We start from the raw sequence: 57671 nt of genomic DNA on the forward strand, positions 1-57671 counted from the left end.
ACTTCGCCCCAGGCTTGAAATCACTCGCTGGCTGAACCCTTTCAGGTTCGCCATTTGAATTGACTTGTTGCTCTGTTACGAACGTCTGCAAGATGGACAACCATCCACCCGCCAGACGCCCGCACAAGTCACCTGCGCACACTGTCAAAGATCGTGAGAGAGGCCTCAGCGCCTACCCCCGTGGCCCGCACCTAAGTGCTGAACCGAGCCGCACATCATACAGCCCTTTCCAAGAACGTCAACACCGACTGACGCCCAATTTCTGACTGCCGGCGAAAATCCATGCGCGGCGCGGGCCGCATCGACGCAGCTTCAGCCAGCAAGCAGCCGGACACGGGCGAAATTGCGCTTGCCAACCGCAAGCACCCCCTCAAAACCGGGTGTGAATAGCTGCAGCGGATCCTCGATCACGGCACCATCGACGCGCACTGCACGTTCCTTGAGCTTGCGTGAAGCTTCGGAATTGCTCGGCGTGAGTCCGGCCGCAGTCAGCAACGCGCCGATACGCAAACCTTCGGCCGGCACGACAACGTCCTGCAACGACAACAGCGCAGTGTCGCCTTCTCCACGTACAGCGGCATTCCAGCCGGCGATCGCCTGCTCGGCTTCGGCAGCACCATGGAAACGCGCTGCGAGTTCGCGCGCGAGGCGCAGCTTGAGATCGCGTGGATTGAGCTGACCGCTTTCGATTTCGCGCTTCAACGACGCGACTTCGGTTAACGAGATTTCGAAGCTCAACAACTCGATCCAGCGCCACATCAAGTCGTCGCCGATCTTCATTGTCTTGGTGACGATGTCGATCGCCGGTTCATTGATCCCAATGTAGTTGCCGAGCGACTTTGACATCTTGTTGACGCCGTCCAGGCCCTCGAGCAGCGGCATGGTGAGCACGATCTGCGCGGGCTGGCCGTAGTGCTCCTGCAAACCGCGGCCCATCAGCAGATTGAATTTCTGATCGGTGCCCCCGAGTTCGACGTCCGCTTTCAACGCAACCGAGTCGTAGCCCTGCACCAGCGGATACAGGAATTCATGGATCGCGATCGACTGTTGCGCGGCATAGCGCTTGGCGAAATCGTCGCGCTCGAGCATGCGCGCCACGGTGTGCTGCGCGGCGAGCTTGATCATGTCTGCAGCGCTCATCTGCCCGAACCACTCGGAGTTGAAGCGCACTTCGGTGCGCTCGCGATCCAGCACCTTGAACACCTGGTCGGCGTAGGTCTTGGCGTTGGCGGCAACGTCTTCGCGCGTCAGTGGTTTGCGGGTGACGTTCTTGCCGGTCGGATCACCGATCATCCCGGTGAAGTCGCCGATCAGGAAAATCACCTGATGCCCGAGGTCCTGGAACTGCCGCATCTTGTTGAGCAGCACGGTATGGCCGATGTGCAGGTCGGGCGCGGTCGGGTCGAATCCGGCCTTGATCCGTAGCGGGCGACCGAGCTTGAGCCGGGCTTCCAGCTCATCACGCTTGAGGATTTCGTCGGCACCGCGGCCGATCAGTTCGAGAGCTTCGTGGATGGACACTAGTGGGCTCGCAATGATGAGACTTTGCCGATCCGTGATCGGGGTTGTGAAAGTACCGTTAAGAGCTGGTTAAATCAAAAAATCCAGTCGGCTCAAGGGTTTGACGCGAACTTCTCGGGTGACTATGGTAGCGCCGTTACGTGCCCATCACCGGGCCGTAATGCTTTTTTCAGGGGGTAGTAGAGATGAGCCAATCCGGGATCGGTCGTAGCCAGCGCGCACGCCTGAAGTCGCTTCGCGAAGCCGCTCTGCACCAGCAGGTCGCCGCTCGCCTCCCCAACGGTTTCAACGGTCGCTGGACCCGCCGTCATTGGGCCCATGCCAGCCTGTTCGCCACCCTCGGCGCGCTGGTTGCCGCGATTGTCCCCGGTTTTTCCAGCCCCGTGCATACGCCTATCACCGCGACGCGCACCACGCTGGCGCTGGCGTTGCCGCCGCTGCCGCTGGCCAAGCTGCACGGCAAAGCCGGCGACAGCTGGCAGATCGTGCACCTCGAACGCGGCCAGACGCTGGGTTCGCTGTTCGAGGACTTCGATATTCCCGCGTCGACGATGCACCGCATCCTCGAACAGCCCGGCGCCAAGGCCACGCTGACCCGGATGCGCCCGGGTACCGAACTCGCCTTCGATCTGCCGGTCGACGGCAAGCTGCGCACGTTCCGCTACGACCGCGACGAGACCCATCGCGTCGAACTGACGATCGACGGTGACACCATCCGCGAGAAGGTGATCGAACGTCCGACGGAAACCCGTACCGTCGTCCTGAGCGGCAAGGTCGGCAAATCGCTGTTCCATTCGGCGCGCAAGCTCGGCCTCAGCGGCAACGCGATCAATACGCTGACCGACGATATCTTCAAGTACGACATCGACTTCAACGAAGACGTCGCGTCCAGCGACCGCTTCAGCGTGGTGGTCGAACAGACCTGGCGCGAAGGCGAGCTGATCAAGACCGGCCCGGTGCAGGCCGCGACGTTCACCGTCGGCGGCAAGCTGCATTCTGGTTTCCGCTTCGAGCGCGGCGGCAAGGCGGAATACTTCACCGCCGAAGGCCGGCCGCTGAAGAAGAGCTTCATCCGCATGCCGATCCCGTATGCGCGCCTGACTTCGAAGTTCGGCAGCCGTCGCCATCCGGTGCTGGGCATCGTGCGCCAGCACAAAGGCGTCGATTACGGCGCGTCCACCGGCACGCCGATCATGGCCGCCGGCGATGCGCGCGTCGCGTTCGTCGGTTGGAAGGGTGGTTACGGCCGCGCGGTGATCCTGGATCACGGCCGCGGCTACACCACGCTGTACGGGCATATGTCGGCGTTCGGCAAGGTCAAGGTCGGCCAGCGCATCCCGCAGGGCACGGTGATCGGCCGCGTCGGCATGACTGGCCTGGCCAGCGGCCCGCACCTGCATTACGAATTCCGCGTCAACGGCGTGCATCGCAACCCGCTGTCGATCACCATGCCGCCGCCGGAGCCGCTGGGTGGCGGCGCGCTGGCCCAGTTCCGCACCCAGACCGGCGCGGCATTGGCGCGGATCCAGAAGGTCGAGCGCGTGATCTACGCCGACGCCGCACCGGCGAAGCCGGTCAAGAAAGCCTGAACCAGGCCGGTTAGTGCCGAGCCTTGCTCGGCACAGTCTCCTGATGCGGGAGCGTGGCCCGCAACGCACGGGCACAAACGGGCCACATGCGCCACACGCTGGCCGGGTGGGTTGTGGTGGTCTCGGGCGGTGGGGGGGGGGGGGGGCGCCGCCCCCCCCCCCACTACAGGGCAAACTGCGGCAACTCGGTCGCCTGCCCATCTCGATGCCTCATTCCGACTCCGAGCTTTATCTCGGCCTCATCTCCGGCACCAGCGCCGACGGGATCGACGTCGCACTGGTGCGATTCGCCGCCGATGGCCACTGCGAACTCGCGCGCGGTCGCACCTATCGTTGGGAGACGGCATTGCGCGCGCGCCTGGTCGCGCTCGGTCAGGGCGGCGATGCGACGTCCCTGGATGAACTCGGCATGCTCGATGTGCAGATCGCGCACGCCTTCGCCGATGCCGCACGTGAATTGCTGGAGGAAGCCGGTATCGCGCCGACGCGGGTGCGCGCGCTCGGCTCGCACGGACAGACCGTGCGCCATCGTCCGCAAGCGGAATTTCCGTTCACCTGGCAACTTGGCGACGGCAACGCGATCGCCGAACGCAGTGGCATCACCACGGTCGCGGATTTCCGTCGCCGCGATGTTGCCGCGGGTGGCCATGGTGCGCCACTGGTGCCTGCATTCCATGCCGCGATGCTGCGCTCAGACACCGAAGACCGTGCGGTCTTGAATCTCGGCGGCATTGCCAACTTCACGTTGTTGCCGACCGTAGGCGCCGTGCGCGGCTTCGACACCGGCCCGGCGAATGCGTTGCTGGATGCGTGGTGCGAACGCCATACCGGTGCGGCATTCGATGCTGGCGGCGCATTTGCAGCGCGCGGCGAGATCGACCAGGCGCTGCTCGCGCGACTCCTGGATGAGCCCTGGTTCGCGCTGCCGCCACCGAAGAGCAGCGGCCGTGAGCAATTCCATCTCGACTGGCTGCAATCGCGGTTACGCGGCGACGAGCGCGCGCAGGACGTGCAGGCAACGTTGCTCGAACTGAGCGCATCCACGATTGCCACTGCCCTGCGCTCACAGCAGCCGGCTACGAAGCGCGTACTGGTGTGCGGTGGTGGCGTGCACAACCCGATGCTGCTGGCGCGGATCGCTGCAATGTTGCCAGAGGCCCTGGTGGAGTCGACGGCACTGCACGGGCTGGACCCGGATTTCGTCGAGGCGATGGCATTCGCCTGGCTAGCGCGGGAAACGTTAGCGGGGCGTCCCGGCAATCTGCCCGCAGTAACCGGAGCGCGCGGACCGCGCGTGCTGGGCGCGGTGTATCCAGCCTGAAACAGCGCCTACTCTTCCGACCAGCGATCGAGGATATGCGTCGGTCCCGGTGACTCCGGCGCGCGTCCGATCAGGCCGAAACCAGTGTCGTCTGGAACGTGTTCCAGCGCCGCGATCGCGTTCTTCAGGGCATCGGCCTCGCGGTCGCTGAAGTGCACGTTGAGACCACTTTCGCAAGCAAACAGACCCTGCTCGAGCAGGGTCAGCAAGGTCTCGTGCATGCTCCAGCCACGGGCGTCGGCCAGATGCTTGATGCGATCGGCCAGGACCGTGTCGATGTCACGCAGGACGATGTCGGTCATACCGCATTTCCTCCTGGATGCTGCATCCTCGCCGAGCCGCACCCGGGGGCGCAACCTCAGGCCGCACTGGCGGGTGGGGCATGAACGGATTTGCGCCGCGCAAGAGTCAGGCACAGGAGGAGAGCGGGGACGCCAACGACTGCCGTCGCCGTGAAGAACAGGGCATAAGCCTCAAGCAGGCTGCGGCCGAGCTCCAATTGCTCCACTGCCACGCCGGACAGTCCCTTCAACAGCTTGCCGGGCAAGGCATAGAACGAGCTGAGCAGCGCGTACTGGGTCGCGGTGTAGCCAACGCTGGTCAAGCTCGACATGTAGCCCACCAGCGCCACACCAGCGAACCCGTTGCAGAAGTTGTCGATCACCATCACGGTCGTGAACACGCCGGCATCAGCGCCGTGCAGGGCAAGGTAAGCGAATCCCAGGTTCGACGCCGGACCCAGCACCGCCCCGGCCAGCAGCGTGGGAACGAAGCCGAAGCGCACCGCGCTCAGCCCAGCCGCGGCGACGCCGACCACGGTCGCAACCAGCCCGAACGAACCGCGCACCGCGCCGACGGTTTCCTTGGCAATGCCGAGGTCGGCATAGAACGGGTTGGCCATCGGACCCATCACGAAATCCGGCAGCCGGTACAGGCTGATCGCCGCCAGCATCAGCAGCGCCCACCTGCCATGGTGGCGGAAGAACTCCACGAACGGGCCGACCACCGCGTCGAACAGCCCCTGCGCGGTGAATAGCGCCGGATGCGCGGCCAAGGCCTGCTGGGTCGCCGCCGGTTCGCGCGCCGACAGCGTGGCGACGACGCCGACGCCCATCAGCAGCGCCATCACCTCGTACGACAGCGACCAGCCGATCTGCGCGGCGAAGATCAGGATCAGCGAATCGGTGACCAGCAACGCGCCGCGATATCCGAGCGTCGAGGTCGAGGTGAGCAAGCCCTGCTGTTCGTTGCTGTCCGCGCTCTCGATGCGCCAAGCGTCGATCACGATGTCCTGCGTGGACGAGGCGAAGGCCACCACCAGCGCCAGCACGCCGAAGACGACGAGCTGGTCGAGGGCGATGCCCGCGAGCACCAGCTGCCCCTGCTGCGGCTGCACCAGCGCCATGCCGATCAACGCGGCAACCACCACCAACTGCGACAGCAGCATCCAACCGCGACGACGACCGAGCCAGCGTCCGAGCAGCGGTGCGTCGACCTTGTCGATCAGAGGCGCCCACAGGAACTTCAGCGAGTACGCGAGCCCGACCCAGGACAGGAAGCCGATCGTCGACAACTCAATGCTGTTCTCGCGCATCCAGAAGCCGAGCGTGTTGCCGACTAGGTAAAGCGGAATACCGGAACTGAAGCCGAGCAGCAGCATCACCAGCACCTTGGGCTGGCGCAGGTTCTGCAGGACGTTCTGCCAAGCGGGGCGCTTGGCTGCTGAGGTGGTCACAGCACGTAATCCACAACAAACGGAGCGTGATCGGAAAACCGCGGCTGCGGATGGATCGAACAGGCCTGCAGCCTGTCGCGCAACGAGGGCGTGACGATCTGGTAATCGATGCGCCACCCGACGTTGTTGGCGCGCGCGGCGCCGCGGTTGCTCCACCAGGTGTAGTCCTGGCCTTCGGCGTGCAATGCGCGGTAGGCGTCGATCCAGCCACTTTCGTCGGTGCACAGGCCATTGAGCCAGTCGCGCTCCGGCGGCAGGCAGCCGGAGTTCTTCTGGTTCGAGGTCCAGTTCTTGATGTCGAGCCGGCTGCGGACGATGTTCCAGTCGCCGCACAGCACGTAGTCGCGGCCGCTGCGCAGCCACTCGTCGAGGATGGGTTTGAGCCAGTCCATCACTTCGAACTTGAAACCTTGGCGCAGCTCGCCGGACGAGCCGGACGGAATGTAGAACGACACCACGCTGAGATTGCCGAAACGCGCTTCGAGGTAGCGGCCTTCATCGTCGAACGGCGCCCAGCCGAGCTGGGTACGGACTTCGTCCGGCTCGCGCTTGCTGTAGATGGCGACGCCGCTATAGCCCTTCTTGGTGATCGCGTCGCGGAAGAAGGCGCGGTAGCCGTCCGGCTTGAAGCTATTGCCGCTCAGCTGGTGCTCCTGCGCCTTCGTTTCCTGCAGGCACAGCACGTCAGCGTCCTGTCCGCGGAACCAGTCGAAGAAGCCCTTGTTGGCCGCGGAGCGCAGGCCGTTGGCATTGAAGCTGATGATGCGCACGCGTTGTCCCTTCGAAGCCCGCCGCAGCGTAGCAAACCACTGCCGGCATGGGACACACTAGCGGAATGAACGACCACCGCACCCGTTTCCTGGCCCTGGCCCTGCGCGCGCAAGCCTTGCGCTTCGGCGAATTCACGCTGAAATCCGGCCGCAGCAGCCCGTACTTCTTCAATGCCGGACGCTTCGATTCCGGCGCGACGCTGGCGGAACTCTCCGCTTGCTATGCCGATGCGATCGCTGCTTCTGGCCTCGACTTCGATCTGCTCTTCGGCCCCGCGTACAAGGGTATTCCGCTTGCCACCGCGCTCGCCTGCGAATTCGCGCGCCGCGGCCGCGACCTGCCACTGGCGTTCAACCGCAAGGAAGCCAAGACCCATGGCGAAGGCGGAACGCTGATCGGCGCGCCGCTGGCCGGGAAACGGGTGCTGATCGTCGATGACGTGATCACCGCTGGCACCGCGATCCGTGAAGCCTTGACGATTATCCGCGACGGCGGCGGCACGCCCGCCGGGATCGTCATTGCCATCGATCGCCAGGAGCGCGCGACCGAAGCCGAGTCCCGTTCCGCCGCGCAAACCGTGGCGGCTGAACAGGGGATCCCGGTGATCGCGGTCGCCACCCTCGCCGACCTGCTTGCGTTTGCCAGCGAAAGCGCGGAACTTGTCGGCCATCGCGATGCCCTGCACGCCTACCGGGCGCGCTACGGCAGCGATCTTTGAACCTGCATCGCTGCAGAAGGGGCTGCAACCATGCCGCTGAAAACACGATTGTTGACCACCACAGTGCTGCTGATCCTGGCCGCCACCGCCAGCGCCCAGGACAAGGGCAAGAAGAAGCTGTACTGCTGGGAGGAAAACGGCCACAAGGTCTGTGGCGATGCGCTGCCGCCTGAAGCCGCGGGCAGCGCGCGCAGCGAATTCAGCGTCAAGAGTGGCCGCCGTGTCGGCGAAGTCGCACGCGCCCTGACGGGTGATGAACGCGCCGCCGCGGAGGTTGCCGCCAAGCAGGCGGTCGTCGACGCCGAGGCCGAAGCCATGCGCAAGCGGCGCGAACATGCCATCGCCGAGTCCTACGCCACCGAAGCCGACTTGCGCCACGCTTTCCAGGAACGCATCGACTTGCTCGATGCGACCCTCAAGGCCTCCAATCTCGGCGTCACGGCCCTGCGCCAGAGCCTGCTCGGCCTGCTGCGCCAAGCCGGGGAGCTGGAACTCGCTGGCAAACCGGTCCCGCCGACGACTGCCAACAACATCATGATCCAGCACACTGAACTGCGCCGTCGCGAACGCATCCTGGTCCAGCAACGGCAAGACCGCGCTGATCTCGACAATGAGCTCAACCGTGTGCTTGAACGCTACCGGGAGATGAAGCGGCCGAATGGTGTCGTTGCAACGGCGCCTGCCCCACCCGGCGGTTGATGCTTCCGTGTCGTTAACCCTGTTGGGTTTGTCGATGCGCTGCAGGTAAGAGCATCAGGCATCGCGCGCGATCTGGAATCCCGCGAACGACTGGCTAGTCGGCATCAGCTCCAGTCGATTGATGTTGAGATGCGGCGGCAGGTTCGCGATCCACCAGATCGTCTCGGCGATATCTTCGGCCGTCATCGGCTTCGCGCCTTTGTAGAGGGCATCGGACGCGGCCTGGTCGCCGTGCGTGCGCACCAGGGTGAATTCGGTTTCGGCCATGCCTGGCTCCAGCGCGGTCACGCGCACGCCGGTGCCGTGCAGGTCGGCGCGCAGGCCGAGCGAGAACTGGCTGACGAAGGCCTTGCTGCCGCCATAGGCATTGCCACCCGTGTAAGGGTACGTCGCCGCGGTCGAACTGATGTTGATGATCGCACCCTGGCGCGCGATCAGCGTCGGCAATAGCTTGTGGGTCAGCGTCACCAGTGCAGTGACGTTGGTGTCGATCATCGTGCGCCAGTCGTCGAGGCTGGCGCGTTGCGCCGGCAGCGTGCCCTGGGCGAGGCCGGCGTTGTTGACCAGCAGGTCGATGTCCCGGAATTGCGGTGGCAGCGCATCGAGCGCGGCGTGCATCGCATCGGCATCACGGATATCGAAGATCGCCGCGTGCACGCGATCGTCGCCGAATTGATTGACGAGGACCTGCAAGCGCCCGGCGCGTCGGCCAGTGGCGATTACGCGCCAACCAGCGCCGGCGAAGCGTTTTACGGCGGCTGCTCCGAAGCCCGAGGTTGCGCCGGTGATCAGGATGGTTTTGGTCATTGCGCGATTCTAGAACGACCACTGCTTTTGTAGGAGCGGCTTATAGCCGCGAGCTCTCGGCGCGTTGAAAAAGCTCGCGGCTATAAGCCGCTCCTACAGCGAATGGGTTACCAAACGAACGGAACCAGCCGCTTGGTCTCGCGGGCGTAGGCCGGATACGCCTCCGGAAAGGCTTCGGCAAGCATCCGTTCTTCGATGCGGATGCGCCACAGGAACGCCGCCGTGATCGGCACGATGACCACCAGTGCGGCGAGCAGATGCCCGAGCGCGATAGTGAAGCCGACGACCGTCAGCAACGCGCCGGTGTAGGACGGATGCCGCAGCAGGCGATACGGGCCACGACGGATCAGTCCCTGGCCAGGGTGGATGGCGATGTCGACGGTGAAGAACTGCGCCAGCGTGCGCACCGACCACCACCGCAACAGCAGGCCGGCGACCATCAACGCCATGCCGCACCACAGCTGCGGTTCGCTGCGGGTTGCCAGCTGGCCATCGTCACGCCACGCCAGCCACGAGCCCGCAACGAGGCTGGTGAAGATCGCAATGATCAGCAGATTCAGCGTGCCGCGATCGCGCGTTTTTTCGGGATCACCGGAGCGTCGGCGCCCGATCCAGAGCTGGCTTCCCGCCCAGACCAGGCACAGCACCACGAATAGAAGGGCAACACTCATTATTTGCCGGGTTTCTTGGTTGCCGGCTTCGATGCCTTCTTCTCGGCGGGTTTCTCAGCCGGCTTGGCTGTCGACTTTGCTGCGCGCTTGCGCGATTTGCCAACGCTCGACCTGCCTACGGTCTTCGACTTGGTCGCGCGGTGCTTGCGCAACATGTCTTCAGCCAGCACCACGTCCGCGGACAGGATGCCCGCGGCCTTGGCGATGGCAATACGCGCCTCAGCCTTGTTCTCGTCGGGATTGGCGAGCAGCAGCTCGCGGATCGCCTCGCGCAGCGCAGCCTCGGCGTTGCGCTTGAGCTGCAGGTTTTCGCCGCGGCGGAACAGGCCCATCAGGGCATCGACGACGGGTTTGATCAGTGCGGCTTCGATCGGCATGGCGTCTCCATTTCAGAGTCCCATTGTGCGTCGCGACCGTCTCACCCGTCGCGACCACGCCGCGGCCACCTACTTCGCCTTGATGGCCATCGCCGGCAACCCATTGCTGCCCAGCTTCTGCTTGGCTTCGGCGAGCTCGCTGGCGGTGCCGTACGGCCCCATGCGCACGCGGTACACGGTCTTGCCGTTGATCTGCGCCGATTCGACGCGCGCGGACAAGCCGAGCAGGGCGATCTTGGCCTTAACCGCCTCGGCGTCGCCGGAAGCGCCGAACGCGCCGGCCTGCAGGATGTAGCGGGCGTCGGCGGTGGTAGCGATTGCCGTCGTCGTGGCGGGTGCCTGTGTGTCAGGTTTGGGGACGGTGGCCGCCTGCGCGTTGTCGGCGTTGGGGGGCGCCGTCGCCGCAGCCGCCTGTTTTTCGCGCTCGGTGCTGGCTTCGCGTTCGGCTTCGGCGCGGGCGCTGGCGGCAAGCTCGGCATCCGACATCGCCACTTCCTTGCCCGGCAACACGGTGTAGAAGTCGTACTGGGTTTCCTTCGGCTTGGCTTCGTCCGCCGTCGCCGCGGACTCCGGCACGATCACGTCGTCGTCCCCGGCGTTGGCGTTAGCCGCCGGGCGGGCGTCGGGATTGGGCTTGGGGCGGAAGAAATCATCGGCGGCATCCGACTTCAGGAAACGTGGCGCCGCGAGCAGCACCACAATGCCCAGTAGCACGCCGGCGATCAGCCACGCCCAACCGGGAATGCCATTGCTCGGGTTGCGTCGCGCTTGCGACTTGCCGCGTCGTGCCGCCATTTACATCGTCTCCGGGGCGCTGACGCCCAACAAATCCAGTCCGTTCTTCAATACCTGCCCGGTCGCCACGCTCAATGCCAGGCGCGCATCGCGCAGCGTCGCATCTTCGACCAGGATGGCCTGGGCGTGATACCAGGTGTGGAACGCATTGGCGAGTTCGCGCAGGTACTGCGAAATCGCATGCGGCTCCAGCGTTTCGGCGGCGGTCTCGACCACTTCCGGATAGCGCGACAGTTCCAGCAGCAATGCCTGCGCGTGCTCGTCGGTGAGCGTGTCGAGATGCGCCAGGCCGTGCTGCAGATCGAACGCGTAGCCCTTCTCGCCAGCCTGACGCAGCAGGCTGCAGACGCGGGCGTGCGCGTACTGCACATAGAACACCGGGTTGTCGTTGCTCTGCGATCGCGCGAGGTCGATGTCGAAGGTGAGCTGCGAATCCGGCTTGCGCGCGATCAGGAACCAGCGCGTGGCATCGCGGCCGGCCTCCTCGATCAGGTCGCGCAGCGTCAGGTAGCTGCCGGCGCGCTTGCTCAGCTTTACTTCTTCGCCGCCACGCATCACGGTGACCATCTGGTGCAGCACGTATTCCGGCCAGCCCTGCGGGATGCCGACGTCGAGCGCCTGCAGGCCGGCGCGCACGCGCGCCAGCGAGCCGTGGTGGTCGGCACCGAGTTCGGTGATCGCGCGTTCGTAGCCGCGCTGCCACTTGCTGCGGTGATAGGCGACATCCGGCACGAAATAAGTGTAGCTGCCATCGGACTTGCGCATCACGCGGTCCTTGTCGTCGCCGTAATCGGTCGACCGCAGCCAAAGTGCGCCGCCTTCCTCGTAGGTGTGTCCGTGGGCGATCAATTCGCGCACGGTTTCCTCAACCCGGCCCTCGGTGTACAGCGAGGATTCGAGGAAATACACGTCGAAGCCGACACCAAACGCGGCGAGATCGGCGTTCTGTTCGCGACGCAAATAGGCAACCGCAAAGCGGCGGATCGCGTCGAGGCCGTCGGGATCCTTCGCGCCGACTTCGACATGGCCTTCGAACTCGACCGTGTCGCCACGCAGGTAAGCATTCGCGACCTCGACGATGTAATCGCCACGGTAACCGTCGTCCGGCCAGCCGGCGTCATCCGGCGTCCTGCCCTGCGCTCGCGCCTGCACCGACTTGGCGAGGTTGTCGATCTGCGCGCCGCCGTCGTTGTAGTAGAACTCGCGCACCACTTTCCAGCCGTTGGCCGCGAGCACGCGTGCCAGGCAGTCGCCAATCGCCGCGGCGCGGCCGTGACCGACGTGCAGCGGGCCTGTGGGATTGGCGGAGACGAATTCAACACCGACGGTGTGGCCGGCACCGTTCGCATTGCGGCCGTATTGCGCGCCGGCTGTCACGATCGCGCGGACTTCGCGCTGATAGGCCTCCGGCGCGAGATGGAAATTGATGAAGCCGGGGCCAGCGATTTCGACTTTCGCGATGTCCGCATCCGTCGGCAATGCCGCGACTAGCGCCTGCGCGATCGCGCGCGGGTTGCTGCGCGCCCCGCGCTGACCAGCATGCTTCGCCAGCAGCATCGCGGCGTTGGTGGAGAAGTCGCCGTGGCTGCGCTCCTTGGGGCGCTCCACTACGAACTCGGGCGTGGCGAGATCGGCCGGCAGGGTGCCGGCAGCGCGCAGGGCATCGATGCCTTGGGCGATCAAGGCGCGGAGGGAGGCTTTCACGAAGGGTTCGGCGTGCGGTTCAACGGGCGCACATTCTACGCGATGGGCTGCGTGCATCCCGCGCGTCACGACTACACCCATCCCCGCGCCGCCAGCGACACCGGGGGACCGTCGGCGATAACGAAATGATCGAGCAGGCGCACGTCGATCAGCGCCAGCGCCTGCTTCAGGCGTGCGGTGACGGCGCGGTCGGCGGCGCTGGGTTCCGGATTTCCGCTGGGATGGTTGTGGCCGACGATCACCGCCGCGGCGTTGTGCGCCAGCGCGCGGCGCGCGACTTCGCGCGGATGCACTTCGGCGCCGTCGACGCTGCCGCGGAACAGTTCCTCGAACGCCAGGGCCCGGTGGCGGGTATCGAGGAACAGGACGGCGAAAATCTCGTGCGGCTGGTGGCGCAGCCTTTGGGCGAAGTAGCGGCCGGCAGCGCAGGGGTCGCTCAGGGCCTCTCCGCGTTCGAGGTCGGCGGCGAGGTGCCGGTTGCCCAGCTCCAGCGCAGCAGCGATGGCACAGGCGCGGGCGGGGCCAAGTCCAGGCAGTTTCGACAATGCATTCGGCGGGTGTTCCAACAGCGCGCGCAGTGGACCGTACGCGGCCAGCAGCTCGCGCGCGGTCGCCACCGCGTCGCGACCACGTAGGCCAGAACCCAGGAAGATCGCCAGCAGCTCGGCGTCGGACAACGCGCCCGCACCGCGGGCGAGCAGCTTTTCACGGGGACGTTCCTGTTCAGGCCAGTCGCGGATATGCATGGCTGCAGCGTGCGCGACGGCGCACCCCGTCGCTATCGGGCTCCATAGGGGCTTCGGGTAAGCTAGCCGCCACTTCCGGCGTGGGGTTTTCCCGACACGATGGCCGACACCAAAGCCGCCCTGAACGGACAACGCATCCTGCTCTGCGTCTGCGGCGGCATCGCCGCTTACAAGGCCGCAGAGCTGGTGCGGCGGCTGCGCGACGCCGGGGCGCAGGTGCAGGTGGCGATGACCGAGGACGCCACGCGCTTCGTCGGCACCCCGACCTTCCAGGCCCTGTCCGGTCATCCTGTGCGCACTTCGCTGTGGGACGAGGCCGCCGAAGCGGCGATGGGCCACATCGAACTGGCACGGTGGGCCGACCGCATCATCATTGCACCGGCCACCGCCAACACGCTCGCCAAGCTCGCGCATGGGTTCGCCGACGATCTCGTTACAACCCTCTGCCTGGCGACGACCGCCCCAATCACCATCGCGCCGGCGATGAACCACCGCATGTGGCTGCATCCGGCCACGCAGGCCAATATCGCCACGTTGCGCGAGCGCGGCGTGCAGGTGATCGGTCCAGAGGATGGTCCCTTGGCCGAGGGCGAATCCGGGCCGGGCCGCCTGAGTGAGCCCGAGACCATCGTCGCGGCGCTGGCCGAGGCAATGCGATGAGTCTGCGTCGAGAGGATGCGCGGCTCGCGGGGCAACGCATCGTCATCAGCGCCGGGCCGACCTTCGAGGACATCGATCCGGTGCGCTTCATCGGCAACCGCAGCAGCGGGAAGATGGGGTTCGCCATCGCCGCCGCCGCTGCGCGTCGCGCAGCCGATGTGGTGCTGGTCGCCGGCCCCGTCACGCTGCCGACGCCGATGGGCCTGCGTCGCGTCGACGTGCGTTCGGCAGCCCAGATGCACGCCGCGGTGCTGGCCGAGTTGCCGGCCGACGTTTATGTCGGCGCGGCCGCGGTCGCCGACTTCACCCCACAGCGGGTCGCGCCGAGCAAGATCAAGAAACAGGCCGGCGTAGACACGCTGACGCTCGAGTTGGTGCGCACGACCGACATCCTCGCCGACGTCGCCGCGCACGCGCAGCGGCCACGGCTGGTGGTGGGTTTCGCCGCCGAAACCGACCACGTCGAACAATACGCGCGCGGCAAGCTGGAGAAGAAGAAGCTCGACCTGATCGCCGCCAACCGCGTCGGCATCGCCGGCAGCGGCTTCGAGAGCGACGACAACGCGCTCATGGTCTACTGGCGCGACGGGGAGCGCGCGCTCGGCCCGGCACCGAAAACGCAGTTGGCCGATGCCTTGCTCGACCTGATCGCGGAGCGCTTGCACGCATGAAACGCACGCTGGAAGTGAAGCTGCTGGATCCGCGCTACGGCGATACCTGGCCAATGCCCGCGTACGCCACCGATGCAAGTGCCGGACTCGACCTGCGCGCCGCGCTCGATGCGCCGCTGACCTTGCAGCCCGGTGATGCCTCGCTGATCCCGTCCGGCCTGGCGATCCATCTTGCCGATCCAGCGCTGTGCGCGCTGGTGCTGCCGCGCTCCGGGCTCGGCCATCGCCATGGCATCGTGCTCGGCAACGGTACCGGCCTGATCGACGCCGACTACCAGGGACCACTGCTGATCAGCACCTGGAACCGTGGCCGCGAAGCGTTCACGATCGAACCCGGCGACCGCATCGCGCAGCTGGTGATCGTGCCGATCGTGCGCGCGACCTTGCAGGTGGTGGATACTTTCGAAGAGAGCGCACGCGGTAGTGGCGGGTTCGGCCACACAGGCGTGCGCTGACAGGGGAATACAGCATGACGGAATCCGAACACAGCGCCTCCGCGTCGCCGCGAAAATCGCGCTCCATCGCATCACTGCGCCCACTGCTGCCAGCGCTGGGCGCGGCATGTGCGCTGCTGGCGCTATGGTTGGGTTGGAGCGCCTGGCAGCAGTACCGCAGCGACAACCTTGAAGCGGCATTGCTGAATGCGCGCGATGGCGTGGTCAAGACCACTGCCGATGCGGTGACCAGGGAGCGCGATCACCTCTCCGCCAAACTCGCTTCGGCACCAGTGCAGGAAGCGCTGGTCGCCGGCGACCTCGCCGTCGCGGCACAGCAGATCGCCGCCAACTGGACTGGCGTGGAGCAGGTGGAAGTGCTGCCGGTGGATCTCGATGCTGCTTACGCGGCACTGCCGAAGACCGGCTACGGCAAGCTCGGCGTGGCCGAGGCCTCGGTTGCAGGTGACAAGCCCGCGGCGTGGATCGTGCGCGACGCCGGCGGCGCACGGCTGGCGCTGTCGGCCCCAGCCAAAGTCGGCGCGACGCTGGTCGGCGTGGCCTATGCGCGCCTGCCTCTGGCGCGCGCGACGGCAGCGATCGAGGCCAGCAATATCGGCGACGACAGTTACCTCGCGTTGCGCCAAGGCAGCCACAGCGTGGTCGAACGCGGCGACAGCAGTCTGGGCACGGGTGCCGAAGTGTTGGCGACGGCGGTGCCGGGTACGGATTGGCGCGTTGCCGCGGCGCTGCCGGATATCACCGGCGCACCGTTTGGACTGAGCGCACTGTTGTGCGCGATCGCCGCAGTCGTCTTTGCGCTGCTGGCACTGTTTGCATTCCGCACCAGCCGCAAACTGCAGCCGGTCGGCCCGGAAGCAACTGTGCATGAGGCAAGCCCGACGCTTGCGCAGGCGCTGGAGCAGGAGCCAAGCGCCCCACCGGCGCCGAAGGTCAAGGACATTCCCGCGCCGCCGCAAGCACCGGGGCCGGTGTTGATCGACCGCAGCATTTTCCGCGCGTACGACATCCGTGGCGTGGTCGGGCAGACGCTGGACATGGGCGTCGCCGAACTGATCGGCCAATCCGTGGGCTCGCTGATGGCGGACAAGGGCCTGACCGACATCGCGGTCGGCCGCGATGGCCGCCTGTCCGGTCCGGACATGGTGGCAGGCCTGATCGAAGGCTTGCGCAAGGCCGGTCGCAACGTCATCGACATCGGCATGGCGCCCACGCCCGTGGTGTATTTCGCCGGGTTCCACCTGCGCACCGGCTCCTGCGTGTCGGTCACCGGCAGCCACAATCCGCCCGACTACAACGGCTTCAAGATCGTGGTCGGCGGCGAGACCCTGTCCGGCGACGCCATCACCGACCTGTACGCGCGCATCGCCGAAGATCGCCTGCACGAAGCGTCCACGCCGGGGAATTGGCAGCACCGCGACGTGTCCGACGACTACATCCAGCGCATCGCCTCGGACGTGCAGATCGACCGCCCGCTCAAGGTCGTCGTGGACGCCGGCAACGGCGTCGCCGGCGCGATCGCGCCGCAGGTGCTCAGCACGATCGGCGCCGAAGTCACTCCGCTGCATTGCGACGTCGATGGTACCTTCCCCAATCACCACCCGGATCCGAGCGATCCACGCAACCTCGAAGACCTGGTGCGGATGGTGCAGCGCCTGGATGCCGATCTCGGTGTCGCCTTCGACGGCGATGGCGATCGTCTCGGCGTGGTCACGCGCGACGGCAAGAACATCTTCGCCGATCGCCTGCTGATGCTGTTCGCCGCCGACGTGCTGGAACGCAATCCGGGCGCGGTCATCGTCTACGACGTGAAATGCACCGGCCGCCTGCCCGGCCAGATCCTGCGTCACGGCGGCAGTCCGCTGATGTGGAAGACCGGGCATTCGCTGATCAAGGCGAAGATGCGCGAGACGGACGCCGAACTGGCCGGCGAGATGAGCGGCCATTTCTTCTTCAAGGAGCGCTGGTACGGCTTCGACGACGGCATCTACGCCGCCGCGCGCCTGCTCGAGATCCTGGCCAGCAAACCGCAATCGCCAAGCGAGGTGCTGAACGCGTTGCCCGATGGCGTCTCCACGCCGGAGATCAACATCGAAGCGCCCGAAGGCGACCCGCACGGCTTCGTCGAACGCTTCCGCAACACTGCGAAGTTCGAGGGCGCGCGGTTATCGACCATCGACGGCCTGCGCGTGGATTGGCCGGACGGCTGGGGCTTGGTGCGCGCATCCAACACGACACCTGTGCTCGTGCTGCGCTTCGACGCCGATTCGCGCGACGGGCTACTACGGATCCAGGAAGCGTTCCGCACCCAGCTGCTCGCGGTGCGGCCGGACCTGAAGCTGCCGTTCTAGCAGTCAACCCATACTTCCAGCTGCTTCCGGGTTTGCTCCCTCCCCCGTCGGGAGGGAGCAAAAAGCTCAGCCCAATGGCTCGTCGCTGAGATAGGTATAAGCGGCCAGCCCCGCTTCCAGCGCGGCATTCATGCGTTCCGACTCTTCAGCCGGCAGCTTCGCCGCCGCCACCTTGTCGCGATACGCCGCACGCAAGGCGTCGAGCTTGTAGCCGACGTAATCGAGCATCACGTCGTTGGTGTCGCCGCGGCGCTGCTGGCTCATCGCATAGCCGTTGCCATCGATATGCACTTCGACCGCATCGGTATCGCCGAACAGGTTGTGGATATCGCCAAGGATTTCCTGGTACGCCCCAACCAGGAAGAAGCCGAGGCGATACACTTCGCCGTGGTTCAGCGCGTGCAGCGGCAGCGAACTGTCGAGGCCTTCATTCTCGACGTAAGTGTCGATCTTGCCGTCGGAATCGCAGGTCATGTCGGCGATCACGCCGCGCCGGGTCGGCGCTTCGTCGAGGCGTTCGATCGGCATGATCGGGAACACCTGGTCGATCGCCCACACGTCCGGCATCGATTCGAACACGCTGAAGTTGACGAAGTACTTGTCGACCAGGCGTTCGTTCAACTCGTCGAGCAGGTCGCGGTGGCTCTTGTCGCGGCCATCGAGGCGCTCGCGCACCGCGTGGGCGATCGCATAGAACAGGTCGTCGATGCGCGCGCGATGGGCGAGGTCGATCTGGCCGAGCGCGTACAGCGACAGGCCTTCGCTGTGGTGGTGCTGCGCTTCGTGGAACAGCTCCATTGCCGGCCGCGCGTCGAGTTCTTCATGGATCTCGCGCAGGTGGCGGATCACCGCCGGCTCGTCGTCGTGCGCGGGCGGCACGCGGCCTTCCGGCGCTTCCTCGACTTCGGACACGTTCGCGACGAGCATCGCGTGGTGCGCGGTCATCGCACGCCCGCATTCGGTGACGATGCGCGGCGGGGTCAAACCCTCTTCCTCGCAGGCCTCGGCCAGCGGCTGCACGATGGTCGACGCATACTGCGCGAGGCCATAGTTGATCGAGCAATAGCTGCGCGAACGCGTGCCTTCGTAATCGATGCCGAGGCCGCCACCGACGTCCATGTAGCGCACGTTGGCGCCGAGCTTGGACAGCTCGATGAAGTAACGCGTCGCCTCGCGCATGCCGTTGGCGATGTCGCGCACGTTGGAGATCTGCGAACCCATGTGGAAATGCAGCAGGCCGAGACAATCGCTCATGCCGCTGTCGCGCAGCGACTTCCACAGATCCAGCACCTGTCGCGGCGAGAGGCCGAACTTGGCCTTGTCGCCACCGGAGTTCTGCCATTTGCCGGCGCCAAGCGACGCCAGCCGCATGCGCACGCCCAGACCCGGCTTCACGTCCAGCGCCTTCGCCTCTTCCATCACCAGCTTCAGCTCGGACGGCTTCTCGACCACGATGTAGGTCTCGAGCCCGAGCTTGCGGCCGATCAGCGCAAGGCGGATGTATTCGCGGTCCTTGTAACCGTTGCAGACGATCAGCCCACCCGGCCGCGACAGCGCCAGCACCGCCATCAGTTCCGGCTTGCTGCCGGCTTCAAGGCCGAAGCCCTCGCCCGCGTGCGACGCCAGCGTGCCGGCGACGCCCTGGTGCTGGTTGACCTTGATCGGGTACACCGCGGTGTAGCCGCCCTTGTAATCCCAGTCGGCCTGCGCCTGCGCGAATGCCGCCTGCAGCTTGCCGAGGCGATCGCCGAGGATGTCCGGGAAGCGCACCAGCAGCGGCAGCTTGGCGCCGTTGGCGCGCGCCGCGTCGACGACCTCCGGCAACGCGATCGACGGGCCATTCGCGCCTTTCGGCCGCACGGTGACGCGGCCGGCCGCATCGATGTCGAAATAGCCGTCCGCCCAGTGCGGGATCGAATAGGTCTTGCGGGCGTGGTCGAGCGACCAGGCGGTCATCGGCGTGCATCCTCTGCAGACGTGCTGGTTGACAGCAAGGTGCTGCTTTAAGCAGCTGGGCGCGCATTCTAACGCCCAGCGTCATGCAGGTTGGCTACAATTCGCGCCCCCACGCTTGCCCGGAACGCCGCGATGACCGAGACCACCTGGAAATACGAGAACTTCGAGCCCGCCGGCTCGGCCATCGGCTATCGCATCACCCGCAAACTCGACGAGGTGCAGTCCGAGTTCCAGAAGATCGAGATCTTCGAGACCACCGACTGGGGCAACCTGATGCTGATCGATGGCGCGGTGATGCTGACCACGCGCGACAACTTCCTCTACCACGAGATGATGTCGCACCCGGCGCTGTTCACTCACGCCGATCCGAAGCGCGTCGTCATCATCGGCGGCGGCGACTGCGGGACACTGCGCGAAGTGCTCAAGCATCCCGACGTCGAGAAAGCCGTGCAGTGCGACATCGACGAGCAGGTCACGCGCATGTCGGAGAAGTATTTCCCCGAGCTGTGCGATCGCAATGGCGACCCGCGCGCCGAACTGCTGTTCGACGATGGCATCGCCTACATGGCGAACTGCGAACCCGGCAGCGTCGACATCGTCATCGTCGATTCGACCGACCCGGTCGGCCCGGCCGAAGGCCTGTTCAACAAGGCGTTCTACGAGTCCTGCTTCCGTGCGCTGAAGGACGACGGCATCCTGGTGCAGCAATCCGAATCGCCGCTGGTGCTGCTTGACCTGATCAAGGAAATGCGCGGCGAGATGGGCAAAGCCGGTTTCAAGACGTTCAAGACGCTGCCGTTCCCGCAGCCGTGCTATCCGACCGGGTGGTGGAGCTGCACGCTGGCGAAGAAATCCGGCGGGTTCGAGTTCCGCGAGGCCGATGCGCGCGCGAAGGCATTCGACACGAAGTATTACCTTGCCGACATCCACCGTGGCGCGCTGGTGGCGCCACCGTTCGTGGCAGCGGCGTTGGGCGAGTGAACCCATAAAAAAGCCCCGCCGACGCGGGGCTTTTTGTAGCTGCGGTTCACGCACCCGCCTACAACGCATCCCCATCCACTTCGCCCGTACGGATCCGGACCACTCGCTCCAGATCCCACACGAATATTTTCCCGTCGCCGATCTTGCCGGTGCCAGCGGTCTGCATGATCGCTTCGACCACCACATCGACCTGTTCGTCGGTGACGGCGACTTCCAGCTTGATCTTGGGCAGGAAATCGACCACGTACTCGGCGCCGCGATAGAGCTCCGTGTGACCCTTCTGCCGGCCGAAGCCCTTGACCTCGGTGGCGGTGATGCCGGCAACCCCGGCGTCGGACAGCGCTTCGCGCACGTCATCAAGCTTGAACGGCTTGATGATCGCCATGATCATTTTCATCCGATGCCCTCCATCACGCAGTCTCCATGCCAGCTGGCGGCAGCATACCGCGCCAGCCAGCCGGGCCAGCCGTAGCTGATTCGGATTTTTCCCACGACAGGCCGCGGTGCGCGCCGACGGCGCGGCCGTGACACGGCGGCCAAGCTGGCGATGTCTCCGCAGGGTGCGCCACAATGAACACCATGATCGACCTGGACAAACTCGACGAACTCGCCCGCCGCCTCAGCGGCCTGGTCCCGCCTGCCATGCGCGAGGGCCGTGAGGAACTGCAGCAGAACTTCAAGTCGGTACTGCAGACCGGCCTGGCCAAGCTGGACCTGGTCACGCGCGAAGAGTTCGAGGTGCAACGCGCGGTGCTGCTGCGCACGCGCGAGAAGCTGGAAGAACTGCAGCGCGCTGTCGCCGAGCTCGAAGCGCAGCTGGGCAGCTCCGCTACCCCGCCTCGCCACTGAGGTCGCCACCATGAACCTGGCACTCGTGCACAGCCGTGCACGATCGGGCGTGCGCGCGCCCGCGGTCCGCGTCGAAGTGCATTTGTCCGGTGGACTGCCGCGGATGTCGATCGTCGGGCTACCCGAAGCCGCGGTGCGCGAAGCGAAGGATCGCGTGCGGGCTGCGATCCACTGCGCGCAGTTCGAATTCCCGGCGCGCGTCATTACGGTGAACCTGGCGCCTGCCGACTTGCCGAAGGATGGCGGCCGCTTCGACCTGCCGATCGCGCTCGGCATCCTCGCCGCCAGCGGGCAGATCCCGCTCGATGCACTGGGCGACTACGAGTTCCTAGGCGAACTCGGCCTCACGGGCGAGTTGCGTGCGGTCGACGGCGTGCTGCCGGCGGCACTCGCCGCGGCGCAGGCCGGGCGCAAACTGATCGTGCCCATCGGCAACGGTGCCGAAGCCGCATTGGCACGCGATGTCGAGGCGACGACCGCACGCACCCTGCTCGAAGTCTGCGGCGCATTGAGTGGCAACAAGGTGTTGCCGCAAGCCATTGCACCACCATCGCGACGCGAGCGTGGTCCCGATCTCGCCGATGTGCGCGGGCAGGCGCATGCGCGACGCGCGCTCGAAGTCGCGGCGGCGGGCAATCATCACCTGCTGCTCGTCGGTCCACCCGGCTGTGGCAAGACTTTGCTCGCTTCACGCCTACCCGGCCTGTTGCCGGAGGCGAGCGAAGCCGAAGCGCTGGAAGCCGCGGCGATCGCATCGGTAAGTGGTCGTGGACTCGATCCCGCGCGCTGGTTGGAACGTCCGTATCGCTCGCCGCATCACACGGCGAGTGCAGTTGCCCTCGTCGGTGGAGGTGCGGAACCGCGACCCGGTGAAATCTCACTGGCACACCGCGGTGTCTTGTTTTTGGATGAGTTACCGGAATGGTCGCGCCAGGCATTGGAAGTGCTGCGCGAGCCACTCGAATCCGGTGTGGTCACCATTTCGCGCGCTGCGCGGCAAAGCGAATTCCCCGCGCGCTTCCAATTGGTTGCCGCGATGAATCCTTGCCCTTGCGGCTGGGCTGGCGACGTCTCTGGACGTTGCCGTTGTGGCACCGAAGCGATTCGCCGTTACCGCGCCCGCATCTCCGGGCCGTTGCTGGATCGCATCGACCTGCATGTCGATGTGCCGCGTCTGCCGCCATCGGCACTGCGCGAAGATGGACCCCGCAGCGAATCCAGCGACGAGGTCCGCGCCCGCGTCGAACAGGCGCGTGCAACCCAACACGATCGCGCCGGAAAGCCGAATGCGCAACTCACGCAAGCGGAAACCGTCGCCGCGTGCCGGCTCGCCCCACACGACCAGGCGTTGCTTGAACGCGCGATCGACGCGCTGCAACTCTCGGCGCGTTCGCTGCACCGCATCCTCCGTGTCGCCCGCACCATCGCCGACCTCGCCGGTAGCCCAGACATCGCCACCGCACACCTGACCGAAGCGATCGGCTACCGACGCCTGGATCGTGGCAACGCCGCACTACCGGCCTGACGTCTGGCATGGGCCGTTGCCAACGGGGTCCTGCATGATCGAAACACCTTCCACCGGAGCGTGCGCCATGTCGAAGCGAATCCCTGTCTTGTTCACAGCGCTGTCATTGGCCGTCGGCGCGATGCTTTCCGCCCACGCGGCAGAAGTCGAACTGATTCCACGCGAGGCCTTGTTCGGCAACCCCGAGCGCGCCAACGTGCAGATCAGCCCCGACGGCAAGTATCTGAGCTGGACGGCACCGGTGAACGGCGTGATGAATGTCTGGGTCGCCCCAGCCGATGACCTGTCGAAAGCACGTGCGGTCACCGACGATGCGGCCCGCGGCATCCGCCAGTATTTCTGGAGCTATCGCCCGGATACGCTGCTGTACCTGCGCGACTCCGGCGGCGACGAGAATTTCCATCTGTATGCGCTGGACTTGAAATCGGACAGCAAGCGCGACCTGACTCCATTTCCAAAAACACGCGCCGCGGTCAACGGCGTCAGCCACCTGCATCCGGACTCGGTGCTGGTCGGCATGAACGATCGCGACGCGAAGTGGCATGACCTCTATCGCGTCGACCTCGCCAGTGGCGCGCGCACGCTGGTGGAGAAGAACACCCAGGACATTGCCGGCTACTTGACCGACGCGGACTATCAGGTGCGGATGGCGCAGAAATCGCGCCCGGATGGCGGCAGTGATCTGCTCAAACCGGATGGCAAGGGTGGCTGGAGCAAGTTCGACGAGATCCCGTTCGCGGATTCGCTGACCACTTCGCCGGGCGGCTATACCACCGATGGCAAGACGCTCTACTTCACCGATTCGCGTGGGCGCGATACCGCAGCCCTGTACGCGATCGACGCTGCCAGCGGCAACAAGCGGCTACTGCTGGAGGACGCGCGTGCGGACGTCGGCGAGGTGATCGCCGATCCGAAGACCGGCGAAATCGATGCGGTGTCGGTGAACTACCTGCGCGACGAATGGAAGGTGCTGGACCCATCGATCGTGGACGATCTCGCCAAGCTGAAGGCGATTGGTCCCGGCGATGTGTTCGTCACTGCGCGCACGTTGGACGATCGCACCTGGATCGCCGGCTACGCGGCCGCCGAAAGCCCGGTGGTGTACTACCACTACGATCGCACCGGCGACGGCAAGCTGACCAAGCTGTTCGCGGCGCGACCTGCGCTGGAGGGCAAGCCGTTGGTGCCGATGTGGCCGCAGGAAATCAAATCACGCGATGGCCTGACGCTGGTCAGCTACCTCAGCCTGCCGAAATCAGCCGATGTCGACAACGACGGCCGTGCCGACAAACCGGTGCCGATGGTGCTGCTCGTGCATGGCGGTCCCTGGGGCCGCGACGGCTATGGTTACGGCGGGCTTACGCAATGGCTGGCCAACCGCGGTTACGCGGTGCTGCAGGTGAATTTCCGCGGCTCCACCGGCTTCGGCAAGGCGTTCACCAACAAGGCCGACCTGGAATGGGCCGGCAAGATGCATGACGACCTGATCGACGCGGTGAACTGGGCGGTCGAACAGAAAGTCACCACGAAAGATGAAGTCGCGATCATGGGCGGCAGTTACGGCGGTTACGCGACACTGGTGGGCGTGACCTTCACGCCGGACACCTTCAAATGCGGCGTCGATATCGTCGGTCCATCCAACCTCAACACCTTGCTGAGCACGATCCCGCCGTACTGGGCGAGCTTCTTCGAACAATTCGCCAGGCGCGTCGGCGATCCGCGCACGCCTGAAGGCAAGCAGCTGCTCGCCGAACGCTCGCCGCTGACGCACGTCGATGCAATCAAGAAGCCGCTGTTGATCGCCCAGGGCGCCAATGATCCGCGGGTGAAGCAGGCCGAGGCCGACCAGATCGTCAAAGCGATGCAGGCAAAGAACATTCCGGTCACCTATGTGCTGTTCCCGGATGAGGGCCATGGGTTCCAGCGCCCGGAAAACAGCAAGGCCTTCAACGCGGTGACCGAAGGTTTCCTTGGCCAGTGCCTGGGCGGGCGGGTGCAACCGATCGGCGGCGATTTTGCCGGCTCCAGCATCGGCGTACCGACCGGCGCCGACGGCGTGCCTGGTCTGGCCGAAGCCCTCAAGACGCACAAGGTCGAAGCGCGGAACTGAGCGTCCGGCTCTGATCGAAAATCGCGGCACGCTACACTGCCTCCGTCGCCATGACGGGGGCAGTGGTTGGAACACCTGCACGCCATCGACCTGCGCCTGCTCGGCGGCGCACTGCTGATCCTCGCCGGGATCGCGTCTTCGTTGCTGGCGCGGCGGTTCGGTGCGCCCTTGCTGTTGGTGTTCCTGTTCCTGGGCCTGTTGCTGGGTGAGGACGGACCGGGCGGCATCCAGTATTCCGACACGCGTTTCACCTACATGGTCGGTGCGCTGGCGCTGGCGGTGATCCTGTTCGACGGCGGCCTGCGCACGCGTGCAGCGCATGTCCGCGGCAGCGTGGTGCCGGCGGTGGTGCTGGCCAGCGTCGGCGTGGTCCTGACCGCGGCGCTGACGGCGTTCGCAGCCATGAAGTTGCTCGAACTGCCGCTGCTGGAAGCGCTCCTGCTCGGCACCATCGTCGCTTCGACCGACGCCGCCGCGGTGTTCTTCCTGTTGCGTGCTGGCGGCTTGCACCTGGAACGCCGCAGCGGCGCAACGCTGGAGATCGAGTCGGGCAGCAACGATCCGGCGGCGGTGTTCCTGGTGATCGCATTGACGATGTGGCTTGCCGGCGACAACGACGGCGGCATCGTCCTGCTCGCGGTCAAGCTGGTCTGGGCATTCGGTGCCGGCCTTGCGCTCGGTTATGCCGGCGGCCGCGTCATCGTCGCCGCACTCAACAAATACACCCTCCCCGCGGGTCTACATCCGTGGCTGGCGCTGGCCGGCGCGGTGGCCTTGTTCGCATTGACGAACCTGCTTGGCGGGAGCGGTTATCTCGCGGTGTATCTGGCCGGGATCGTCATCGCCAATCGACCGGTACGGGCGCGTAACGAGGTGCTGTCGGTGCAGGACGCAGCGACCTGGTTCGCGCAGTTGGTGATGTTCCTGCTGCTCGGCCTGCTGGCGACGCCGCACAAGGTGCTCGACGTGTTGTGGCCAGCGCTGGGCGTAGCGGCGTTCCTGATGTTCGTGGCACGGCCGGCGGCGGTGCTGGCCTGCCTGTTGCCGTTCGGCTATCGCATGCAGGAGATCGGCTTCATCGCCTGGACGGGATTGCGCGGTGCGGTCGGCATCTTCCTCGCATCGATCCCATTGCTGGCGGGATTGCCGAACGCGCAGCTGTATTTCAACGTTGCCTTCGTCGTGGTCTTCGCATCGCTGGTCGTGCAGGGCTGGACGCTGGCGCGCGCCGCACACGGCTTCGGCGTCGCGGTGCCACGAGCCGATCCCAATACACGACGCATCCAACTAGATCTGCCCGGCCAGCTCGAATACGACATGGTCGGTTATCGCATCGCTCCCGGCAGCGCCGCCTTGCGTGGCGTGCCACTGCCCGGTCGTGTGCGCCTGGCGATGGTGGTGCGCGAAGGCCATGTGCTGCTGCCGGAAGAAGCCGGCGCATTGCAGGCGCAGGACTATGCCTATTTCCTCGCCCCGAGCGGCCAGGCGCCCCGACTGGATTGGCTGTTTGCCGAAGGCGGCGACGCACGCGTGGCCGAGCAGGAAACCTTCGGCAGCTTCATCCTGCCCGGCGACGTGCCGCTGGGCGAACTCGCCACGTTCTATGGCCTCAAGTTGCCGCCGCGCTTCGCCGCTTCGACGGCCGCGCATCTGTTCGACGAACGCTTCGACGAGCAGGCGCAGGTCGGCGACCGCCTCGCGCTCGGCAACGCCGTGCTGGTGGTGCGCAGCCTGAGGGACGATCGCGTCGCGCAGGTGGGATTGAAGTTCGCAGGTGTGGGCGAGCGGTTGATCGGCGGGCGGTAGATTCCCATTGCCTAGCCCGCTTGCGGGGAGAGGGGCAGCTTCGCGCAACGAAGCAGGGTGAGGTGCGTGCCGTGAGAACAGAAGCGCCCCTCTTCCGCCCTCCAGGCACCTTCTCTCCCGCAAGCGGGAGAACGAACATTTCATTCCGTTCGATGCGACCACGCCTTGCGGTTCGGATCCAGCTCGTAGGTCTGCATCGCTTCCGCGCGCATGCCGAAGCCGCAGACCGCGAGCGGGCCATCGACAATGCCGGTCAGGCCGAAGGCGCGTTCGATGTCGAACTCGTTGATCGCGGCGGTCACGAAACTGCCCAGCCCCTGCTCGGTCGCGCTCAACAACAGCGTCTGCGACAGGTGGCCGACATCGAGGATGCAGACGCGGTAAGCCTTGGGATGGTTGCGGTACTTCCAGAAATTGCGCCCGAAGCGCGGCGCCAGCACGCACAGCACCGGCGCATCGGCGAACCACTGCTGGCCGCCGACCGCGATCCAGGCCAGGAAATCCAGCGCACCCTTGTCTTGCATCGAGGCATGCCTGCCCGCATCGGCCAGGATTCGCGTCTCGTCCAGCGGCAATGGTTGCAGCGCATGGTCGCCGGCACGGTAGTGGTACAGGCCTGGTTGCAGTCCTTCGACCTTGCGCACGATCAGGTAACACTCGGTGGGATGCAGCGCGCCGCCGGACGGGCTGGTCTTTTTCAACACATCGAAATCGTCGGCGCCACGCACCCGTCCGCGCGCGCCGAACACGCGCTCCAGCACCTGCGCGAACAATGTCAGCGGTAGTGGCCGCGTGGTATCGAAGTTGCGGCAGGTAGCGCGCGCATCGAGCACGTCGTCGAACGCCGTGCGTCCCGCCCGCGACAGCGCAATGCGCGCTTTCGCATCGCCGCGTTCGTGCAGCATCGGCGGTGGCGCGCCATAAGCCTCGCGCAGACCCTGCGCAGTACGCATCCCCGCTGCCTCCACCTCGCCAGCGGCATCGATGCCATCCCAGCGTGAAGCCGCGTGCCACACCGACGCCAAGCCATGCCAGCGCTGACTGCGGAAGCATTCGTCGGCTTCGCGCTGCGCCGCCCAGGGCTTGGTACTGCCGACCAGCAGGCCGGCTACAAGCAGACCCCGTACCCGCGCCGCGCCATGGCGTTCGCGCAGTTGCGCTGCGGCAATCCAGTCCAGCGGGCTCAGTTCGCCGAGCAGGGCGAGGTCATCAGCGTCCACCTCCACTGGCGCAGGCAGCTGCGGAGCATGCGCGAACCACTGCATCCGGCTCACCACACCGGTGCCGCCGGACAACAGCGCATCAAGTTCGAAGTGCGCCACCTCGCGCGGCTCCAGCCACAGCACCGCGCATCGCCGAACCCGCATTGCCTGCCCCTGCTGACAAAGCGCGATCTTGGCGCTTGCCGAGGCTAGCGGACAAGGGTAGCGTCGCGACTGTTGTGTCCATCAACACAGGGGGAATGCACCATGGCAACCAAGAAAGGCCCGAAGCCGGCACCACTGGATCCGAAAGTCACGAAGAAGCTGCTCGATTTGCTGTCCACCGACAATGAATTCCGGCGTCTGTTCAAGAAGGACGCGGGAGCGGCCTTGGCGAAGGCCGGTTACAAGGTCGCGGCGGACGCCACTTCGGCCCGTGGATGCATGCAGCTACAGGCCACGGATCGGATCGCACCGAAGGAAAAGATCGTGCGGGATCGCGCCAAGCTCGAACAGGCATTGAATTCCGTGGTCAATTTCGAGTGCACCAAGGCGTTCAGCGCCGACTGAAACACTCGACTCCGCAGGACGATTCCGCCCTGCGGCTCGGTTCCCGGACCCGGGCAGCGCGGAGTGCAGCCTGCCTGCCCGCTATTCCGACCGGTGCCCGGGCAGCGCCTGCGATTCCGACTGTCCTTGCAGCGCCTCTGCTGAAACGGCCGTATTGAAGAATCGCAACACGTCGGTCGTCGTGGTTTCGGTAAACACCCGTCCGCGATGCGTCGTCAACCAGCGCGACTGGACCTGGGCGGCATCACGATTGCCGGCCGCACGCTCAGCACGCATCAGCGCCCAGTGCGCCGCCACCAGCGCGTCGTCGCGCTTGACGACGGGACTCAGGCGGGCCACGGCCGCTTGTGGCGTGCCGGCGAGACGCTCATGTTCGGCCAGCAGCACCTGCTGCAACTGCGCCACAGTCGGGTAGTCGGTGATCACCCTGCTGTCCTGCGTGCGGCGCAGCGCATTGGCAACGCCCGCCGCATTGTCCATGCGTGCCGCCAGCAGGCCGGCGAGCAGATGCAGTTCGGTCGCGGCCGGCGGGTAGATCGCATCGACTTCCACAGCCCTCGCTTCGGTCGCCGAGATGAGTTCCTGCACATGGCGGCGGGCATCGCCTCGTTGCGCCAACACGGCCACGCTGGCAATCGCTGCGCGCGCGCGCAGCGTCTCGAGCACATCGCCGGCCTCACTCGCCTGCTTCAACCAGGCCTGCGCGACATCCGCGGCGCGCACCCATTGGTCCCGGTCGATCCAGGTCACGACACCAGCCTCGCCCTGCCAGCCGCCGCGCCCGCTTGTACCGGCCAAGTTAGCCTTGTCTGCCTCCGCGTGTTGTCCACGAGCATCGTAGGCCCGCGCATGCGCTTCGCTGTAGCCCGTGAAACCGCCTTGGCGTGAACGGCGGAACTCGGCCAACGCTTCGTCGTACCGCTCCTGACCGAGCAAAGCAATCCCTAAGCCAGTGCGGCGAACCTCGACACTCTCGGCCTGCGGCTTCAGCGTGCGCCGCACGGTCGCTTCCACGAGCCGGAAATCGTTGAGGTGGTGCCACTGGATGCTGCCCAGTCGGGCAATCAAGCGGTAATCGTCCGGATACAGCGCCAAATATTCCTGCGCCTTGCGGAAATAAGTCCCGGGCGCAGCGTTCTGCTGCTGCTGCAGTTCGATGCGCGCGCGCTCCTGTGGCGACAACCGCTGCGGAATGGCCAGCGCCTTGCGCCGCTCCTCGCTGGCCTTGGCAACCTCGCCCAGCCCCGAATACAGATCGGCCATGTCCGCATGCGCGAGCGCGAACTGGGGATCAAGCTGCAATGCACGTTGATACAAGCCCAGGGCCTGCTCGCGGTCTCTGGTGGTCTTAACCACGTTGCGCGCCACCGCGAACGCCTTCAGCGCATCCAGGCTAGGCGTGGCCACGTTCGGCAACGGCACCGAGGTCTGCTGCACGTTCTGCATCGCCTCGCCCAGCTTCTCGCGCAACTGGTCGGTGACGTCGTCGATCGAGGCCAGCGCGGATTCGATGCCCTTGCCGTCCGCGGACACCGCGTACACCGTGGCCTGGGTGCGCGGATCGACCACCTCCGCACTGACCCGCAGGCGGCCGCCGACTTCGGCCACGGTGGCCAGCAGCAAGGCGCGGGCGCCGTCGCGCAGTGCGATCTCGGCGCCGATGGCGCGGTCGACCGTCGCATCGGGCTTGTGCTGCATGCGTTGCAGCGTCTCGCGCACCTTGAGGTCGCTGAGCAGGTTGACGTAGCTCGACTGTTCCAGGCTGATGCGGAACGCCTGTTGCAGCGAATCATCCAGGCGCGCGTCGCCGGTGAGGTTGCGCATGTCGCCGACGACGACCCAGTCGCGCTCGTTGAAGGCGATCGCCGGGGTCGGGCGGGTGATGAACCAGGCGCCGGTCCCCATGCCGACCAGCAGGAAGAGTTCCGCGGCCAGTGCGGCCGGGCGGCGCCACAGCGGAATATCGCGCCAGGCCTTGGCATGGTTCTGCTTGGGTGCACGCAGCGGGGCGTAGCCGGGTTCGCCGACTTCGTAGATTTCCTGCGCGTCCGGTACGCCCTTGAAGCGCCAGCGGCCGTGCGATTTCCAGATCAGGTGTTCGCTGCGCTCGCCGAGTTCGCGCGCGGAGCGGTGCGCCATCGGTTCGGCGGTGGCCGAAAGCAGGACCTGCCCGGGTCGCGCCAGGGTCATCAGGCGTCCCGCCAACGGCTTGGCCAGGCCTTCGACTTCCAGCGGCTTGGCTCCGGCCTGCACCGCGGCGTCGCTGTTGCGCCAGGTCAGCACTTCGCCGACATGGAGGCCGGCGCGCGCCTGGAGGGTGAGCTTGCGTGCCTCGCCGATTTCGCGCAGGCCGCGGTTGTAGTCGAGGGCGAAGCCGAGCGCGTCGACCGGGCGTTCGAACAACAGCAGCAGGCCGTCGGAACGGTCGATCAGGCGCCCGCGCCAGCGTTGCTGCAATTCCAGCACGAGCCGGTCGTGTTCGCGGAACAGCTCGGCCGCGGGCGCATCGCCAAGGCGTTCGACCAGGCTGGTCGAATCGCACAAGTCCGTCAGCAGCAGCGTGCGGACCTGCGGCGCGGTGATGGTGGGTTGCGCGGTGTCGTTCATGGCGGCTGCATCCTGCGCCGGATCGGCTTTACGCCGGAGCGAGCGCTGCGTCCTGCCATTCGACGCGGTTCCCACCGAGGCGTTTGGCGCGGTACAGCGCGGCATCCGCCAGCGCATACCAGTCGTCCCAGTGATGCTCGGGCGAGATCAGGCACGCGCCAACGCTGAGAGTGGCGATCTGCGGCGGCGAGGGCTGCATCTCGTGCAGGGCATGCGCGGTGGCAATGACGAATTCGGCCATACGCAGGACATCACCCGGTGTTTCGGCCTTCACCAGCAGACAGAACTCGTCGCCGCCGAGGCGGCAGGCGACGTCGTCCGGGCCGGCAGCCGAGCGCAGGATGTTGGCGACACCCTGCAGCACGCGATCTCCAACGAGATGGCCGTGCTCGTCGTTGATGCCCTTGAAGCGATCACAGTCGATCAGCAGCAGGCCGCGGCCGGCAAGCACATCGTTGCGACGACGCTGCTGCAGGTGCAGCTGGAAGCCGCGGCGGTTGCACAGGCCGGTGAGTTCGTCGGTGCGGGTGAGTTCTTCGGTCTGATTGAGCCGGTGCGTAGTCGCGCGCAACGTGTCGAGTGCAGTCTGCAGGTCGAGGTTGCGGCGGCGCAGGCGGCCGATCAGGTTCTGCTCGTTGAGCACCACGCGCATGATCGCGCGGCGCAGGAAGTGCGCGAGCAAGGCCGGATCGCGATCGACGAGCTGATCGAATTCCTGCTGGCTCAACTCCAGCAACATGCCCGGGCTGGCCGCAACGGCGTCGGCGCTGCGGGCGTGATCGCCGATCAGCAAACCAAGCTCGCCGAAGAATTCGCGCGGGCCGAGACGCTTGGCGATCAGGTCGTCGCCGAAATCGAGGTCGACCTCGCCCTGCGCGATCACGTACATGGTGGTGCCGAGGTCGCCGCGGCGGAACAGGCGTTCGCCGGGCTCGATCCGGCGCGCGCGCCCAATCTGCGCAAACAGCGTGTATTCCTCCGCAGTCAGCGACGCGGCGGGCTCGTTGCTGCCTGGGTCTGGCTGGCGGGTTTTGGGCGACGCCGGCATGTCTCGATTCATTCCACGACCCCCTGTCGTGTCATGAAAACGAGGATACCACCTGAATGCATTCATCCCCTTTGATACGGAGGCCGGAGGGAAACCCGGCCGGCCTCACCTGTCAGGGGAGTAAGGCCCTCAGGCCGCGGCTTTGTCCTCACCGTGGAACTGCTCTTCCTCGGTCGAGCCCTTGAGCGCGGTGGTCGAGGACTGGCCCTGCTGGATCACCTGGGTCACCGCGTCGAAGTAGCCGGTACCGACTTCCCGCTGGTGCTTGACCGCGGTGAAACCCTTGTCGGCGGCGGCGAACTCGGCTTCCTGCAGTTCCACGAACGCGCTCATCTGGCGGCGGGCGTAGCCGTGGGCCAGGTTGAACATGCCGTAGTTGAGGCTGTGGAAACCGGCCAGGGTGATGAACTGGAACTTGTAGCCGTACAACGCGATTTCCTTCTGGAACCTGGCGATCGTCGCGTCGTCCAGGTTCTTCTTCCAGTTGAACGATGGCGAGCAGTTGTAGGCCAGCATCTTGCCCGGGAACTTGGCATGGATCGCCTCAGCGAACTTCTTCGCGAACTCGAGGTCGGGCTTGCCGGTTTCGCACCACACCAGGTCGGCGTACGGCGCGTAGGCGAGGCCGCGGCTGATCGCCTGGTCGAGGCCGTTGCGGGTCTTGTAGAAGCCCTCGACGGTGCGCTCGCCGGTGGTGAACGGCTGGTCGTTGGGGTCGATGTCGGCGGTGAGCAGATCGGCGGCCTCGGCGTCGGTGCGGGCAACGATCAATGTGGGCACACCCATCACGTCGGCGGCGAGGCGCGCGGCAACCAGTTTCTCGACGGCCTCGCGCGTCGGCACCAGCACCTTGCCGCCCATGTGGCCGCACTTCTTGACCGAAGCGAGCTGGTCTTCGAAGTGCACGCCCGAAGCGCCGGCTTCGATCATGCCTTTCATCAGTTCGAACGCATTGAGCACGCCACCGAAACCGGCTTCGGCGTCGGCCACGATCGGCTGCAGGAAGTCGACGTCACCGGTGCCTTCCGCGCACTGGATCTGGTCGGCGCGCAGCAGCGTGTTGTTGATGCGCTTGACCACGGCGGGCACCGAATCGGCCGGGTACAGCGACTGGTCGGGGTACATCTGGCTGCCGAGGTTGGCGTCGGCGGCAACCTGCCAGCCGGACAGATAGATCGCCTTCAACCCGGCCTTCACCTGCTGCATCGCCTGGTTGCCGGTCAGCGCGCCGAGCGCATTGATGAAGGGTTCGGTGTGCAGCGACTTCCACAGCTTGTCGGCGCCGAGCTTGGCGATGGTGTGTTCGACCGGCACCGTGCCGCGCAGACGCACCACGTCTTCCGCCGAGTACGGGCGGGTGATTCCGGCCCAGCGCGGGTTGGTTTGCCACTCTTGCTGCAGTTGCTGGGCGGTGGGGAGCATGGTCATCGCGGCGGTGTCCTGTGGTGAAGAGGTTTTGTAGGAGCGGCTTATAGCCGCGAGCTTTTTTGCCGAACAGATCGCGGCTATAAGCCGCCGGTCGGTCAGTCGATACGTTCGTAGGCAGGCAAGGTCAGGAAGTCGGCGAGCACCTCGGCGTGCGTGAGCTCGTCGAGCATCGCGATCGCTTCATTCAACTTGCCCGCGCCCGGCAGCTGCATGCGTTCGGCGAGCTTGCTCGGCAGGCCGATCAGGGCGCGCTCGAGCAGCGCGAAATCGACGGGCGTGCCATCGTCGAGATGCAGTGCGCCGTTGTGCAGCCATTGCCACAACTGGGTGCGGGAAATCTCGGCGGTGGCGGCATCCTCCATCAGCCAATGGATCGGCACGCAACCATTGCCGTCGAGCCAGGCGGCGAGGTAACGCACGCAGACTTCGACGTTGCCTTCGAAACCGGCGCGGGTGATGGTGCCGAGCGAAGGCCTGATCAGTGTGTCGCGCAGCTCGCGGTCGCTACGCGCACGCACGTCCTCTCGCAGCACGTTCTGCTGGTGCGCGCCGAGCATGTGCGCGTCGAAGATCTCGCGCGCCAGCGGAATCAGCGCCGGATGCGCAACCCAGGTACCGTCGTGGCCGGCGGTCACTTCGCGCAGCTTGTCGGCACGCACGCGTTCGAGCGCCTTCTCGTTCGCTGCCGGATCGCCGCTGATCGGGATCTGCGCGGCCATGCCGCCCATCGCATGCGCGCCACGGCGGTGGCAGGTGTGGATCAGCAATTCCGAATACGTCTTCAGGAACGGCTGTGCCATCGTCACCTGACCGCGCTCGGGCAACACCTTGTCGCGCTGCGTGCGGAAGGCCTTGATGTAGGAAAAGATGTAGTCCCAGCGCCCGCAGTTGAGCCCGGCGATGCGCGCGCGCAACGCGTGCAGGATTTCGTCCATCTCGAACACAGCCGGCAGCGTCTCGATCAGCACGGTGACTTTCATCTGTCCGTGGGCGAGGCCGAGCGTGGCTTCGATGTGCGCGAGCACGTCTTCCCACAGCGCCGCTTCTTCCATGGACTGCAGCTTCGGCAGATAGAAGTACGGGCCGCGGTCCTTGGCCGCGAGCGCCTTGGCGTTGAGGAAGGCGAACAGGCCGAGGTCGAACAGGCTCGCCGACATCGGCACGCCATCGACCAGCACATGCTTCTCGTCGAGGTGCCAGCCGCGCGGCCGCACCATCAGCACCGCCTGTTCGGGGTAAGGCTTGAGCGTGTAGTGCTTCGAGCCGTCCGGCGCCATCCAGTCGAGCGTGCCGGCGATGGCCTTGCCCAGTGCGCGCTGGCCGGTGAGCAGGTTGTCCCAGGTCGGCGCGGTCGAATCCTCGAAGTCGGCCATGTAGCAGTTCGCGCCGGAGTTGAGCGCGTTGATGACCATCTTCGGGTCGGTCGGGCCGGTAATCTCGACGCGGCGGTCGAGCAACGCCACCGGCAGTTCGGCGACGCGCCAGGCGGATTCGCGGATCGCGCGGGTGTCGTCGCGGAAATCCGGCAGGCCGCCGGCGTCGAAAAACTTCTGCCGCTCGCGGCGTGCGGCCAGGCGGGCCTGGCGGGTCGGGCCGAAGCGACGCTGCAGGTCGGCGAGGAACGCCTGCGCCGCGGGGGTTAACAGCTGTTCCTGCCCCGGCAGGTTGCCGATCACCTCAATGCTTCCGGTCGCTTGCAACACTGCCGACATGTCCCGCTCCAGCACGTTCGTGGAAGGTCAACATCCGCTCAAGTACTGTATTTGACAAAACAGTTTTATCAATGCATATCATTAGTTCTACTTATATATAGCCTCAACCGTGGCCGAAAACCGACCTTCGACGCCCCGTTTTGCCTACAAGGGCGACCGCCTGAAGCCATTACGGGCGTTCTGCCAGACCGCCCGGTTGGGGTCGGTCTCGCGCGCGGCCGAAGCCCTGTACGTCAGCCAGCCGGCGATCACCCTGCAGTTGCAGGCGCTGGAGCGGGAACTGGGGGTCAAGCTGTTCGAACGCAGCGGTCGCCGCTTGGTCCCCAGCCGCGAGGGCCAATTGCTCTACGACCTGGCCAAACCGCTGGTGGAAGGCCTGGACGGGCTGGATGCGGCATTCCACGAACAGGTCCGCGGCCTCGACGCCGGCGAACTCAACGTCGCCGCCGGCAGTTCCACGATCCTTTACCTGTTGCCCGGCATCGTCGAAGCCTTCCGCGACCGCCAGCCAGACGTGCGCCTGACCCTGCACAACGTGACCGGTGCCGGCGGACTGGACCTGTTGCGCTCGGATGCGGTCGATCTCGCCGTCGGCTCGATGCTCGACGTCCCGGCCGACCTCAGCTACGCCCCGGTGTATCGCTTCGAGCCGATGCTGATCACGCCGCTCGATCATCCGCTGGCGAACAAACCTGACCTGAAGCTGGAGGATCTGTCGCCCTACGGCCTCATCCTGCCGCCGAAGCGGTTGACCACTTATCGATTGGTCGACCTGGTGTTCCAGCAGAACCGCGTGCCGTACACGGTGGCGCTGGAAGTCGGCGGCTGGGAAGTGATCAAGCAATACGTGGCGATGGGCTTGGGCGTCTCGATCGTGACCGCGATCTGTTTGACCGAAGCTGATCGCACGCGCCTGGCCGCACGTTCATTGGCCGAGTACTTCCCCTCGCGCAGCTATGGCGTGGTGGTGCGCAAGGGCAAGTATCTGTCACCGCAGGCGCGCGCCTTCGTCGAGTTGATCCAGCCGGATCTGTTCGTGCGCCGCGAGTACGACCAGACCGGGCATTCGGAGCGCTAGCGGCAAGCGATGGCCGCAACTGCGGTCTTTGCGCGTATCAATAGACGCGCAATGAATCAGGGGGAGCGCATGAAGAACCACAATCCAGCCGGTCGCAACTTGAGCTTCGCCAGCACCGGACAACGACTGGTGGTCACGGTGGTGTTCGTCGTATTCGCCGCACTGATCTGGGCGGCCTGGACCGGCCGCTACGATCGCGAAATCAACACGTTCGCCAGCTGGCTCCAACGGCAGTACAACGCCATCGTCCACTGACGCGCGCGCTAACGGGCAGCCCACTCAAGGGCGTCGCCGAGCTGCATCCGCTTGGCTACGGCGGTGGAGCCGGCATAGGACAGGTGGCCTTCGTCGCGGTACAGGAACGTGCCGTCCAACTCGGTGATGCACGCCGACTCCGAGCACAGCGCGGCGTCGAACGACACAACTTCGACATCGGCCTCGCTGCGGACCCGCGCGAGGAACCCGAGCACTTCATGCTTGCTGGCGCGGTACTCGGCCAACGGCATGTCGCAGTCGATGAACCTACCGAACAACGTCCGGTTGCGCGCCCTGCGCTCGAGGCAGCGACTGAAGTCGAAGCCGGTGCTCGGCGGCGGCGCGACGATGACCACGCGTTTGCCCAGTGCACGTAACTTGCCCACGGTTGCGCGCATCGCGGCGATCGCGACGGCTTCGTCGGTCTCTTGTTCGATCGTCGATCCTTCCATTTTGCGAAGGAGTCGACGCTCAGGATCAAAATACGGATAGAACGCGCTCGACAGCACCACCAGCCTGATCGACGATGTCTCCGCGAGGTGGTCGATGACCGACTGGTTGAACGTCAGGCAACGCTCGGCGAAATCGCGCGGATGCTCCGGCGTGATCTGCGCCAGGCCGAGCAACGGACCACAGGAACTCTTGGTCGCCTGGACGACGCCGACATCGGTGGTCGCGGCCAGGCCGGGGACGAGGTGCATCGCAAACGAATCGCCCCACACCATGATCGCCGGCGCGTCGGCATTGCGACACGCCGGTGTCGAATCGAATCGCTCGTAACCTTCGCAGGCATCGCCGAAGCCCACGTTGTCGCGGCGGAGCCATGCATAGTCGACCGCCGATGCATCGCTGCTCCCCACCGTCGTCGTGCGCGCCGCGAGACCCAGCGGTACCAGCGCCAGCATCGCCGACGTTGCCAGTGCGGCCAGCACCCAACGCCGCCGGAAGCGGAACTCCGTGCGCCGGACCGGCAGTTCGACGTGCCGATAGAGGCCCCAACCGAGCAGCAGCGAGAGGGTCACTCCCGCCAACTGCACCGGCATGCCTGGCTCGCCGAACGAAGGATCGCCGGCGTAGACGTTGTTGATGAAGGCAAAGATCGGCCAATGCACCAAGTACAACGAGTACGAAGCATCGCCGACTCTGGCGAGCGCACGCGGAATCGGCGTGTCGGCGAATGCTTCGTGCCGGCGCAGGATCACCAGCAGCGTCGCGGTGCAGACCAGAGCGATGTTCACGAACGGCGGTGCCGCGACCGGCACCACCGGAATCACCAGCAGCACGACCAGCGCCGGCAGGAACAGGCGTGCGATGACGACCTCGGCGCGTGCACTGCGTGCCGTCCACAATGCCGCGACCGATCCGAGCGCGAGCTCCCAACCCCGGGCTGGCAGCAGGTAGAACGCCGCGTCCGGATTGGTGAAGGCAAGGGCGACGCACAACGCGAAGCTGCCGAGCAGCAACAACACGTTGCCTGCGGACCAGTAACGACGCGGCAGCAGCGCCATGGCGGCCGGCAGCAACAGGTAGTACTGCTCCTCGACCGCGAGTGACCACACATGCAGCAGTGGCTTCAACGCGGCGGCGCCTTCGAAGTAACCGGTCTGCTGCCACAGCGCGAGGTTGCCGGTGAACGTCACCGCACCGGCCAGCTGCAAGGTGAAGTCGTGCCACTCCACCGCATCGAGCAGGAAGTACGCCAGCACGCCGGTAACCGCGAACGTGACATAGGCGGCCGGCAGCAACCGCTTCGCGCGGCGGAAGTAGAACTCTGAAAAGCGGAAGGTGCCCCGGGTGATCGCCCTCGCCAGCATCCCGGTGATCAGGAAGCCGGAGATGACGAAGAAGATGTCGACGCCGAGGAACCCCGCATCGATGAACCCCGCCTTCGCGTGCTGCAGGATCACCAGCAGCACCGCCAGGCCGCGCAGGGCCTGGATGTCTATGCGCATTGCCACGGGCGGTAACCGACGTGAGGAAGCGCCGCTCAGAAGCGGCGCGCCAGGGTCATGCCCCAGCTGTAGCCCTCGTAGGCACCGGTGGTCTGCACGCGCTCGCTGTAACCGGCGAAGACCGTGAACTGCCACGGCGTGTAGATGCCGAACACCAGCGACGCGCTGAGGTCGTTGGCGCGACGCCACGAGGTGAAGGTTTCATCGCGCTGCCGGCCGAGCCCGGCCTGCACCGACAGCCCCACTTCGTCGCTGATGCCGAAGTAACTGTTTGCGGTCAGTCCGTAGCGTCGGTAGTTGTCCGGCGCGTAATAGCCATTACCGAGATTGCGGTCGTGCGAGATGTGCTGCAGCATGCCGCCGAGGTCGAGCATCACGCCCGGCCTGCGCACGACGGCACGACGCATCGCCAGCGTCCACTCATTGCTGTTGTTGCCATCGCTGTAGTCGTCACGGCGCAGCATCAGGTCGCCGGTCCAGTGCATGTCCGGAGTCCAGTGCACCTGGCCGAGCGCGCCGTGGCGGGTCAGGCCCAGCGACAACGAACGCGGCGAAATCGCGAGGCGATCACGGTCCGCGGACAGGCCGAGGCGCCAGCTGTCGTTGGCGCGATGGTCGACGCCTGCACGCCAGAGGAGAGTGCCGTCGCCGTCGATCGAGGAATGCCCGACTGCAGCCGACCACTCGGTGCGTTGCGACGATGCGTAGCGCAGTCCGACCAGTCCGCGGGTCTGTGCTATCGAATCATCGCCATCGACCGCGACGAACGGACTGGTCACCGGCGAACTGTTCTCCCAGCGGCCAACCTCGATCGTGTAGTGCAACGCGTCGCCATGGGCCAAGTCGGCGCGCAACGTCGGTCGCGACGTGACCAGGTCATCGGAATCGTCGCTGTGCGCGTACTCCAGCGCGACGAAGGAGCCGGTGCGGATGCGTGTGCTGCGCGCAAGGTCGGTCGCATCCTTGCTGCCGGGTTTCAGTCGTTCGACCTCGGCAACGTGCGGCAACGCCATGCGCGGCCTCGCGCTCTGGCGCAGGGCAACCGCCTCGGTGTAGTGGGCCAGGTAGTTGTCGGGTTCGGCCGCCAGCACCGGAGCATTGGCCGCCTGCGCACCGTCGATGCGACCCGCCCATGCCAGCACTGCGGCGTGCAGCGATTGCCCTTCCGTACTTTGCGCGGCGGCAGGGTCGGCGTGCAGCACGCGCTCGGCTTCGGCGAAGTTGCCGTTCCAAGTCAGGTAGCGCACCAGGTCGAGGCGCGCGTCGCGGTCATCTGGATGCGCGGCGACGTGATCCTGCATCAGCTGCAGTGCACCGCCGGCATCGCCTTCGCCCATGCGCACGCGCGCCTGGTCGTCGAGCGGCGGCCCAGACGTTTCCTGTGCCGATACAACGCCGGGCATAGCCAGCAGCGCGCCGATGATCCATGCCAGTGGCTTCATTTGCGCCATTTGCGGTTCCCCGAGATCCAAAGGTCGAAGGCGAAACGCAGCATGGTGAAGCTGTCGGCGACGATCAGCGCGTAACGCAGGGGTGTTACCAGGATGCCCTTGAAGAACATCCCCAGTCGCTGGCCTTTCGACACCAGGACCAGCACCGCCAGCGACACGATCATCTCGGCGACAATGGTCACCGCCAGCGGCTCCCACATGCGCAGGACCAACAGAATGATGAGCGCGGTCGGGAAGCCGACCTTCTCTAGCGCGGACATGAACATGGCCCAGCCGATCGGGCGTCCGTACTCGAGGGTGTATTTCTCCCCGAACGGCTGCCGGTACTGCTCCTTGATCTTGCGCAGGTCTTCGACCCGTTGCGCCTCGCCGCTGGCCTTGTCGCGCCGGCGCTTGCCCCAAAGCTTGAGCGACTTGAACGGCGTGCGCAGCAATGCGTCGAAGTAGTAGCAACTCTGCAGGAACGACGACGACCACAGGTAGATCTGCTTCGGCAGGCGCTGGACTTCGGGTTCTTCCGAGCGCGCCAGCACGTCCTGCAACTGGATGTTGCGGTAGCCCTCGTTGTTGAGGGCGAAGCCGATGAAGATGTCTTCGGAGTTGGTCAGGTCGTCGCCGAAGATCGGTTCGTAGAGATCGAACAGGTCCTTGATGTACTTGCGCCGGTACGCCACCGCGCAGCCCACCGGGTTGGTGATGCTGCCGAAGAACACCATCTGGCCCTTGTAGACGAAACGCTGCAGGAACAGGTACAGGCATTCGCGATAGGTGTTGGTGATCCACCACCAGACCGAGTGCAGCATGCCGCGCCGCGCATGCGGGTCATCGTAGGTTTCCGCACCATGCCAGCGACGGAACTCCTCGGTCTGCGCGAGCGCGTGCCGGTTCTTCGGCCGCATCGGCAGGATGGTGCCGCAGGCACTGGCGATGCCGATGCCCTGGTACAGCTCCTGCACGCAACGTTCGATGTATTCCGGCGATTCGAGGAAGGTGTCGCCATCGAGGATGAACTCGACGTCGCAGTCGAACTCGCGCGACTGGCGTTTGATGGTCGGCGTCTTGCCGATCGAGGTGGCACGTTCGAACACGGTCAGGTTGAGTCCGGCCGCCGCTGCGTACTCGCGCGCGCGGGGTACCGTCTCGTCCTTGCCGCCGTCGTCGACCAGGATCACGTTGCGTGGTTGGACCGTCTGCCGCGCCAGCGAGGCGAGGCAGTGGATGATGTTGTCCTCTTCCTTGTAGGCGGGGATGACCACATCGACCACCGCCGCCCGCCAATCTTCGGCGGGGGTGGGAACGGTCTTGTCAGGGCCGCGCAGCAGCCCAACCGCGCTAAGCAGCGCGTTCGGACTGAGTACGAACCAGGGTGCAGTGGCCATCGCGTTCTTCCTGAAGGCGGGCGCGCTCGATGGCGACGAGGTCGTCGATCGTGCGCTCCAGGGGATAAAGGTGCTGGAAACCGGTCTTGTCGCGTAACCGGTTCAAACTGGGACGACGACGCCGGATGTCCTCGAAATCCTCGCCGTAGGCTTCTCGCAGGCCCACGTGCTTGATCTCCGAACGGCTGCCGGAACGCTCGATGATCAGTCGCGCCAGCTCGATAATGCTGATCTCGCGATCGTTGCCGACATTGGCGACCATGGTGCCGCGGCCGACTGCAGTGGCGAGCGCGTCGAGCGCGACGACGGTATCGCGCACATCGCAGAACGAACGCGTCTGCAGGCCACCGCCGAACACGGTGATCGGTTCGTTGCGTACCGCCTGCGACACGAAGCGCGGCAACACCATGCCGTAACGACCGACCTGGCGCGGACCCACGGTATTGAAGAAGCGCGACACCACAGCCGGGATGCCGAACCGCTGCGCATAGGACAGGCCCAACGCTTCGTCGGCGATCTTGCTCACCGAGTAGTTCCAGCGCGTGCCGGCGCGGGTGCTGACGACCAGGTCCTGATCTTCGTGCAGGATGTCCTCGTCGTTGTGGCCATAGACCTCTGAACTGGAGGCCAGCACCACCTGCGGCTGCCAGCCGCCTTCGCGCGCGGCACGCAACAAGCGTTCGCATGCGGCGATGTTGACCGCGAGCACTTTGGTCGGCTCGGCCAGCACGCGATACACACCCACCACGGCAGCCAGGTTGTAGATGCGGTCCGCCCAGGCGACCGCGCGATCAAGCTGCGGCCAGGTGAGGATGTCGGCTTCGTCGAAACGCAGGTTGGCGTTGTCGTCGTGGTGTGCAAGATTGGATCGTTGCCCTGTCGACAGGTCATCCACCACGTGGACTTTGTCCCCACGCGCCAAATGCAAGTCGACAAGATGCGAGCCGATAAATCCGGCGCCGCCGGTAATTAGGATGTGCATTGCCCCCGCCCCTGAAAAATCGAGAACCGCCGGATGTGGCTGCCCTTTGCATTGTGTGATCAGTTTCCCGGTTTGACGCATAGAGCATGCCAAACCGGCCACGGGACCGACCGACGGCGTGAATCCGGGAATCTGCGGCGTGAAGCCTCGCCAACGGCGAACAACGCGTCTTGAGGTCAGTTCGTGCCGTGATGCTTGCCCTGCCACGGCCGATACCAGGCGCGAATGCGGGCGATGTCTGCGGTCATGTCGTCGGTGAGTTCGAATACTGGCCCAACACCAATGGTTTTCTCGGGATAGTGGAAGTACACCGGCAGCACTGGCACGTCGGCGGCGCGGGCGATCCGCCAGAAGCCCGGTTTCCAGCGGTCGACCGGCTTGCGGGTGCCCTCCGGCGCCACTACGAACCAAAGATTGTCAGCAGTGACAATCAACGTCGCTGCCTGCTCGACCACGCCATGGGCGGCGCTGCGGTTGACCGCGATTACCCCGAGTCGACGCAGGATCGGGCCGAGCGGCCACCAGAACAGCTGGTGCTTGCCCAGGATCCTGACGTCCAGGCCCAGCGCCAGCTTGAAGGCGAACCCCCAGATCCCATCCCAATTGGACGAATGCGGTGCAGCAATCAGGACCAGCCTGGGCAGATCCGGCCAGCTACCGGCCATGCGCCACCCGCCCACCCGCAGGACCGTGCGCCCAAGCCAGCGGGTGAAGGCATTCGGGCTCACCCGCGGCGCATTCGGCGGCAGCGGCACCACGATGTCGTCGGCCCGATCGGCCATCTCCGTCCCCTTGGTCCCTAATCCCAATCCCGCGTTGCGCGTCCCCGCTTGATCGTACTGCGTTCGCGCTTCGCGCCCAGCCGTCGCTCCTTCGATGCCCGGCTGGGCTTGGTCGCAATCCGCGGCTTCGGTGCGCGCAGCCCACTTTCGACAAAGTGCACCAGGCGCTCGCGCGCGTCCTCGCGGTTGCGCTCCTGGGTGCGGAAGCGCTGCGCGTTGATCACGAAGACGCCATCGTCGGTCAGCCGCCGATCGCGCTTGGCCAGCAATCGCTCCCGCACTGCTTCCGGCAACGATGGCGAATTGGCCACGTCGAAACGCAGTTCGACCGCCGTCGCCACCTTGTTGACGTTCTGCCCGCCGGGACCCGAAGCGCGTACGAAGCGCTCGTCGAGTTCGGCGTCGGCAATCGTCAAATCGTCAGTGATCTGCAGCATGCGCGGATTGTAGGGCCGGCGCGCGATCGAACAACGCCAGTGTCCGCGCGAACTCCGCATCCAAAGGCGCTTCGATCGCAAAGCGTGCACCGCTGACCGGATGCACGAACGCCAAGCGCTGCGCATGCAGCAGCATGCGATGGATACCCAACATGCGGAACGCGCGATTGTGGCGGCCATCGCCGTGACTGGTGTCGCCAATCAGATGATGCGAGACATGCTTCAGGTGCCGGCGGATCTGGCGGAAGCGGCCCGTGTGCGGGCGGGCGCGCAACAGCGCGTAGCGCGAGGTCGCGAATCCGCTCGAGGGTATGTCCAGTTCGGTCGTGCCCAGGCGTACGAACTCCGTGATCGCGGTCTTCTTGACCGGTTTGCCCGGGCCGCCATCGAGCGGATGGTCGATGACGAAATCTTCCTCCGGCCAGCCGCGGCAGACCGCGAGGTAGTCCTTCTCGACCTCGCGCGACATCAAGACCTTGCCGAGCTGCGAGGCGGTCTCGCGATCGAACGCCAGCAACAGGCAGCCGCTGGTGGCGCGATCGAGCCGGTGCACGAGGAAGATCGGCTTGCCGAACTGCTCGCGCAGCCGGTCGGCGGCGAAGTCGGTTTCGCCACGCGCCAGGGCGCTGTCGTGGACCATCAGTCCCGCGGGTTTGTCGACGACGGCGAGCCAGTCGTCGCGGTACAGCACCGCTAGCCCAGCCATCATTTCCGGCGCGGCCACGCCGCCAGCAACGCCCACACGCCACCGAGCCCCGCGATCCACACCGAGGCCGGGATGCCGAACAGACGCGGCCCGCCGGCTTCCAGCGCATACAACACCGCAGCGACGATCAGCAGGCCGGTGCCGAGGATGGCGGCGATGGTGCGGCGCTGCGCGCCGCGGATCGTGCGGGTGAGGTCGCGCAGGTCCTGCGAGTTGATCTGCGCCGTGGATTGCCCCTGGACCTGCTGCGTGAGCCAGGCGTGCAGCAGGCGCGGCATGTCGGGCGCATGCGTGATCATTTCCGGCAGGCGCTTGCGGAATTCTTCCGCCAGCCGCTGCGGGCTGTAGCGTTCGAGCAGGATCTGCTCCAGCACCGGTCGCGCCACTGCCCACATGTCGATCTTCGGATCGAGCTGGCGACCGACACCCTCGATGTTCAACAACGTCTTCTGCAGCAGGATCAGCTGCGGCTGGATCGTCAGTTCATAGCGTTGCGCGGTGCGGAACAGCTTGAGCAACACTTCCGCGAGCGAAATCTCCGCCAGCGGCCGGGTGAAATACGGCTCGCACACCGCGCGCGCGGCGGCTTCGAGTTCGTCGATGCGGATGTGCGAGGGCATCCACCCGGCCTGCACGTGCAATTCGGCGACGCGGCGGTAATCGCGCTTGAAGATCGCCATGAAGTTCTCGGCGAGGTAGTACTGGTCCTCGCTGGAGAGCTGGCCCATGATGCCGAAGTCGAGCGCGATGAAGCGCGGGTTGTCCTTGCGCTCGCTGTCGGCCCAGATGTTGCCGGCGTGGGCGTCGGCGTGGAAGAAATTGTCGCGGAACACCTGGGTGTAGAACACGCGCACGCCTTTCGCCGCGAGCGCCTTGCGGTCGATGCCGGCGGCGTCGAGCGCGGCGATGTCGTCGCTGGGGATGCCGTGCACGCGTTCCAGCGTCAGCGTGCGTTCGGCGGTGTGGCTCCACACCACTTCCGGCACGTACAGGTCGGGCGAGTTTTCCCAGAAGCGGCGCAGCACCGAGGCGTTGGCACCTTCGCGTTGCAGGTCGAGTTCGGCGGCGAGGGTGTTTTCGATTTCGGCGACGATCTCGCGCGGGCGGATCTTGTCTGCGGCCGGATGGGTGCGATCGACGATGCCGGCCATGGTCTTCAGCAACGCGACGTCGGCGGCGATCTGCTTTTCGATCTCCGGCCGCAGCACCTTGACCACGACTTCGCGACCGCCCGGCAAGGTCGCCGCGTGCACCTGCGCGACCGAGGCCGACGCCAGCGGCGTGGTGTCGAAACGTTCGAACGCCACCTTGATGCTGCGGCCGAGCGACTGCTCGACCAGCGTGCGCGCGGTCTCACCGTCGAACGGCGCGACGCGATCCTGCAGCAGGGTCAGTTCTTCGGCGACATCCGGCGGCACCAGGTCGCGGCGTGTCGACAGGATCTGTCCGAACTTGACGAAGATCGGTCCGAGCTCTTGCAGCACCATCCGCAGGCGCACACCGCGCGACAACGCCGCGATCTCGGGCGAGGCTTTCGGCACGAACGGACGCGCCAGCTTCAACCAGCGTTCGATCGGCGTGCCGTCGAGCAGGTCGTCGAGCCGATACCGCAACAGCACCCGGCCGATGCGCAATGCGCGCATGGCCGACTTCACGCTGTTCAACTGCATGCCGCTCAACTTCATGCCACGCCTCCGCGTTGCAGGCGCGCGATCTTCGCGGCGATGCGCTCGACATCGTCGCGCAGCGCGTCGACGTCGTCGTGGAAGGCATTCAGTTCAGCGCGCGGGACCACGTCGCGCGATTCCTCGGTGACGTATTCGGCCGCGCTTTCGGCGAAGTTGCGCCCGGCCACGCGCGCTTGCTGCAACGCGGCCGCCACAGCCTTGGCGATCTGCACGCCCAGCACGTCGCCGAATACGCGGGTGAACGGCTGCTGCCAGTCGGGATCGAAACGTTCGGCCAAACGTTGCAGGCGACGCGCGAGGTCGGCATCGCCGGAGACGCGCACCTTGCCCACTGGCGGCGCATCGTCGCGGCGGAACATGCTTCCGAACGGCCCCGGCAGTTGCGCGATCAACCCGGCAAGCGAGCCACGCACGCTGAGATCGGGCTCGCCTTCGCTCGCGACCGGGCCGACCACGAGTCGTTCGCCTTCGACGCTGACCTGCAATGCCAGGGGCGGTGCTTCGAGCGTCAGCGCGACGCGCTGGCCATCGAGCGTGCGCAGGCTGCCGCGGGTTTCCGGATCGAGCGCCAGCGCGCGGTTGAGCGCTGCTTCCAGCGCGCGACCGGCCATGGGCTTGAGCGAATCGAGTGGGCTGCTGCGTCCAGTCATCGGGACATTGTAGTGCCGGGCTGTAACTGCGCAGCGCGCAAGCGCGCGAGGCCTTCGGCGAAGCTCACGCGCGGCACGTAGCCGAAATCGCGGCGCGCCGGCGCCATGTCGTACCAGTGCGTGGTCGCGAGCTGCTCGGCGAGGAAGCGGGTCATCGGCGGCTCGCCCCGGAGCGGCAGCGTGTGCCACAAGCCTTCGCAGAGCGCGCCGGCGGCATAGGCGACGCCGAACGGAATCGTCTTCGTCACTGTTGGCGCACCGACTGCTTCGAGCAGGCCATTGAGGGTTTCGCGCAGCGTCTTCGGCTCGCCGTTGCTGATGAAGTAGGCGCGTCCGGCGCAGGCCGCGCCTGGCGCGAGGTGTTCGAAAGCGTCGAAATGCGCCTGCGCGGCGTTGTCGACGTAAGTCGAGTCCATCACGTTCTGGCCATCACCGACGAAGCGCAATCGACCGGTCTTCGCACGTGCTACGAGCCGCGGCAGCAGGTGGTTGTCGCCGACACCCCAGATCAGGCGCGGCCGCAGCGCCACCGTCGCCAGCGCAGCATCGTTCGCGGCGAGCACCCTTTGTTCGGCGATCTTCTTGGTCGCCGCGTAAGGCGCCTTGAGGTCGTCGCCGTAAGGCACGCTGTCGGCCGTGCCGCCTTCGACCGGATGCGTGGCGCGATGGGTCACGCTCGGCGTCGAGGTGTAGACCAGCCTGCCGATGCCATGCGCACGGCACGCGGCAATCACGTTTTCGGTACCAACGACATTGGCGCGGTGGTAGCTGTCGTAGCTGCCCCAGGCGCCCGCCTTGGCGGCGTTGTGGAAGATCGCGTCATGCCCCGCACAGGCGACGAGCACGGCATCGCGCTCGGCAAGATCGCCCTGCACTTGCGCGACGCCGAGCGCATCCAAAGCCGGGTAATGGCCACGGCTGAAGCTGGTGACGGCATGCCCGCGTTCGACCAGGCCGCGACAGAGCGCTTGCCCGAGGAAACCACCGCCACCGGTGACGAGGATCTTCATGGTTCTTCTGCTGTCGCTTTTGCTCCCTCCCTTTCGCGCAGCGAAGGGGAGGGTTGGGGAGGGGTGCTCTTGACGTTGCCGTGGCTGTAGCTCTTCAGACTCTCCAATGCTCGCAAGATATCGTCCAACACATCTTCTGTACGCAGGAGAACATCATCGTTCCAATACCGAACCACTCGAAAACCAGCGCCCAGCAACACCCTCGACCGCTGCAGATCGTAGTCCGTTTGCTCCGCATGCTGTCCGCCATCAAGCTCAATGATCAACTTCATTTGCGGGCAAACAAAGTCGGCGATGTATCCCCCGATCGGAACCTGCCTGCGGAACTTGTAACCGCCAATCTGGCTCATTCGTAGCCGCTGCCACAGATGACGCTCGGCATCGGTGGCGTTGCTACGCAGATCACGGGCGCGGAAACGGCATTGGTCCACTGGTCTTCTCAAGGCTGCAAAAACAAGAGACAAGATCAAAGGCACCCCTCCCCAACCCTCCCCTTCGCCTATGGCGAAAGGGAGGGGGACAAGCGCTGCGCCGCCCACGCCGTCAGTTTCTCGCGGCCGATCTTGGCGTTGTGGCGGATGTCGACCGGGAACTTCGGATGGAACAGGAAAGCATCGACTTTCGCAGTCTGTACATGGCCATTGGCGACATGGCGCAATTCATCGGTAATACGTTGCTGCTGGTCCTGCTTCACGCCATCGCGCAATTCGACGCACAGCACCGGACGTTGCGCACCCAACGCACCGATGCCGACCAGCGCGGTGCGGCGCACGTCGGGATGGGTGTTGAAGATCGGTTCGATCTGCTCCGTGCACAGCGTCGCTTCCGCCGTGACCACGCGCTGCGTCTTGCGACCGCAGAACCACAGGCGACCTTCGGCATCGAACCAGCCGAGGTCGCCCATGCGATGCACGATGCGTTCGCTGCCATCGGGCCGGCGTTCGCGGATCTTCGCCTGGCGCGTCGCGGCATCGCGGTTGTAATACGTGTCGGTCGCGGTCGGGCCGGCGACGGTGATTTCGCCAACCTGGCCCGGCTGCACTTGCAGCGCATCGTCCCATTCGGTGATCGCGGCATCGTCGATGCGGATGATTCGGACATCGTTCGGCGGCACCGGGCGGCCGACGCAGGTGCCGGCGCCGCGTTCGGTGGCTTCGCGTGTTTCCTGCAACTCGCGCCCTTCGATCACGGCCACCGGCAGGCATTCGGTGGCGCCATAGGGCGTCCACAGCTGCGCGTCGTCCGGCAGCAGCGTGCGCATCGTCGCCACCACGTCGGCAGGCACGGGCGCGCCGGCGGAAGTGACCCGTTTCACCGTCGGCAGATGCACGCCATGCCGCGCAAGGACCGCGACCAGCGCCGGCGAACCAAACAACTGGGTGATGCCGAAGCGTTCGATCGTCTGCACCAGGCGGCGCGGGTCCGCCTTGGCGGGGCGCGTCGGGTCCATGTCGGGAATGATCGAGGTCAGGCCAAGCGCAGGATCGAACAGCGCGAACGGCGGGAACGTGGGCAGGTCGATGCCCCCTGCTTCGATGCCGAACGCATTGCGCAGCATGTCGATCTGCGCGACGAAGTGACGATGGCGATACACCACGCCTTTCGGGACGCCGGTGGAGCCGCTGGTGAACAGCATCGCGGCGACCTCGTCCGCCTGCGTGTCGGCAAGCTGCGCGCTGGCATTCGCACCATCGCGCTCGACTTGCGCCAACGTCGCGTCGCTTAACCACGCCCGCGTACCCGTGGTGATGCGCACGCGCGCCGAGCGCGCCCAGCCGAGTACGGCGCGCGCGAGGTGCGCGAGCGGGATGCCGATGAAGGCCTCCGGTTGCGCTTCGTCCAGGCACTGCTTCAGCGCGCGCTTGTCGATGCCGGGATCGACCAGCACCGGTACCGCGCCGGCCTTGAACAGCGCGAACATCAACAGGAAAAACTCCGGCGTCGGTCGCACCATCACTACGGTGCGGGTACCACGCACGATGCCGTGCCTGGCGAGCCCCGCGGCGATGGCATCGCTGCGTGCATCGAGCTGGGCGTAGCTGAGCGCGATGTCGTAACGGCCGTTGCGGCCGGGGCAGCGCATCGCGATCTGCTCGGGTCGCTCGCGCGCAAGGCGCGGAAGCGAAGCGGCGATGTTGCAGGGAACTACTCCCTCCCTTTCGCGCAGCGAAGGGGAGGGGTGGGGAGGGGTGCTTTTGATGTTGCTGCTCATCGCGAAAAGCTTACCCCCTCCCAACCTCCCCCTACTCGCTTCGCGAGCAAGGGGAGGAGTCACAGGGGATGCGTATCGAGGAACTGACGGATCGCCGGCACCAGTACCGCGTGCTTGTCTTCCAGCACGTAATGGTTGGCGTCGTCGAATGCCTGTACCTGCGCCCGCGGCAGCGCGGCGGTGAAAGCGTCGAGGCAGTGCCGATCGAACACGAAGTCGCGCAGTCCCCAGCCAATGAAGACCGGACGACCGGCGAACTCGGGCAAACGCCGTCCCGCTTCGGCAACGAGCGCCCACGCCCGATCGCCCTCGCGCAGCGGGATGTCCTGCATGAAGCGCAAGGTGGAGATCCGGTTGGCCCAGGTGTCGTAGGGCGCAACGTAGGCGCGGCGCACGTCGCGCGGCATCCTCCGTTCGACGCCGAGCCAGGATGCGCCCGCGGAGAACAGGTTGAAGGCGCGGATCAGCGCGCCACCGATGCGCGAGTCGCGGCCGAAGGACAACTGCCACGGCATCGCCTTCGCCGCGGGTAGCGGGAAGGCGGCAGTGTTGAGGATCACCAGTCGCTGCACCTGCGGCATGTGCCGCAATGCCCAACCAAATCCGATCATCCCGCCCCAGTCGTGCACCGCCAGCGCCACCGGGGCGGTGATGCCGAGCTTGTCGAGCAACGTGGTCAGATCGTCTACGCGCGATTGCAGCGTGTAGGTGTAGTGGTCGTCGTTCGGCTTGTCCGACAAGCCCATGCCGATATGGTCAGGCACGATGCAGCGATAACGATCACGCAAGCCGAGCACGAGGTGCCGCCAGTAATAGCTCCACGACGGGTTGCCATGCAGCATCACGATCACTTCACCGTCGCGCGGACCTTCGTCGAGGTAGCTCAGCGCGATGCCGGGGCGAATTTCGAGTCGCTGCGGAGCGAATGGGTAGTCAGGGAAATTCATCAATCGCCGGGATTTTTCCCCTTCTCCCGCCGGGAGAAGGTGCCCGAAGGGCGGATGAGGGTTCGGTGTGCGAAGGAGATGATGCTTGGACGGATCCGGCAAGGAACAGTGTCGCTTCGCCGTCCCTCACCCCAACCTCTCTCCTTGCAGAGAGAGGCTAAAAAATCACCAGACGACTTCGGCCATCGAGCAATTCAGGCCCGAACCGATGCCGAGCAGTGCGACGCGGCTGCCCTTCTTCAGGCGGCCCATCTCGCGCAGCTTGCTGAGCACGATCGGCACCGACGCCGGACCGATGTTGCCATGCTCGCCGAAGATCGTCATGACCTTCTTCGGATCGATGCCGATGGCCTGGATGATGGCCGAGGTGTGGACCTTGCTGACCTGGTGGATGACGAACTCGTCGAGTTCCTCCACCACCCAGCCGAGGCTCTGCCGGGCGACCTGGAAGGTCTTGCTGGCGAGCTTGATGCCCTCGATCATCAGCATGCGGGTGTCGGTGATCATGCCGTCGAGGTTGCCGCGGCACAGCTTGTTCCACTCGGTGGCCGCGCGGGTAACGCCGCCGCGGTAGCGCGGTGCGCCCGGCGCGAGTTCGGCGCGGGCCAGCACCATCGCCGCGGCGCCGGAGCCGAGCGTCAGCGTCGCCATCTCGTTCTTGAATTCGGCCTCGGTCGAATCGCTGCGCAGCATGCGCTCGATGGTCTTCTCGTAGGCCAGGTTGGCGGTCTCGCCGTCGACCACGAGCGCGTAGTCGATCTCGCCACGCTCGATCATGCGGCTGGCGATGTCCATGCCGCTGAGGAAGGCCAGACAGGCGTTGGCGACGTCGAAGTTCTGGCATTCGTCGCCGAGGCCCAGGTTGCCGCTGACGATCGAGGCGGTCGACGGCTCCAGGTAGTCGCGGCTGACCGAGGTGTTGACCAGCAGCCCGATCTTGTCCGGATCGATGCCGGCGTCGGCCAGCGCCTTGACCCCGGCCAGCGTGGCCGCGTCGGACGCCTGCATGCCTTCGTCCCACAGCCGCCGCGCATGGATGCCGGCGATGTCCTTGAGCACGTCGGCCTTGATGCCGAGACGGTCCAGGGTAGGCTTCAGGCGGGCGTTGATCTCCTCGGAGCTCAACCGACGCGGCGCGTCGATGTGGGCGAGGCCAGCGATGGCGACGTGTTGGAACAGCATGATGCGTACTGCCTAGGCGTACCGGGTGGCACGGAAACGCGACAGGATACCGCCTTCACGGCCCCTGCACATCCGCGCCGGTCACGGATCGATGCGGGGGTTTATCTGCCGCAGCGCCAGGCGGCGTAACGCTGTTCACCGTTCGTCGGCGGCCCCAGGGGCTGGACGGTGTCGGCGTTCAGGCCGGGAGCCTCGTTGCGCGCCAAGGTCTCCAGCTCCTCGCGTACCTTCAGATGGTTGCGCTCGTAGAAGGCGATGCTGTCCTTGACCGAGACCACGACCTCGCCACGCTTCTCACAACCGGCCGGCGGACCGGTGACTACCCGCACCGCGCTCGCGCCGGGTGCCATGTGGACCCAGGTACAGCCCGTGGCGACGAGGACAAACGCGGCAGCGATGATCAGTTTGCGCATGGAGGCTCCGGAATGAAAAAACGCACGGGATTGTGGCCCCGTGCGTCTGAATCTCGCAAAAGCGGTGCTGGTCTCCTCCCCTTGCCCGCGCAGCGGGTAGGGGGAGGTTGGGAAGGGGTGCTCTTCGCGTAAAGCCACAACATCAAAAGCACCCCTCCCCAACCCGTCCGGCCCGCCGGCATAGCCGTCGGGCGTTCGTCGGGCCGCGAGCCAGTGGCTCGCAAGCAGCCCTCCTCACCCCCTTCGCCTTCGGCGAAAGGGAGGGAGTAGAGACTTACTTCGCCGCGGTCTTCGCCACCGGCTTGCCGTCGGCATCGACCACCGACACCTCACCGAGATTCAGCGCGCGCACCGGCTGCTCGATCTTCGACAGATCGCCGACCACGACCCAGGTCAGCGCGTTCGGATCGATCGCCTTCGCCGCATTCGCCACCTGCGCCGGCGTCAGGCCTTCGATCTCGGCCTTGCGCTGGAACACGTAGTCGTCCGGACGGCCGTAGCGGACGATGCCGCCGACGGTGCCCATCACGGCGCCGGCGGTTTCGTACGAACCCGGCAGGCCGCGGATTTCGGTCGACTGGATCTTGCTCACCTCTTCCGGCTTAGGTGGGGACTTGCCGGTCGCGTACTCGTTGATCTCGCGCGACATTTCCTTCAGCGATTCGGCGGTCTTGTCGATCTGCACCGCCGCGAACGCCATCCACGGCCGCTGGCCGAGCGCGTTCTGCACCATGCTGTAGGAACCGTAGGCCCAGTGCTTGTCCTCGCGCAGGTTCATGTTCAGGCGCGAGGAGAACTCGCCGCCGAGCACCGCATTGGCGATTTCCAGCTTGGTCGCACCTTTGTCCTTGGTCGAAGGCACCAACTGGCCGACGTAGAGATTGGCCTGTACTGCACCCGGCTGGTCGATCAGGTAAACGCGTGGCTTGGTCGGCAGGGCCACCGCCGAGATTGCGTTCGTCGTAGCCGCCGTGCCCGAGGCCTTCCAGTCGCCCAAGTGCTTCTCCAGCACCGGGGTGATCTGCGCGAGCGTGGTGTCGCCGACGATGACCAGGGTCGCGTTGTCCGGACGCACCCAGTCGCGGTGGTAGCCAACGAGGTCATCACGCGTCAGCGACGCGATCGAAGCTTCCGTGCCGGTGCCGCTGAACGGGATCGCGTAGGCATGACCCTCGCCGTACAGCAACGGCGGCAGCACGCGCATCGCTGCACCCTGCGGACGTGCCTTTTCCTGCTGGATACCGGCCAGCCAGGTGGCGCGCACGCGTTCGATTTCCATGTCGTCGAAACGCGGCTTGCGCAGCATGTCGGCGAACAGGCCCACGGAATCGTCGAGCTTGTCCTTCAGCGCGGAGAGATAGGCGCTGCCACCGTCGAGCGAAGCCGAAGCGCCGAGGTTGGCACCCAATGCTTCAGCGCGGTTGCCGAACGCCAGCGCATCGAGGTCGCCCGCGCCTTCGTCGAGCATGCCCAGGGCAAAGCTCGAGGTGCCGAGCTTGCGTCCGGCATCGGCCGCATAGCCGCCGCCGAACAGATAGCTCATCTGCACCACGGGCACGTCGTGGCGCTCGGCGAGGATCACCTTGGTGCCATTGCTGAGCGTGGCACGCTGCAGCGACGGGAACTTGAGCTGCGGGAACTGCGTGGTCTGCGGCACGCCGGCCTTGCGGTCGACGGTGCTGGGCATGGTCAGGTACTTGCTGTTGACCGGCGGCAGCGTCAGCGGCGTCGGCGTCTCGGCCGGATCCTCGACCAGTGCGGTGCGCTCGCCAGGATTGACGACCAGGGTGTGGTCGCCCTTGCTCAGCCACTTCGCACCGAGTGTCTTGAAATCGGCAGCGGTGGTGGCGGCCCAATTCTTCTGCGTGTCGCGGAAGCAGCCCGGGTTGCCGGTGTAGATGGTGCATTCCGCCAGCGCGTCGGCCTTGCCGCCGAAGCCGCCGATGCGTTCGACGCCGCGGATGAAGCCGGCGTTCAACACCGTCTTGGCCTGGGTCAGCTCGACGGCGGTTGGGCCGTCCTTGATCAGCTTCTTCAGCTCTTCATCGATGATCGCTTCGACCTTCGCCGCATCCACGCCCTGCTTGACGGTGGCGGAGATGAAGAAGCTCGAGCCGAGCTGCGAATATTCGGCGCTGGCACTGACGCTATCGACCAGCTTGTCGTCGAAGAACAAACGCTTGTCCAGGCGCGAGCTGCGGCTGCCGCCGAGCACCTGCGCGAACACCTGCAACTGGTCGATGTCGGTGGTGCCGACCTGGGCCACGTTCCACAGGCGGTAGATGCGCGTCTGCGGCACCTTGTCCTGCATGGTTTCGCGCGTCGACTGGTCACGCTGGGCGACATCGACCTTGGGCTGGGCCATGTCCGGCGAGGCCGGGATGTCGCCAAAGTACTTGGCGACTTTTTCCTTGGCGGTGGCGACGTCGATATCGCCGGCCAGCACCAGCACTGCGTTGTTCGGGCCGTACCAGGTGCGGAACCACTGCTTCACGTCTTCCAGCGACGCGGCGTTGAGGTCGGCCATCGAGCCGATGGTGCTGTGGTGATAGGGATGGCCCTTCGGGTACATCGCCTTGCCGAGCTTCTCCCAGACCTGGCCATAGGGCTGGTTCTCGCCCTGGCGCTTCTCGTTCTGGACCACGCCGCGCTGCTCGTCGAGCGTCTTCTGGTCGATCGCGCCGAGCAGATGGCCCATGCGGTCGGATTCCATCCACAGCGCCATGTCGAGCGCGGTGGTGGGTACGTTCTCGAAGTAATTGGTGCGGTCGGAATTGGTGGTGCCGTTCATGTCGGTGGCACCAGCCAGCTCGAACGGCTCGAAGAATTCGCCGGGGGCGTTTTCTGAACCGTTGAACATCAGGTGCTCGAACAGATGGGCAAAGCCGCTGCGACCGGCCGGCTCGTCCTTCGAACCGACGTGGTACCAGAGGTTGACCGCGACGATCGGCGCCTTGCGGTCGGTGTGCACGACCACGCGCAAGCCGTTAGCCAGCGTGAACTCCTTGTAGGGAATATCAACGCTGGCGCCCTGCGCGGACTTCGCGAGGGCGTCGCTGGGAGCAAAAGCAGCGCCGCCGCCGAGCGCGGTGGTCAGGGCAAGGGCGAGCAGGCCCTGTTTGAATGCGGCGCGCGGCCGGCGGATCGAAGACATGCGAAAAACTCCATGGTGGAAGGTTCAGTCCAACCCCCGATCCTAGCTTTACGGCGCGACCGATACACTAGGCCAGAGGGCATATCCGCCCTCGTATGGAGCGCCCCATGAGCCGTCGCAGCCTCGTCACCGGCGCCAACCGTGGTCTCGGCCTGGAGTTCGTCCGGCAACTGCTGGCGCGCGGCGACCGCGTGATCGCCGCCTGCCGGCACCCGGGCAAGGCCACCGCCTTGAACAGCCTCGCCGGCGAGCACCCCGGCCGCCTGCATGTGCTGCCGCTGGACGTCGCCGACGAGAAATCGCGCACCGCGTTCGCGCACGAACTGCCGCTGGTCATCGCAGACGAAAAGCTCGATCTGCTGATCAACAACGCCGGCGTGCTGCATTCCGGGGAGCGTTTCGGCAGCGTGCCAGCGACGAACCTCGACGACAGCCTGCGCACCAACGCCAGCGGCCCATTCCTGCTGACCCAGGCGCTGGCGCCGCTCTTGGTCGATGGCGCGCGCATTGCCAACCTGTCCTCGACGATGGGTTCGATCGCCAGTCGTACCGAGTTCCGCTCGCCCAGCTACTGCATCAGCAAGGCCGCGCAGAACATGGCCACCGTAATGCTGGCCAAGGCGCTGGCACCGCGCGGCATCGGCGTGATCGCCCTGCATCCCGGTTGGGTGCAGACCGAGATGGGCGGCGAGAGCGCGCAGACATCGCCGGCGCAGGCAGTGGCGGGATTGTTGCGGGTGATCGATGCCTTTCCGCTCGAGCAGAGCGGGCAGTTCCTCGATTGGCAAGGCGAAGTCATGCCCTGGTAGGGCGGGTCTTGACCCGCCTTGGCGCGTAAGGCGGGCGGGCGTGAAGCGGCGGGTCAAGACCCGCCCTGCGATTCCGTTCCCTCTTCCGACTTCAACATGTTCGACATCCTCCTCTACCAACCCGAAATCCCGCCCAACACCGGCAACGTGATCCGCCTGTGCGCCAACACCGGCGCGCGCCTGCACCTGGTGGCGCCGCTGGGGTTTTCGCTCGACGACAAGCAACTGCGGCGCGCCGGGCTCGACTACCACGAGTACGCCACGCTGCAGGTGCATGAGTCGCTCGAGGCAGCACTCACCGCGATCGCGCCGCAACGCCTGTTCGCGCTCAGCACGCGTGGCACGACCCGCTACGACACGCCGGCCTATGCCGCAGGCGATGCTTTCCTGTTCGGCCCGGAAACCCGCGGCCTGCCCGGGGATGTGCTGGCCGCGATTCCGCACGCGCAACGCCTGCGCCTGCCGATGCGGCCCGACAACCGCAGCCTCAACCTGTCCAATGCGGTTGCGGTGGTGGTGTTCGAGGCCTGGAGGCAGCAGGCGTTCGTTGGCAGCGCGACCTGTTGAGACAACCCGAATTCCGCTTCACGTTGTAGGAGCGGCTTATATCCGCGAGCTTTTAGTTGCCCAGAATCAAGAGCTCGCGGCGATAATCCGCTCCTACAAAACCAATAGCAGGTCGGATCAGTTCGGTCGCAGCGGGTGCGCTTCGGTGTTGAAAGTGACGCGGTCGAAGTCCAGCACCTGCTTCGGCGCGAACAACAGGTAGAAATACTTGAAGGTCTCGGCGAAGAGGAAGCTCTCCATCGAATCCGTCTGTTCCTTGCTGCGCACATCCTTCAACGCCGCGTAACCATCCTGGGTGCGGCAATGGCGGACGAAATCCTCGAAGAACTCGCGGCCCATCGCGCGGTATTGCGCATCGCCGGTGTAGCGGTAGAGGTAATAGGCGGATTCGACGATTTCCGGTCGCAACGGATAACCGCCCGACACGACTTCCATCTTCTGGTAGTCGAGCGCTTCCGGCTCGATGTCATGCAGCTGCCACATCTTCAGGCCTGAGGCCTGCAACCGGCGTGCGCGATCCAGATCGCCACCGAGCGCCAGCAATGCCGGCATGAACGCATCGAGCGCCCCGTAATGGGTTGCGGTGCGCTTGCCGGTATCCATGTCGACGTGTCCGTACCAGAGTTCGCCCT

49 protein-coding genes and 2 pseudogenes (1 of these 51 running past the window's edge) are annotated in these 57671 nt (G+C 65.7%); 17 read left to right on the forward strand and 34 right to left on the reverse strand.

Translation table 11 applies throughout. The annotated features are described in order from the left end of the window. Window positions 1-312 precede the first annotated feature (312 nt). Window positions 313-1521, reverse strand: a complete 1209-nt coding sequence (gene tyrS, locus MO486_RS14005) for a tyrosine--tRNA ligase (protein WP_242909001.1) — start codon at window positions 1519-1521, stop codon at window positions 313-315. A 185-nt stretch (window positions 1522-1706) separates the two neighbouring features. Between tyrS and MO486_RS14010 the strand changes: the two genes are divergently transcribed. Together MO486_RS14010 and MO486_RS14015 are read left to right on the forward strand one after the other, a co-directional pair. Next, the gene (locus MO486_RS14010) at window positions 1707-3110 is read left to right on the forward strand and encodes a M23 family metallopeptidase (protein ID WP_242909003.1); all 1404 of its coding nucleotides are present in this window, start codon (window positions 1707-1709) and stop codon (window positions 3108-3110) included. A 199-nt stretch (window positions 3111-3309) separates the two neighbouring features. Continuing rightward, window positions 3310-4431 carry an anhydro-N-acetylmuramic acid kinase gene (locus MO486_RS14015; RefSeq protein WP_242909459.1) on the forward strand — a complete coding sequence of 374 codons (1122 nt, stop codon included), beginning with the start codon at window positions 3310-3312 and terminating at the stop codon, window positions 4429-4431. A gap of 92 nt (window positions 4432-4523) precedes the next feature. Here the strand turns inward: MO486_RS14015 and MO486_RS14020 are convergent. The 3 genes and pseudogenes from MO486_RS14020 to MO486_RS14030 form a co-directional block, all read right to left on the reverse strand. Continuing rightward, window positions 4524-4733, reverse strand: a pseudogene (locus MO486_RS14020) (hypothetical protein); the annotation flags it as partial. Window positions 4734-4789: 56 nt separating this feature from the next. Then, window positions 4790-6166, reverse strand: a complete 1377-nt coding sequence (locus MO486_RS14025; RefSeq protein WP_242909005.1) for an MFS transporter — start codon at window positions 6164-6166, stop codon at window positions 4790-4792. After that, a complete protein-coding gene (locus MO486_RS14030) occupies window positions 6163-6936 on the reverse strand; it encodes an exodeoxyribonuclease III (RefSeq protein WP_242909007.1) in 774 nt (257 codons plus the stop codon). Before MO486_RS14030 ends, MO486_RS14025 begins: the two co-directional genes overlap by 4 nt. Before the next feature lie 65 nt (window positions 6937-7001). On the opposite strand from MO486_RS14030, the gene pyrE reads away from it, so the two are divergent. Further along, window positions 7002-7655 (forward strand): orotate phosphoribosyltransferase, encoded by a 654-nt coding sequence (gene pyrE / locus MO486_RS14035; RefSeq protein WP_242909016.1) that lies wholly within the window; start codon window positions 7002-7004, stop codon window positions 7653-7655. Between the two features lie 30 nt (window positions 7656-7685). After that, window positions 7686-8354, forward strand: a complete 669-nt coding sequence (locus MO486_RS14040) for a hypothetical protein (protein WP_242909018.1) — start codon at window positions 7686-7688, stop codon at window positions 8352-8354. Between the two features lie 54 nt (window positions 8355-8408). Here the strand turns inward: MO486_RS14040 and MO486_RS14045 are convergent, their stop codons facing one another. The 6 genes from MO486_RS14045 to radC all read right to left on the reverse strand — a co-directional run bounded on the left by MO486_RS14045 (window position 8409) and on the right by radC (window position 13454). Next, window positions 8409-9161, reverse strand: a complete 753-nt coding sequence (locus MO486_RS14045; protein ID WP_242909025.1) for an SDR family NAD(P)-dependent oxidoreductase — start codon at window positions 9159-9161, stop codon at window positions 8409-8411. A 107-nt stretch (window positions 9162-9268) separates the two neighbouring features. Then, window positions 9269-9832, reverse strand: coding sequence for an isoprenylcysteine carboxylmethyltransferase family protein (locus MO486_RS14050; protein WP_242909027.1), 564 nt, complete (start codon window positions 9830-9832; stop codon window positions 9269-9271). Continuing rightward, complete coding sequence (locus MO486_RS14055; RefSeq protein WP_242909029.1) at window positions 9832-10209, reverse strand: hypothetical protein; 378 nt, start codon at window positions 10207-10209, stop codon at window positions 9832-9834. The genes MO486_RS14050 and MO486_RS14055 overlap by 1 nt, the downstream gene beginning before the upstream one ends. Before the next feature lie 69 nt (window positions 10210-10278). Continuing rightward, window positions 10279-11004, reverse strand: a complete 726-nt coding sequence (locus MO486_RS14060; protein ID WP_242909031.1) for an SPOR domain-containing protein — start codon at window positions 11002-11004, stop codon at window positions 10279-10281. Next, complete coding sequence (gene argS, locus MO486_RS14065) at window positions 11005-12708, reverse strand: arginine--tRNA ligase (protein WP_242909033.1); 1704 nt, start codon at window positions 12706-12708, stop codon at window positions 11005-11007. 71 nt (window positions 12709-12779) lie between these two features. Next, entirely contained in the window at window positions 12780-13454 is a 675-nt protein-coding gene (gene radC / locus MO486_RS14070) for a DNA repair protein RadC (RefSeq protein ID WP_242909035.1), read from the reverse strand. A gap of 99 nt (window positions 13455-13553) precedes the next feature. On the opposite strand from radC, the pseudogene coaBC reads away from it, so the two are divergent. The 3 genes and pseudogenes from coaBC (at window position 13554) to MO486_RS14085 (ending at window position 17591) form a co-directional block, all read left to right on the forward strand. Then, a pseudogene (gene coaBC / locus MO486_RS14075) lies at window positions 13554-14785 on the forward strand (bifunctional phosphopantothenoylcysteine decarboxylase/phosphopantothenate--cysteine ligase CoaBC). Beyond that, the gene (dut, locus tag MO486_RS14080; RefSeq protein WP_242909037.1) at window positions 14782-15240 is read left to right on the forward strand and encodes a dUTP diphosphatase; all 459 of its coding nucleotides are present in this window, start codon (window positions 14782-14784) and stop codon (window positions 15238-15240) included. Before coaBC ends, dut begins: the two are co-directional and overlap by 4 nt. Before the next feature lie 14 nt (window positions 15241-15254). Further along, on the forward strand, window positions 15255-17591 hold the full coding sequence (locus MO486_RS14085; protein ID WP_242909039.1) for a phosphomannomutase/phosphoglucomutase: 2337 nt from the start codon (window positions 15255-15257) through the stop codon (window positions 17589-17591). 66 nt (window positions 17592-17657) lie between these two features. Here MO486_RS14085 and speA read toward each other — a convergent pair whose 3' ends face one another. Continuing rightward, a complete protein-coding gene (gene speA / locus MO486_RS14090; RefSeq protein WP_242909041.1) occupies window positions 17658-19547 on the reverse strand; it encodes an arginine decarboxylase in 1890 nt (629 codons plus the stop codon). A 132-nt stretch (window positions 19548-19679) separates the two neighbouring features. On the opposite strand from speA, the gene speE reads away from it, so the two are divergent. After that, complete coding sequence (gene speE, locus MO486_RS14095) at window positions 19680-20528, forward strand: polyamine aminopropyltransferase (protein ID WP_242909043.1); 849 nt, start codon at window positions 19680-19682, stop codon at window positions 20526-20528. 58 nt (window positions 20529-20586) lie between these two features. Here speE and MO486_RS14100 read toward each other — a convergent pair whose 3' ends face one another. Beyond that, window positions 20587-20925 carry a P-II family nitrogen regulator gene (locus MO486_RS14100; RefSeq protein ID WP_242909045.1) on the reverse strand — a complete coding sequence of 113 codons (339 nt, stop codon included), beginning with the start codon at window positions 20923-20925 and terminating at the stop codon, window positions 20587-20589. Window positions 20926-21107: 182 nt separating this feature from the next. Here MO486_RS14100 and MO486_RS14105 point away from each other — a divergent pair, with 182 nt between their 5' ends. From MO486_RS14105 to MO486_RS14120, 4 genes are all read left to right on the forward strand, one after another. Continuing rightward, window positions 21108-21377 carry an accessory factor UbiK family protein gene (locus MO486_RS14105; protein WP_242909047.1) on the forward strand — a complete coding sequence of 90 codons (270 nt, stop codon included), beginning with the start codon at window positions 21108-21110 and terminating at the stop codon, window positions 21375-21377. Window positions 21378-21387: 10 nt separating this feature from the next. Beyond that, window positions 21388-22902 carry a YifB family Mg chelatase-like AAA ATPase gene (locus tag MO486_RS14110; RefSeq protein ID WP_242909049.1) on the forward strand — a complete coding sequence of 505 codons (1515 nt, stop codon included), beginning with the start codon at window positions 21388-21390 and terminating at the stop codon, window positions 22900-22902. Window positions 22903-22969: 67 nt separating this feature from the next. After that, window positions 22970-25012: a S9 family peptidase gene (locus MO486_RS14115; protein ID WP_242909054.1), complete on the forward strand. Its 2043-nt coding sequence runs from the start codon at window positions 22970-22972 to the stop codon at window positions 25010-25012. Window positions 25013-25078: 66 nt separating this feature from the next. Further along, a complete protein-coding gene (locus MO486_RS14120; protein ID WP_242909056.1) occupies window positions 25079-26818 on the forward strand; it encodes a potassium/proton antiporter in 1740 nt (579 codons plus the stop codon). A 140-nt stretch (window positions 26819-26958) separates the two neighbouring features. Here the strand turns inward: MO486_RS14120 and MO486_RS14125 are convergent, their stop codons facing one another. Further along, window positions 26959-28185 carry a putative peptide maturation dehydrogenase gene (locus MO486_RS14125; RefSeq protein WP_242909058.1) on the reverse strand — a complete coding sequence of 409 codons (1227 nt, stop codon included), beginning with the start codon at window positions 28183-28185 and terminating at the stop codon, window positions 26959-26961. Window positions 28186-28287: 102 nt separating this feature from the next. On the opposite strand from MO486_RS14125, the gene MO486_RS14130 reads away from it, so the two are divergent. Beyond that, entirely contained in the window at window positions 28288-28590 is a 303-nt protein-coding gene (locus tag MO486_RS14130; RefSeq protein ID WP_242909060.1) for an NHLP-related RiPP peptide, read from the forward strand. Window positions 28591-28671: 81 nt separating this feature from the next. Here MO486_RS14130 and MO486_RS14135 read toward each other — a convergent pair whose 3' ends face one another. The 4 genes from MO486_RS14135 to aceB all read right to left on the reverse strand — a co-directional run bounded on the left by MO486_RS14135 (window position 28672) and on the right by aceB (window position 35385). Further along, a complete protein-coding gene (locus MO486_RS14135) occupies window positions 28672-31197 on the reverse strand; it encodes a putative peptide modification system cyclase (protein WP_242909062.1) in 2526 nt (841 codons plus the stop codon). A gap of 28 nt (window positions 31198-31225) precedes the next feature. After that, a complete protein-coding gene (locus MO486_RS14140) occupies window positions 31226-32257 on the reverse strand; it encodes a GGDEF domain-containing protein (protein WP_242909064.1) in 1032 nt (343 codons plus the stop codon). 117 nt (window positions 32258-32374) lie between these two features. Beyond that, a complete protein-coding gene (gene aceA / locus MO486_RS14145; protein WP_242909066.1) occupies window positions 32375-33673 on the reverse strand; it encodes an isocitrate lyase in 1299 nt (432 codons plus the stop codon). A 95-nt stretch (window positions 33674-33768) separates the two neighbouring features. Then, on the reverse strand, window positions 33769-35385 hold the full coding sequence (gene aceB, locus MO486_RS14150) for a malate synthase A (protein ID WP_242909068.1): 1617 nt from the start codon (window positions 35383-35385) through the stop codon (window positions 33769-33771). A 109-nt stretch (window positions 35386-35494) separates the two neighbouring features. On the opposite strand from aceB, the gene MO486_RS14155 reads away from it, so the two are divergent. Both MO486_RS14155 and MO486_RS14160 read left to right on the forward strand, forming a co-directional pair. Next, window positions 35495-36463: a LysR family transcriptional regulator gene (locus MO486_RS14155; protein ID WP_242909070.1), complete on the forward strand. Its 969-nt coding sequence runs from the start codon at window positions 35495-35497 to the stop codon at window positions 36461-36463. Between the two features lie 69 nt (window positions 36464-36532). Next, window positions 36533-36718: a hypothetical protein gene (locus tag MO486_RS14160; RefSeq protein ID WP_242909072.1), complete on the forward strand. Its 186-nt coding sequence runs from the start codon at window positions 36533-36535 to the stop codon at window positions 36716-36718. 8 nt (window positions 36719-36726) lie between these two features. On the opposite strand, the gene MO486_RS14165 is transcribed toward MO486_RS14160, so the two are convergent. The 16 genes from MO486_RS14165 to MO486_RS14240 all read right to left on the reverse strand — a co-directional run bounded on the left by MO486_RS14165 (window position 36727) and on the right by MO486_RS14240 (window position 55663). After that, window positions 36727-38670: an acyltransferase family protein gene (locus MO486_RS14165; protein WP_242909074.1), complete on the reverse strand. Its 1944-nt coding sequence runs from the start codon at window positions 38668-38670 to the stop codon at window positions 36727-36729. 35 nt (window positions 38671-38705) lie between these two features. Continuing rightward, the gene (locus tag MO486_RS14170; RefSeq protein ID WP_242909076.1) at window positions 38706-40112 is read right to left on the reverse strand and encodes a tetratricopeptide repeat protein; all 1407 of its coding nucleotides are present in this window, start codon (window positions 40110-40112) and stop codon (window positions 38706-38708) included. Further along, window positions 40109-41500: a glycosyltransferase gene (locus tag MO486_RS14175; RefSeq protein ID WP_242909078.1), complete on the reverse strand. Its 1392-nt coding sequence runs from the start codon at window positions 41498-41500 to the stop codon at window positions 40109-40111. The genes MO486_RS14170 and MO486_RS14175 overlap by 4 nt, the downstream gene beginning before the upstream one ends. Continuing rightward, complete coding sequence (locus MO486_RS14180; protein WP_242909080.1) at window positions 41454-42482, reverse strand: NAD-dependent epimerase/dehydratase family protein; 1029 nt, start codon at window positions 42480-42482, stop codon at window positions 41454-41456. Before MO486_RS14180 ends, MO486_RS14175 begins: the two co-directional genes overlap by 47 nt. 176 nt (window positions 42483-42658) lie before the next feature. Further along, the gene (locus tag MO486_RS14185) at window positions 42659-43264 is read right to left on the reverse strand and encodes a lysophospholipid acyltransferase family protein (protein ID WP_242909084.1); all 606 of its coding nucleotides are present in this window, start codon (window positions 43262-43264) and stop codon (window positions 42659-42661) included. Between the two features lie 17 nt (window positions 43265-43281). Then, window positions 43282-43701 (reverse strand): alternative ribosome rescue aminoacyl-tRNA hydrolase ArfB, encoded by a 420-nt coding sequence (gene arfB / locus MO486_RS14190; protein ID WP_242909086.1) that lies wholly within the window; start codon window positions 43699-43701, stop codon window positions 43282-43284. Continuing rightward, window positions 43685-44410 (reverse strand): pseudouridine synthase, encoded by a 726-nt coding sequence (locus tag MO486_RS14195; RefSeq protein WP_242909088.1) that lies wholly within the window; start codon window positions 44408-44410, stop codon window positions 43685-43687. Before MO486_RS14195 ends, arfB begins: the two co-directional genes overlap by 17 nt. Next, window positions 44407-46062, reverse strand: coding sequence for a ubiquinone biosynthesis regulatory protein kinase UbiB (gene ubiB / locus MO486_RS14200; RefSeq protein ID WP_242909473.1), 1656 nt, complete (start codon window positions 46060-46062; stop codon window positions 44407-44409). Before ubiB ends, MO486_RS14195 begins: the two co-directional genes overlap by 4 nt. 26 nt (window positions 46063-46088) lie before the next feature. After that, window positions 46089-46745 carry an SCP2 sterol-binding domain-containing protein gene (locus MO486_RS14205; protein WP_242909090.1) on the reverse strand — a complete coding sequence of 219 codons (657 nt, stop codon included), beginning with the start codon at window positions 46743-46745 and terminating at the stop codon, window positions 46089-46091. Further along, a complete protein-coding gene (gene oleD / locus MO486_RS14210) occupies window positions 46742-47755 on the reverse strand; it encodes a 2-alkyl-3-oxoalkanoate reductase (protein WP_242909092.1) in 1014 nt (337 codons plus the stop codon). Before oleD ends, MO486_RS14205 begins: the two co-directional genes overlap by 4 nt. Beyond that, window positions 47752-48225 carry an endonuclease domain-containing protein gene (locus MO486_RS14215; protein WP_242909094.1) on the reverse strand — a complete coding sequence of 158 codons (474 nt, stop codon included), beginning with the start codon at window positions 48223-48225 and terminating at the stop codon, window positions 47752-47754. Before MO486_RS14215 ends, oleD begins: the two co-directional genes overlap by 4 nt. Before the next feature lie 29 nt (window positions 48226-48254). After that, window positions 48255-49922, reverse strand: a complete 1668-nt coding sequence (gene oleC, locus MO486_RS14220; RefSeq protein WP_242909476.1) for an olefin beta-lactone synthetase — start codon at window positions 49920-49922, stop codon at window positions 48255-48257. Window positions 49923-50026: 104 nt separating this feature from the next. Further along, entirely contained in the window at window positions 50027-50914 is an 888-nt protein-coding gene (locus MO486_RS14225; protein ID WP_242909096.1) for an alpha/beta fold hydrolase, read from the reverse strand. A 165-nt stretch (window positions 50915-51079) separates the two neighbouring features. Then, window positions 51080-52096 carry a 3-oxoacyl-ACP synthase III gene (locus MO486_RS14230; protein ID WP_242909098.1) on the reverse strand — a complete coding sequence of 339 codons (1017 nt, stop codon included), beginning with the start codon at window positions 52094-52096 and terminating at the stop codon, window positions 51080-51082. A gap of 101 nt (window positions 52097-52197) precedes the next feature. Further along, complete coding sequence (locus tag MO486_RS14235; RefSeq protein ID WP_242909478.1) at window positions 52198-52446, reverse strand: DUF4156 domain-containing protein; 249 nt, start codon at window positions 52444-52446, stop codon at window positions 52198-52200. Window positions 52447-52783: 337 nt separating this feature from the next. Next, entirely contained in the window at window positions 52784-55663 is a 2880-nt protein-coding gene (locus tag MO486_RS14240; RefSeq protein WP_242909100.1) for a pitrilysin family protein, read from the reverse strand. 107 nt (window positions 55664-55770) lie between these two features. Here MO486_RS14240 and MO486_RS14245 point away from each other — a divergent pair, with 107 nt between their 5' ends. Both MO486_RS14245 and trmL read left to right on the forward strand, forming a co-directional pair. Then, complete coding sequence (locus MO486_RS14245; protein WP_242909102.1) at window positions 55771-56472, forward strand: SDR family oxidoreductase; 702 nt, start codon at window positions 55771-55773, stop codon at window positions 56470-56472. 96 nt (window positions 56473-56568) lie between these two features. Continuing rightward, the gene (gene trmL / locus MO486_RS14250; protein ID WP_242909104.1) at window positions 56569-57039 is read left to right on the forward strand and encodes a tRNA (uridine(34)/cytosine(34)/5-carboxymethylaminomethyluridine(34)-2'-O)-methyltransferase TrmL; all 471 of its coding nucleotides are present in this window, start codon (window positions 56569-56571) and stop codon (window positions 57037-57039) included. 117 nt (window positions 57040-57156) lie between these two features. Here the strand turns inward: trmL and MO486_RS14255 are convergent, their stop codons facing one another. Continuing rightward, window positions 57157-57671 carry the 3' portion of a glycoside hydrolase family 47 protein gene (locus MO486_RS14255; RefSeq protein ID WP_242909122.1) on the reverse strand. 862 nt of this gene lie beyond the right edge of the window, so 515 of the gene's 1377 nt are visible here — the last part of the coding sequence; the start codon falls outside the window, past its right edge — the gene reads right to left on this strand; the stop codon is at window positions 57157-57159.

It is taken from the genome of Lysobacter sp. CFH 32150 (assembly GCF_022758295.1).
Classification (GTDB): domain Bacteria; phylum Pseudomonadota; class Gammaproteobacteria; order Xanthomonadales; family Xanthomonadaceae; genus CFH-32150.

What these genes read in the sequence shown, in the direction of transcription:
- MO486_RS14010 (WP_242909003.1), top strand. Translation starts at nt 1,707, where the DNA reads ATGAGCCAATCCGGGATCGGTCGTAGCCAGCGCGCACGCCTGAAGTCG.
- pyrE (WP_242909016.1), top strand. Translation starts at nt 7,002, where the DNA reads ATGAACGACCACCGCACCCGTTTCCTGGCCCTGGCCCTGCGCGCGCAA.
- MO486_RS14040 (WP_242909018.1), top strand. Translation starts at nt 7,686, where the DNA reads ATGCCGCTGAAAACACGATTGTTGACCACCACAGTGCTGCTGATCCTG.
- MO486_RS14045 (WP_242909025.1), bottom strand. Translation starts at nt 9,161, where the DNA reads ATGACCAAAACCATCCTGATCACCGGCGCAACCTCGGGCTTCGGAGCA.
- MO486_RS14050 (WP_242909027.1), bottom strand. Translation starts at nt 9,832, where the DNA reads ATGAGTGTTGCCCTTCTATTCGTGGTGCTGTGCCTGGTCTGGGCGGGA.
- MO486_RS14055 (WP_242909029.1), bottom strand. Translation starts at nt 10,209, where the DNA reads ATGCCGATCGAAGCCGCACTGATCAAACCCGTCGTCGATGCCCTGATG.
- MO486_RS14060 (WP_242909031.1), bottom strand. Translation starts at nt 11,004, where the DNA reads ATGGCGGCACGACGCGGCAAGTCGCAAGCGCGACGCAACCCGAGCAAT.
- radC (WP_242909035.1), bottom strand. Translation starts at nt 13,454, where the DNA reads ATGCATATCCGCGACTGGCCTGAACAGGAACGTCCCCGTGAAAAGCTG.
- dut (WP_242909037.1), top strand. Translation starts at nt 14,782, where the DNA reads ATGAAACGCACGCTGGAAGTGAAGCTGCTGGATCCGCGCTACGGCGAT.
- MO486_RS14085 (WP_242909039.1), top strand. Translation starts at nt 15,255, where the DNA reads ATGACGGAATCCGAACACAGCGCCTCCGCGTCGCCGCGAAAATCGCGC.
- speA (WP_242909041.1), bottom strand. Translation starts at nt 19,547, where the DNA reads ATGACCGCCTGGTCGCTCGACCACGCCCGCAAGACCTATTCGATCCCG.
- speE (WP_242909043.1), top strand. Translation starts at nt 19,680, where the DNA reads ATGACCGAGACCACCTGGAAATACGAGAACTTCGAGCCCGCCGGCTCG.
- MO486_RS14100 (WP_242909045.1), bottom strand. Translation starts at nt 20,925, where the DNA reads ATGAAAATGATCATGGCGATCATCAAGCCGTTCAAGCTTGATGACGTG.
- MO486_RS14105 (WP_242909047.1), top strand. Translation starts at nt 21,108, where the DNA reads ATGATCGACCTGGACAAACTCGACGAACTCGCCCGCCGCCTCAGCGGC.
- MO486_RS14110 (WP_242909049.1), top strand. Translation starts at nt 21,388, where the DNA reads ATGAACCTGGCACTCGTGCACAGCCGTGCACGATCGGGCGTGCGCGCG.
- MO486_RS14115 (WP_242909054.1), top strand. Translation starts at nt 22,970, where the DNA reads ATGTCGAAGCGAATCCCTGTCTTGTTCACAGCGCTGTCATTGGCCGTC.
- MO486_RS14125 (WP_242909058.1), bottom strand. Translation starts at nt 28,185, where the DNA reads ATGCGGGTTCGGCGATGCGCGGTGCTGTGGCTGGAGCCGCGCGAGGTG.
- MO486_RS14130 (WP_242909060.1), top strand. Translation starts at nt 28,288, where the DNA reads ATGGCAACCAAGAAAGGCCCGAAGCCGGCACCACTGGATCCGAAAGTC.
- MO486_RS14135 (WP_242909062.1), bottom strand. Translation starts at nt 31,197, where the DNA reads ATGAACGACACCGCGCAACCCACCATCACCGCGCCGCAGGTCCGCACG.
- MO486_RS14140 (WP_242909064.1), bottom strand. Translation starts at nt 32,257, where the DNA reads ATGAATCGAGACATGCCGGCGTCGCCCAAAACCCGCCAGCCAGACCCA.
- aceA (WP_242909066.1), bottom strand. Translation starts at nt 33,673, where the DNA reads ATGACCATGCTCCCCACCGCCCAGCAACTGCAGCAAGAGTGGCAAACC.
- aceB (WP_242909068.1), bottom strand. Translation starts at nt 35,385, where the DNA reads ATGTCGGCAGTGTTGCAAGCGACCGGAAGCATTGAGGTGATCGGCAAC.
- MO486_RS14160 (WP_242909072.1), top strand. Translation starts at nt 36,533, where the DNA reads ATGAAGAACCACAATCCAGCCGGTCGCAACTTGAGCTTCGCCAGCACC.
- MO486_RS14165 (WP_242909074.1), bottom strand. Translation starts at nt 38,670, where the DNA reads ATGCGCATAGACATCCAGGCCCTGCGCGGCCTGGCGGTGCTGCTGGTG.
- MO486_RS14170 (WP_242909076.1), bottom strand. Translation starts at nt 40,112, where the DNA reads ATGAAGCCACTGGCATGGATCATCGGCGCGCTGCTGGCTATGCCCGGC.
- MO486_RS14175 (WP_242909078.1), bottom strand. Translation starts at nt 41,500, where the DNA reads ATGGCCACTGCACCCTGGTTCGTACTCAGTCCGAACGCGCTGCTTAGC.
- MO486_RS14180 (WP_242909080.1), bottom strand. Translation starts at nt 42,482, where the DNA reads ATGCACATCCTAATTACCGGCGGCGCCGGATTTATCGGCTCGCATCTT.
- MO486_RS14185 (WP_242909084.1), bottom strand. Translation starts at nt 43,264, where the DNA reads ATGGCCGATCGGGCCGACGACATCGTGGTGCCGCTGCCGCCGAATGCG.
- arfB (WP_242909086.1), bottom strand. Translation starts at nt 43,701, where the DNA reads ATGCTGCAGATCACTGACGATTTGACGATTGCCGACGCCGAACTCGAC.
- MO486_RS14195 (WP_242909088.1), bottom strand. Translation starts at nt 44,410, where the DNA reads ATGATGGCTGGGCTAGCGGTGCTGTACCGCGACGACTGGCTCGCCGTC.
- MO486_RS14205 (WP_242909090.1), bottom strand. Translation starts at nt 46,745, where the DNA reads ATGACTGGACGCAGCAGCCCACTCGATTCGCTCAAGCCCATGGCCGGT.
- oleD (WP_242909092.1), bottom strand. Translation starts at nt 47,755, where the DNA reads ATGAAGATCCTCGTCACCGGTGGCGGTGGTTTCCTCGGGCAAGCGCTC.
- MO486_RS14225 (WP_242909096.1), bottom strand. Translation starts at nt 50,914, where the DNA reads ATGAATTTCCCTGACTACCCATTCGCTCCGCAGCGACTCGAAATTCGC.
- MO486_RS14230 (WP_242909098.1), bottom strand. Translation starts at nt 52,096, where the DNA reads ATGCTGTTCCAACACGTCGCCATCGCTGGCCTCGCCCACATCGACGCG.
- MO486_RS14235 (WP_242909478.1), bottom strand. Translation starts at nt 52,446, where the DNA reads ATGGCACCCGGCGCGAGCGCGGTGCGGGTAGTCACCGGTCCGCCGGCC.
- MO486_RS14240 (WP_242909100.1), bottom strand. Translation starts at nt 55,663, where the DNA reads ATGTCTTCGATCCGCCGGCCGCGCGCCGCATTCAAACAGGGCCTGCTC.
- MO486_RS14245 (WP_242909102.1), top strand. Translation starts at nt 55,771, where the DNA reads ATGAGCCGTCGCAGCCTCGTCACCGGCGCCAACCGTGGTCTCGGCCTG.
- trmL (WP_242909104.1), top strand. Translation starts at nt 56,569, where the DNA reads ATGTTCGACATCCTCCTCTACCAACCCGAAATCCCGCCCAACACCGGC.